We start from the raw sequence: 57,671 nt of genomic DNA on the forward strand, positions 1-57,671 counted from the left end.
CCTAAAGCGGGCGCAGCCCTAAAGAACCATTTTCTCAATTGGGCAAACCAGAATTCCTTCTGCTCCAACTTCTTTTAGTTGATCAATTACATCCCAGAAAGTATCTTTGTCAATTACCGAGTGAACACTGCTCCAGCCTTCCTGTGCCAATGGCAAAACGGTTAAACTTCTTAAAACTGGAAGAATTTTTCCAACTGCATCAATTTTATCATTTGGAACGTTCATTAAGATATATTTTGAATTTCTAGCTCTTAAAACGGCTTGAATCCTGAATTTTAAAGTGTCAATGTGTTTTTGAATTTCTGGAGAAACTTTTGGAGAAACAGCTAGAACTGCCTCACTTTTCAAAATAACTTCAACTTCTTTTAAATTGTTTTTGAATAAAGTGCTTCCGCTTGAAACAATGTCTACAATAGCGTCAGCAAGACCAATATTTGGTGCGATTTCTACAGAACCAGAAATCTGGTGAATATCAACACTTAAACCAAATTTACTGAAATATTCGTTAACTGTATTTGGATAAGAAGTAGCAATACGAAGTCCAGCTAAATCCTGAACCGAATTGTATTCGAAAGTTTTAGGAACTGCTACTGAAACTTTACATTTTGAGAAACCAAGTTTTGAACTACTTCTATTCCTTTTCCTTTTTCTACCAAAAGATTGTCGCCAACGATTGCTAAATCTACCACTCCATCAATTAAGTATTGAGGAATATCTGAATTTCTTAGATATAAAACTTCAAGAGGAAAATTTGAAGCTTCTGCTTTTAATTGGTCGATTCCGTTATTGATTGAAATACCGCAATCTTTAAGAATTTGGATACTGTCTTCGTTTAAACGACCTGATTTTTGAATTGCAATTTTTAAAGTACTCATTTTTTTAGTTGTTGTTTGATTAATAGTTTGAGTACAAAGAATTGGTATAAAAAAACCCGTTTGATGTACTCAAACGGGTTTTAAAATATGATGATTTACACACATACCATTAACACATCGCTTGAGAGCAATAATGAAAATGATGATGATGTAATTGATTTGAAATCATTGTTTGGTTTGTTTTATAATTCTTTGATTCGGTTGCAAATATACTAGATAAAATAATTAAAAAACAATTTTTAATTTAACTTAACGATAGTTTATTGTTAAAAATCGTTTTAGACCACATTTTTTGCAATGATTTTAAAATTACTTTAACGAATTATCATATTCTTCAAAAACCAATAAAACGCTAGTTCCTTTTCCTATTTCACTTTCAATTTTAAACTTAACCTGAAGTAAATCTGTCATTCTTTTTACAATAAATAATCCAAGTCCTGTTCCTTTAATTTCTGAGTGATTGAGAGAATCTGATCTAAAAAACGGATTTAAGATAGATTCCAAATCCTTCTTAGCAATGCCGATTCCTTGATCTACAATAGTACAAATAACTTTATCATTTTGTCTAGACAATGAAATTCGAACTTCGCTATTACGTTTTGAATATTTAACAGCATTAGAAATGATATTTCGAAGAATCGTGACGGTTAAATAATTATCAGAATAAATATAAAACTCTTCTGAAGCATCTAGAACCACATTTATTTGTTGTGATTTAATCTTATCTGCATTCAACGTCAAAACATCTAAAACTACTGCATTTAGATAAATATTTTCTTTGTTAATATTTTGTTTTTGATTCTCAAAACGAGCCATCAAAAGAAGCTGATCTACAAGAGAATTTAAGTGATCTACTTCATTAATGCAATAGTTTATTTTTTCTTCGTATTCCTTACTATCTCTAGGTTTACGTATAAGCACTTCAAGTGTTCCTTTAATTACAGTAAGAGGTGTTCTTAACTCGTGTGAAGCGTCAGATGTGAACTGTTTTTCACGTTCTATGGCGTCTTCAATTCGATTCAATAAATTATTAATTGTTTTTGAAAGCGTAAACAATTCGTCTCTTGTTTTTGGCAACGGAATCCTTGCTTTTAGGTTGTCTTTCGTAATAATTTTAGAAGTCTGAATAATATTATTTATTGGCCTAATACTTCGTCCTGCAAAGAATCTTGCCAGAAAAAACAAAATCAAAAGAATAATTGGAAATGCAATCATTAATGTATCTAACAGGTTTTGCAAGACTTTTGACGAATCTGAAAGCGACATTGCAATAATCAAATATCCAATTTTTTTAGTTCCAATATGCAGTGGAACTTGAATTTGACGAATTTTATTACCTAGCAGTTTAGTATCATAAAGCTCAAAATGATCTTTATTTTTATGAAAAATAAGCTTCTCATTTTTAAGATTGGGAGACTTTTCAATTATGTTTTTATTCAAATCTAAAAATTGGACAAAAACAGGATTTACATCAACAGAATTGTGTTCTCTTTCTTCCCATTCTTCACTATCCATAAAAACAACAACACCATTTTCAATTCTTAATTCTTTTAAATGATCTTGAACTTCTATGTTTAAGTTTTCATCAATATGATTGTAAACCGTCAGTTTTACAATGAAATAAATTGCAGAAAAAACCACTAAAACAAGAAGCCCTGTTCCTACAATATAGTTTAATGCAATTCTATTTTTAAAGGAGAGTGATGTCATTTTGCTAATCATTGGCAATATACCCAATACCACGAATGGTTTTTATATAATCTTCTTCAATTTTAAGATTTAGTTTTTTTCGAATTGCATTCATAAAAACATCAATAACACCAGTGTCGTACTCAAAATTAATTTCCCACACATCTCTCAAAATTTGATTTCTAGTGCAGACTTTTCCTTTGTTTTGAATTAAATATGCCAACAATTCAAACTCTCGTTGTGTAAGCGAAATTTCTTCTTCTCCTTTCAAAACAATATGTCTGGATAAGTCCATTGTAATATTTCCTAAAGTCAAAGTTTCAATTTGCTTTTTATTTCTAAAGTGAACTTTAATTCGTTCAACCAATTCCTCAAAACTGAAAGGTTTTTTGATATAATCGTTTGCGCCCGCTTTCAATCCTTCAATCGTCTCTTGCACAGTATCTTTTGCTGTTAAAAAAATAATTGGCGTAGTTTGATCCTTAATTCTAATGGCTTTACACAGATCAAGTCCGTTGATTTTTGGCAACATCCAATCCAGAAGAATCAAATCAAATTTTTGTTCTTGAACTAGTTCAAAACCTTTTGAACCATCGGCAGCAGTAGTAATTTGATAACCTTCCTCGAGCAAGCCTTGTTTTAGAAATTGAACAATTCCTACTTCGTCTTCAACTATTAAAATATGCATTTATCGTATCTGATTAAAATTTGAATTTCTTTTTGTAATCCAAAGATAAATAATTTAGCTCTCAGAAATGACCTACACTATCAATTAATAAAGAAAACCAGAATCTTAAGTAAATATTAAGCTAATGTTAAGTAAGGTAAAAGTCGAACTTAATCTGACGTTAATGATTCGTAAGTAATTTTGTAAAAAAATAACTGATGAATTTTTTCAAAAAACTTTCGCCGTTTTACAATCTGGCACTGCTTTATTTTGTTGTAAGTTTCACACTTAGAATTGTTTTACTTTTTCACCCAATTACTCAAAGCTCTTTTTCATTTATCGAGAGCTTAAAGATTTTTTCGCTGGGTTTAGTTTCAGATTTTTTTGTTTTCTCGATAGCATTAGCCTTCTTATGGCTTTATCTTATTTTTATTTCAAATTCAAAATACAATAAACCTTACGGATATATTATACTGGCAGGTTTTTTGGCGCTTTTAATTTATATAGCGTCAGGAAAAAGCATTTTTGACGAGTATGGAGGTGCTTTGCCAAAAATCGTTTTGATTTTTGTTTCGCTCAAAACACTTTTGTTTGCGCTTTTTCTTTTCTTACCAAAGCACAGAAATAAAATTAGATACTGGCTTTTTGCATTTGTGATCTTTCTTTATGTTTTACTAATTCTTCAGAATGCAATTAGCGAATTTTTCTTCTGGAATGAATTTGGCGTAAAATACAATTTTATAGCTGTCAATTATCTAATTTACACAAATGAAGTTATTGGAAACATCATGCAGTCTTATCCTGTAATTCCAATATTCTCAACTTTGTTTGCCATTACAGGAATTATAACCTATTTTATTATCAAGAATTCTAGAAATTATATTGATGAAATTCCAAGTTTTAGCGAAAAAATAAAAATCACAGCACTTTATGCAGTGTTATTTATTACTGCTTTAGTAGCTGTTCCTGGATTAGCCAAAACAGAAAATTCTAAAAATGTTTTTGTAAACGAATTACAATCTAACGGAATCTACAAGTTTTATTTAGCCTTCCAAAATAACAAATTGGACTATTACAAATTCTACAAAACGATTCCTAATGAGAAAGCATTTGCCATTTTAAAACAAGAATTGCCTGCTATTTCTGGAAAAAATACACTTAGAGAAATAAAAGAAGATTCGTTAGAACAACGAAAAAATGTGGTTTTAATTACGGTTGAAAGCTTAAGTGCCGATTTCATGAAAATGTACGGAAACGAGCAAAATATTACTCCATTTTTAGATAGTCTTGCTCAAAAAAGTTTACTTTTTACAAATGTTTATGCTTGCAGGAAACAGAACTGTACGTGGTCTTGAAGCTGTAACCTTGTGCCTTCCTCCTACAGCTGGCGAAAGTGTTGTAAAAGAGAAGACAATAAAAATAAGTTCTCAACTGGATCTATTTTTCTTCAAAAAGGCTACAATGTAAAGTTTATGTATGGTGGAGATGCTTTTTTTGACAACATGCAGGACTTTTACTCAGGAAACGGATATCAAATTGTTGACAAATCAAGCTTCGCTAAAAATGAAGTCACTTTTTCTAACGTATGGGGAGTTTGCGATGAAGATATGTACAATAAAGCTATTAAAATCATGAATGCTGAAGCAAAGGAAAACAAACCTTTCTTTAACCATATCATGACAGTTAGCAATCACAGGCCGTTTACTTATCCAGACAATAAAATTGATATTCCTGGAAATATTAAATCTCGTGATGGTGGCGTAAAATATACTGATTATGCACTTCGTCAATTTTTTAAGCAAGCTGAGAAACAACCTTGGTATAAAAATACTGTTTTTGTAATTGTAGCCGACCATTGTGCTTCAAGTGCAGGAAAAACAGAACTTCCATTAGACAAATATAGAATTCCAGCATTAATTTACACACCAGGTGCAAAACCTGAAAAGTTCAATAAATTAATGTCACAAATCGATGTTATGCCAACATTATTTGGACTTCTAAATTTTGATTATCATAGTAAATTTTTTGGTTGTGATGTTCTTAAAACAGACTATCAACCTCGAGCTTTTATAGCTACTTATCAGGATTTAGGTTTAATAAAAGATAATGTTTTAACTATACTTTCTCCTAAACAACAGATACAACAGTTTCAGTTAAAACTTAACGAGAAAACTGGAATTTCTCCTGAATTTCAAATTTATTACGATGAAATTCCATTAAAATCAAAGAATCAAAGTTTAATCGAGCAAACTATTTCTTATTACCAAGTCTGCTTCCTATGTCTTGAAAGAAAAAGAATATCAGTTTAAAGAAATTGCAAATAAGAATAAAAAATTATACGCAAACGTTCGTGACTAATACAAAAAGAAACCCGGCATCTGCCGGGTTTTCTTTTTATAAATCTTTTTATTTGCGACTGTTTTTTAATCGCAGAGAATGCTAAGATTTTTTAGAAGCTATCTTTTCCTTGTGTGATTAGTGAAACCCAAGCTGTTTTTTTCGATATTTATATTATAAAAACAAACCCGACAGGTTTTTTAAACTTGTCGGGTTTGTTTTATTTTAAGGATTTCATAGAAACTAGAAAACTTAAACTATGAAATTTGAAATCAATATTTAATCATTTTGATTTTTCATTCCAAACAAATCACCTTTTTGAAACAATTTCAAATCATCTTGTAAAGCTTGATAATTTCTTTGTGTAACCGCTGGAGCATCTAAATCGCTCAAATCTGGTTTTCCAGCATTTATCCATGCAGTATACCAAAAACTTGCAGTTGCGACAATAGCTTTTTTCATTTGGCTTTCAACCATTCCGTTTAATTGTTCGTGAAGCTTTTTAGCATAATCCTCAGAAAAAACAGCAGTATTGTATCTCGTTTTCATTACATTTCCTTCTGCATCTAATTTAAATACTTTGTCTTGAGGAGTTGCAGTTCTCAATTTTTTATCGATATCCAATAAAGGTTGCGCCAAGCTATGAGTATCGTTAATCAAGTCCCAAATTGCTTTGTGAACGTCTGGATAATACTGTGCTTCAGGAACATTTAATTTATAATTTTTAACAAACAACTCTGGTAATCTACTTTCCCAAAGTGAGTGAATTCCTTTTTGATCTGTTAATTGTCCGTCGTGATTTGCAGAAGTATGTAATGGCATGTGCGCATCACCAACATAATGTCCTAAATCTGCGACAAGGAATAAGATTTCAGCTTTATTTTTATCTTTAAAAGCTTTTGTCAATTTTGCCATCATATCTTCCATATACCATGGTAAGATTCCGTTATCCGACAAGAATTTAGCATCGTATTTTTGTTTTGCCTCTTCTAATGTTTTCGGATAAGTGTCTGCAGGACCAAAGTTCTCCATGTCAAAATAATGTCTTGGTCCTTCTTCTTTATAGTTTAAAGCATACTTACGGATATCTGGAACCGAAGCTTCTTGGGTAATAAAATCAATGTGATTATAGAAAAATATCTGCAATTGTTTTGGTAAAGCCATTACAGCAGCTTTGTTAATACGTTCATGGCCAACAGTTCCCCATGATAACATAATAAAGCCAATAACTAATACACCGAAAGCGATTAATTTTGGTCTCATTTGGATTTTTTTCATTTGTTTTTTTATTAGAGGGAGCAAATTTAGTTTTAATTAAAGAATACGCAAAAAATACTATCAATAAGATTCTGTAATTTTAACTTTTTGAGATTTTACCTCGTAAAAACAGCATAATTTCATATTAACAATAATTTTCTTTATACATTTGCTTTACCATCAAAATTCAATTTTATGCGCCAAATTACTTTAAATTTATTTCTATTAATTTCTACCTTTTGCTTTGCACAAGAAACTGATTTGAAATTAAAAAACGTCAGTGACACCATATTAAATCAAAAAAGAGTCCTTAAGGTATCTGATCCTTTGAATGGTGAAAAAACAATGCAAAAATTGTTTCCAGGTAATTTATATCACCTTTCCGATAAAAATACTTTCATAAGCTGGAAATGTAAATCCTGCAAACCTTCGTCTTTTGTTGATGTAAATGGCGTAGAAGGAGATCAAATGTTTCCTTATAGCGAAGGTGTAGCCACAAGACTTTTGGCTAATATTGATTATAGCGATTCTAAAGGAAATCAGTTTAAAATTTTAGTTTTCAATCATTCTGTTCATGATGAAGACGGCTTGCAAACAGGACGTTTTTCTGGCGGATTATTAGGCGTGGCTAAATTCGAAAAGAACAGTAATGTTTGGGAAATGAAATCTTTTCAACCTGCAGTTGTCGCTTTTGGATCTTTTGCACAATGTCCAACTCCTAAACTAGTTGAAATTGGAGAAGATCAATTTGCTTTATCACTTGTTCATGCCAATGGTGGCGCAGGTGCTCCATATAACGGTTATTTATACCTAATCGCCGGATTTGATGGAAAATATCAGCCTCTAATGGAAATTGATTATTACTCTCTTTTCAATAGCATTAGCTCAGAATGGTCAAGCACTTATACTGTCGTTACAGATAATAATAAAAAATTCTTTAGAGATTTTAAAATCGTAACAAAAGGTTCATACAAAAAAGCAAAAGGTACAGAAGATGATTTCGAAGTTGATTTACCGGCTGAACTTGCAGAAATGGCAAAAACCAAAAAGCAATTTAATTTTGTAATTGAAAGGCATTACTCATTCAAAGGAAAATTTTACAAAATGATTGACAAACCAATTGTAAAATTCTCCAATGTAAAATAATGACATTATCCTAAATAAAGTATTGATAATAAAGCTAAAACAGCTATAAAAATCCATAAAAAAACACCTTGAAGCAAAGGCTTTACTCCTACTGCTTTTAAAGTGGCAAAGTTTAGCGTTGCACCAATTAGAAATAAAGTTATAGTTAAACCAATTTTAGCAATACCAACAAGATGTGCTGTAAAAATGGTTGTTGACGGAATATAGGTATTCACTAACATTGCAACAACAAACAAACCGATGAAATAAGGAATTTTAATTTTTGAGTTCTTGCTTTTAAATAAAAAAGCAGTCAAAATTGAAATTGGAATAATCCATAAAGCTCTGGCTAATTTTACTGTTGTTGCAACCTGAAGAGCTTCTGCACCATATTTATTTGCCGCGCCCACAACAGAACTAGTGTCGTGAATGGCAATTGCACACCAAAGCCCAAAGTCTTTTTGAGACAAATCTAATTGATGTCCGATAAAAGGAAAGACAAACAGAGCGATTGAGTTTAGTATAAAAATAACTCCTAAAGCTATTGAAGTCTGATTTTCGTTCGATTTGATTACAGGGGAAATAGCGGCAATCGCGCTTCCTCCACAAATTGCTGTTCCGCAAGAAATTAAATGAGAAGTCTTTTTCTCTGTCCTAAGCCATTTCCCTAATAGAAATCCGAAAATCAAAGTGCTGAATATTGAAAAGACAGTTAAAACAAATCCTTCTTTTCCCGCTGAAACTGCGTTATTTGCGTTCATTCCGAATCCTAAACCTACTACAGAGAATTGCAATAAAAATGTAATTGCTTTGTGATTGAATTCTACAAACGGATTTCCAAAAAGGTTCACAATTAAAACACCCAATAAAAGTGCTACTGGAGGAGAAATAATCGAAAATAAACATAAAAGAATTACAACAAGAAAAAGTACTTGTTGAAGTGATTGATTAATTTCAAATAATTGTGCTGATGTTTGTTGTTTTGTTTTCAAAATAAAAGTAATTGATATTTACTCTGCAAAGTTCTATCGTTTATCTTAAAAACGCTAATCGTAAATTGCAATTGGCTATAACTTCAAGTTATAATGAGATGCTAAATTCTGAATAAACAATTCTGATAATGAGTCTGACTTTCCTTGTAAAGTTATGATGTAAAAATATCTTTCAATTGCTAATTGCTCTACATCCAAAACGATTAATTCTTTATTTTTCAACTCTTTACTTACAGCATGAATAGACATAAAAGCAAAACATTCTGAATTTAACAAATATGATTTTATACTTTCTGTACTTCCTAATTGCATCTCGATTTGCAAATCTGCTAGTTTTAAGTTGGCTTTTTTTAATGCAAATTCTATAACTTCAAGTGTTCCAGAACCGCGTTCTCGAGTTATAAATTTCATTGATTTTAAATCAGTTATTGAAATTTCATTTTGTTGCACCAACGGATTTTTACTGCTGCAGACTAAAACCAATTCATCTTTTAAAAACGGAATGTATTTTATGGATTGATTTTTAGATTGTCCTTCAACAATTCCGATTTCGATTTCTTTATTGATTAAAGCATTTTCGATTTGTTCTGTATTTCCATTCAGTAAATTGACTTTTATGTCTTTTTGCTTTTGATGAAAACTAGCCAAAACTGGAGAAATAATATATTGCGAAATAGTTGTACTTGCTCCTAGTCTAAGCAAACCTTGACGTTCTGCATTAAACGAACTCATTTCAAAGTCTATTTCGCGATAGATATCGAAAATACTTTTAGTATATTTTAGAAGAATTTTTCCAGCTGGAGTTAAAGCGATTTTGGAACCGTTTCGCTCGAAGAGTTTGGTTTTATATGCTTCCTCTAATTCTTGGATATGTTTAGAAACTGCTGGCTGCGTAATATACAACTCTGTTGCCGCTTTAGTAAAATTAAGGCGGAGCGCAACGGTGTAGAAAACTTTTAGCCTGAAGTCCATTTTTTATATCTTAAAAATCAATTAATCTTCTTGTATTCTTCCTCTCAAATACTCCATTATTTTAATGATTCCATTTGTCAAACCTTGATAATAATTTCCCATTTTAAATTCTGGAATAAAATCATTTTCAATAATTTTCGAGGTGTCTTCATTTGAAAATATTTTTTCAATTCCATTTCCATTTTGAATTCTGATATTTTTATATCCTTTAGAAAATGCAATAAGAATTCCGTTATCTTTTCCTTTTTTACCAACTCCCCATGTTTTAGCGATATGCAATGATAAAGCTTCAAAATTGTTTTCCGCCACTTTGATTGTATCAATTGTTACAATTGCGATTTCTATTGAAGTTTCCCTTTCGTATTTAGAAATTAAACTATCTAATTTTTTTTCTTCATTATCAGATAGAATCTTTTCATAATCATTAACCCAACCTTTTTGTTTAGGCAGAGCACTCCAATAAACCTCACGATATATTTTTACAATTTCCTGTTTTAAAGAATCACTTTGTTTTTTACTAATAGTTTGGCTAAAGGAAATATTGATTAGAAAAAATAAAAAAAGTAAAATTAAATTTCTATTCATTCAAAAAATATTAATTTTTAAAATTTACTTAAAGCAACCCGTTATACTTTCTAACAAACCATTCTGCTGTCAGCAAAGCAAAGAATCAAAATCAATAACCAAACCCAGTCAATAATCGGGGTTTTGCTTGAGATATTTTTTTCGATTGATTTATATTCTTTGTTTTCTAAAAGTGTATTAATCAATTGATCGGCTTGATCTTCGAAGAACGCTTTTCCTCCTGTTTGTTGTGCTAATTGCTGTAATTTAATTACGTCAGGATTTACGAATTGCTTTTCGATATCAAAATCTAAGATTTCAAAATGACTTGCGTATGAAGTATTTGAATTTAATTCTTTTACTGTAAAATTATACTTTCCTGCTGGAAGTCCTTCTAAATTAGCAGAAAAAGAATTACTTCCTTTCAGCAAATCGTAATTTTTAGTTTGTTTGGTCGCAGCATTTACAACAGTAATTGTAAGTCTGGCTTTTTCGTCAAACTCATAATTTTTATTGAAATATTGTGCATTGATGATAATTTCTTCTCCAGAGTTATAAAAACTTTCGTGTGTAACTACCAAAGATTTTTTTGAAGCCGATGACGCTAGATATTGAACTATTTTATCAATAAAAACATCATACTTTTCAAATGATTGATTATCAACATGACTTTGCAAACGCCACTTCCAGCTGTTTTCTCCAAGAAGAAAAGCGGTTCTTTTTCCTTGATTTTCGGCAAAAGCCAACAATGGAGCATTTGTAGAAACGTTTCGAATTTTTGACGAAAGTAAAACAGATACATTTCCGTTTGTACTTATATTTCCGAATGGATTTTGTAAAGGCGGGAAATTTTCAAAACCGATATCATCGATTGCAAACAGATTAAAGTCTGGATGGAATTCGCAAAGAAAATCTTCTCGCTGATTGCTCATTTTAAAAATCAGATTGTTCTGTTGCTGATTTAAAAAATTGAAATCGGTGTTGTTTCCTGTTATAATAAAACTATTTGTTCCTTTTAATTTATTGTTATCAAATATTGCCTTGAAAGCTGTTGTTGGCTGGTATAAAACTAAAACAGAAATATCATCTAAATTATTAATTTCGTTTGGCTTAACTAATACCACTTTACGCTGTGCATTAACTTCAATTGAACGTTTTAATGCAAGCAATATCTGGGTGGTTTATAGCTGAAACAATTGCAATAGTAGACTTTTGATCGATAATTTCAACAGCAAAATTTTTGATGTTATTGTAACTGTTTTTCTCTTTTGCTGAGGATTGTATGCTGGCCTTATAAATTTGTAATCCAATTTTATCTGCTGGCAATAATAGATTTAAAGAAGCTGTTTTTTTTGATGGCGAGAAAGAAAGTTTCTCTTTTGCTACAACAGTATTTCCTTGCGAAATAGTAAATTCTGCATTGGCAGTTTTGTCCCCAGCATATTGTAAAAAAACTTCGACGGGAAATTTATTTTTATGAAAAGCGTATTTATTTACGTTGAGCTGATTGATTTTTAAATCGAAAAAAGTGGTTGTATCTCCCACAACCAAAGGATAAACTTTATTGACAGGATCGAATCTATAAACATAGTCGTTTCCTGTAGTCTGATTTCCGTCTGTAATAATTACAGTTGGAAAAATCAGGTTTTTGTTGATGCTTTTTAAATTCTTTGCAACTTCGTCTAAATTGGTTTGATTTCCTTTAAAATCAAATTTGTCTGAAGTTTTAAAATCATTGTCAAATTGATAAGTTTGAATATCAAATTTTTCTTTTAAAGCAGGATTTGAAACCAGTTTTTGGTATAATTCAACTGCTTTTTTATCTGATTTTAGTGCCACAATAGAACTCGAATTATCTACCACAACGGCTAAAGGCGTTTTGGTAATTTCGAGAGAATTTTTAGAAATAATCGGATTTATCAATAAGACCAACAACCCGAAGATGGCCAAAAAACGTAAAAAAGCCAAAAGTATTATCACATTGGATTTACTTTTGGCTTTAAAAAATATTGAAAATACGATAAACCACCAGCAATTACTAAAGAAAGCAATAATAAAAGAATCGTGTTTGTCGTCATATTTATTTAGTATTCAGTAATCAGTTTGCTGTAAGCTGACTAAAATATTGTGTTTTGTTCCTGAGTCAGCTTAAAAACTTAGTTGCTCAGAATCTTAGCAACTTAGAATCTTATGTAAGCATTCCTCCGCAAACATTAAGAACTTGTCCTGTAATGTAACCGCTCATGTCTGATGCAAGGAATAAACAAGCATTTGCTACATCTTCTGGAGTTCCTCCACGTTTCAACGGAATACCTTCTCTCCATCCTTTTACTACATCTTCTGATAATTTTGCAGTCATTTCAGTTTCGATAAAACCTGGAGCGATTGCGTTGCAACGAATGTTACGAGAACCTAACTCAAGAGCTACAGATTTTGTAAATCCGATTGCACCAGCTTTAGAAGTCGCATAGTTTGTCTGACCTGCGTTTCCAGAAACTCCAACAACAGAACTAATGTTAATGATAGATCCTGCTCTTTGTTTTAAGAAAGTTTTCTGAATCGCTTTTGTCATATTAAAAACCGATTTCAAATTCACATCAATTACTTGGTCAAAATCTGCCTCAGACATACGCATTAGCAAATTGTCTTTTGTAATTCCAGCATTATTGATTAAGATGTCAACAGTTCCAAAATCTGCTAAAACAGCATCAACAAAAGTCTGAGCTTCGTTAAAATCTGCTGCATTAGATTGGTATCCTTTAGCTTTTACTCCTAAACTATTTAATTCTGCTTCTAAAGCTTCTGCAGATGCAGCAGATGAGCTGTATGTAAAAGCAACGTTTGCTCCATGTTTAGCAAAAACTTCAGCAATTCCTTTTCCAATTCCACGGCTTGCACCAGTAATAATTGCAACTTTTCCTTCTAGTAATTTCATATTAAGGTATTCGTTTTTATTTTTTGAATTACAAATATAGATTATTTGAGCATTTAATAAAATTTGTAATCCAAAAATTGGCTTAAGAATTTTAGATGTTGCTAAAACAAAAAAAACAGCTCATAAAATGAGCTGTTTCCCCCAAAATAAAAAAACAAAACTAAAATCTTAAATATGATTTTGTTTCGATTTAAGAAACATACTAAGTTTTAATGGTAATAGCTTAAAAATTGTTTCTTAATATATCTATTCTTCTTTATTCTTTTCAATCTTATCATAGACTATACAACCAAGCGCGATTATTATTGACAGATATAGATAAGGTCTTAAATATTCATAGTAGTATTGATTTATAATAAGTAAACCTATACCCCAAAACAATATCGCAATAGTTGCGGGTGTAAATATTTTTTTAATCATAATATCTAGAAATAAAAAGTTTATTATTTTGATTCAGAAATTATGTTTGGTAAAAGCAACTCACAAAAGTGAGTTGCTTTTTATATCTTATTGAAGCTTCCAAGTTGTCATTCTAAACGGACTTGAGGCGCTTGTAAATGTATATACAGGATCTGAGTAGTATAATCTGAAGCTTTCAGCTTTCACATAAAGTCCTTCAGGATCCATGAAATATTTATCTATACTCGCCAAGAAAGCCGGTGTTGCTACTGTAGTATTTCCGTTCCATGATTTATGTTTCAGAATTACTTTTTTACCATCTGCATCTTCTTCAGCAGTTACGTGATGCTGTAAAGGATTTCTTCCCACGAAAGTGTAATAAATAAAAGTTCCGATAGAGTGATTCGCATATATCTGAATAGATGCTATACTTTGTCCAGCTGGTAACATTGCATTAACTTTTTCTAATTCAGCATATAACAATGGTGAGTTCGCAGGAGAATCTATTGTGTAATCATCTACAAAGAATCCAAACCATGAAAGTGGCTGTCCAGCAAGTAAATATTTATAATCGTCTGTAAGGACTAAAGGCTTCGTTGTATATTTTATCACAGCAGATACGCCACCTGTTCCTGTTGCTGTAAAACTTCCGTCAGCGTCATTATATGTGAAATTTGATAATTTTTGTCCGCCTACTTCAACCGCAGGACTTACTATTATTCCTGTTGGAGTATATCCAATTCCTAAATCGTAACTTACAGAATAACCGCTTTCAATAGAATTTGATGTTGCAAAACGAGTTGCAGCCGCAAATGAAAAATCAAATTTATGAGTGGTTGTTCCATCGTTAGTTTCAAGAAGTCTAAAAAGCGGTCTTTCTTCTCCTCCAATAACATTTTGCTCCATTACAAGGTTTTTAGGCAAATCTGCCCAATCTTCTGCAGTAGCTTTTACAAAACGCAATTCTTGATTGTTTCTATTGGTTCTAAAGATAATCTCGCCATTTTCTTGTCCGTAGTACAAAAATTGAAAATCTCCTAAATAACCTTTAGCTCTCAAAGCTGGAATAGGATAATTGTTTGAATCTGATAAAAGGTGAATTCTATTTTTTGTAGTAAAAGTTAAACTTACTGTACTTCCTACTTGAATAGCATATTCACTTTTATGTGGATCTGTATCCGAATCAAAATCTGATGCCATAACTACAGTACCGTCTGCAGCAAATCTAAACAAGTGTGTATATCCTCCTAAAACAGTGTTATCAGTAAAATAAACCGCTTTCCATCCTTGTGGAGACGAAAGCAAAGCCTCACTTAATTCTGTTTTTTGATTATTTAGACGAGTTGTAGGCGTTTCATTAAAAAGTTGTTCTGCATCTGTATTATCATTACAGGCGATCAATTGCAGTATTAAAACAGTCGCAAATAAGTACTTATATAGTTGTTTCATTTTCATAATGCTTGTTTTAATTAATTACAGATGTTGTATTTTTTTCTGCTTCATCTCTTAAAGCATAAAAATCCATATTGAATGCCTCTTTAAAATATTTCACCACAATGGCTTCTTTTGCTTTTAAGGCTTGAAGCGCAAATGGACTTTGAATTCCTGCTAAAAAGTCAGCATATTCGTCTTTTGAATAAATTAAAATCATAGAAGCCGTTTCTGCAAAATCTTCATTGATATTTGATCTTGCGTAACTTGTAATAAATCCTAGTTCATTTGATTCTGGAATTTCATAATTATACCAATCTGCAGTATAACCGCCTGGTGTCAATGTTTTCCAAGTTTTTTCATCAAAAGGTTTGTTCTGATTTAGAATGTGAATGTACTCATGCTGAATTGTATGAATAAACTCTGATACGTTTGCACGATTTGTTTGATCGATATAATCTGTTTCAAACAAAGTAACTCTTTGTCCTCCTTCAGCCAAACCTAAAGTTCTCGTTCCTACACTATTTAAGTTAACTCCTCCAACCAAAACAATTTCTCTTGGCGCTATTTTCTTTACGAAATCTGGACCTCCAATTGCGAGCATAACTTTTTAGCCATATTGTTTGAACTATTTCTAGTGCTGGTTTCACTTTATCAATTTCTGGCGGGAACAAATAACGGCTATTGTCTACTGTATTTTGGTTCCATTTATATTGCACATTAATATTGTATTGATCTAAGTAAATTCCATCAATCCAATTATCTAAAGCTGTTTTTTCAGGTTGTGTAAAATCTAATTGGCTTTCTCCTGGCAGGTCATCGCTTCCACATGAAAATAGAGTTATCGAAACTAGAGCTAAAACCGCAATTTTATTATATTTTAATAATTTCATAATTTTCATTTTTTAAGATTATCTAGGATTTAGTTCTAAACCAGTGTTTGAAGCGTGCAACGGAATCTGTAAAGCTCTTCTGTTGTCGTCTTTTACTAGTATATTAGCTGGTTTGTTTGATGTTTCATGTTTTACCACAATGTTAAAACGTTTAATATCAAACCATCTAAGTCCTTCGTGTATAAAATCTCTTCTTCTTGTTTCTGCAATAGCTTTAATATAAGAAGTTTGTACTGGCGTCATGCTGTAGAATGGAGTGTATTCGTCTGGAACAACAGGAAACATTGCTACTACTCTTGCTTCAGTTAATTTATCTGTTGCTGGATTATAAGTTGGAGTTCTCGTTGCTAAGAAGTATTCTAATTCGTCATTAGCCAAATCAATTTGTCCTTTCATAACGTGAGCTTCCATTCTGTTTAAGAAAAACTCGTCGTTGCTTAATAAAACTTCTGCTACATAAGGATCTCCAATACCAGCTGTTACGTTAGAATATTTAAAGTATTCATAGAACTTTGGAAGAAATAAAGTTATACTTCCATTAGAAGAATAAAAGTTATAATAATACGCTTTCCCAAAAAGATTTGTACTAGTTCCAAAAATCTCTGGACGACGTAAGCCTGATAAATTGAAACGATTTGTAGAATATAATCTTCCGACAATAGTATTTGCTGAAACAATTAATAAATTGGTTTCTACATCGCTCGCGCCATATCTCAACATTTGATCTTCTACACCAAGAGGTTCATAAGTAGAGAAATCTCTCAATCCTGCTGGCTTATTGCCTAAATCATCAGATAATGAAATTACTTTATCCCAGTTTCCTTTTACTAAATAAAATCTACTGGCAAAAGCTTTTGAAGTCTGCTACAGTAAAGTGAAATCTTGGCTCTTTGTAATCGTTTGTCACTAATTTTAAACCTTCTTCAATGTCTTTTTCAAGAAAATCAAAAACTTCAGCAACTGTATTTCTTTTGTATTGAGTAATTAATTCTGTTTCTGGTTTTGTTACATACGGAATACCTAAATCGGACTCAGCTGTTGCTGGATTGTAACGTTTTGCCCATAATGAAACCAACATAAAGTGTGAATACGCTCTCGCCATTAAAGCTTCACCTCTTTGAGGATTTAAGCTTGCTGGGCTTCCTAATTGCTCAATTGCTTCTAATGCTTTGTTTGCATGCGCAATTGCTTTATAACAAGCATCCCAGTAATACGCTTGAGTATCAATATCAGTTGCTTCTGTATTGATTTCCCAATTATAATTTTGCTCGTTTCTGATTAATGTTGTAGGTAATCCGGTGTCAAAAACATTATCAGACATCGTTTCTGCAATCTCAAAATAACTCATTTGAGGATAAGCTTCTACCAATAATTCTTTTATTTTTTCTGGTGTATCTATTTCTGTTCTATTATCTGGTTTCTCCGATAAGAAATCATCACAGCTAGTAATACAAATAAGTATTAATAGGGATAATGCTATTTTTAAGTTTTTCATGATCTTGACTATTATAATGAAAGGTTTAAAGTAAATGTATATTGAGTTGTCACTGGGAAAGCAACCCCTCCAGTATTACGGAACTCAGGATCTTGTCCATTTAATCGTTTATCAGAATAAACTAACCAAGGATTTACTGCTGAACCTTTTAATGTAAAAGTGCTCACCCCGATTTTCTTCTTGAAATCTGCAGGAAATTCCCAGCTTAATGAGATATTCTTTAATCTAACAAAATCTCCATCGGCAATACGAACATCAGAATAGTTATAAGTATTATAAGCTCTTGCCAATGTACGATCTCCTCCATAATTAGCATTTAAACGTCTGTCTGCAATAACAGGAACATTTGTATAATTTTCATCTCCAGGATTAATCCAACGGTTTGTAAAGTCTTTTGTAAATACCGTTAAGTCATCATAAGTACTATCGTATACAGGATTTAAACGAACTTTATTTCCTCCTGAACCTACAAAGAATATATAAAGAGACAGATTTTTGTATGTAAATGTATTTGCAAAACCAAATGATTTATTAGGCTCAATTGACCCTTCGTATTTCAAATATTTCGTCACATTTAAGTTATCCTGAAAATTAGCCTCTGTAATATTGTTTTCTGCACCATCTTGTAAAATAAAGGTTGGAAGACCTTGATTATTCAAACCTGTAAATTGATATGAATACAATGAATTTCTTGGGTGTCCAACTGTATTTCCACCATTTGAATCAACTAAATCAAAAGCTGTTGGTGTGTTTTGCAGTTTTGTAATTTCTTGATGATAAACAGAAAAATTAAGATTTGTTGACCATTTAAAATCTTTAGTATCAATATTTTTAGTAGTAAAAGCAACCTCTAAACCTTTTGTTTCCATATCGGCATTGTTACCTTGTCTAATTCTTTGACCACCAATACCTGATGTAATTACATAATCAACAAGATCAAAAGCTTTACGACGGTAAACATCTGTTGTAAACTGAACTCTGTTATTAAACATTCCAAGATCAAGTCCAATATTAGTTTCAAACTGCTTTTCCCAAGTTAAATTTCCGTTTTGTAATTCTTCAATTCTAATGGCTGATTCTCTATCATCAAGTCCGAAACGGTCTGTAATAGCACTTTTGTAAATAGCCAAAGAGTTTGTTGCAGGTCCTGCAGTAGCTGTTAAACCGTACGATGCTCTTAATGCTAAAGTATTAACTGATTGAACATTTTTCATGAAGCTCTCTTCAGCAACATTCCATTTTCCACTAAAAGTATAAGTTGGCAACCATCTAGAAGAATCGCTATTTCCTTGTCTGTTAGACCCATCATAACGTCCTGTAACAGAACCCGTATAACGTCTATCATAAGTGTAACCTACTTTACCAAAGAAACCTACTGTTCTTTCTTTTTCTTCATTAAAACCATAGTAAGAATCACCAGCGTTAATTATTTTTTCAATAATTCTTGGATCTGTAAAAGCAGTCAAACCTCTATCGTATTGTAAACCTGCAGCTGTAAATTGATCGCTAGTTCTATCTACAACTCTCATTTCAGTACCAAAAAATCCTTCTAATTCATGCTTCTCAGCAAATACATTTCTATAAGTAACACTATTTCTTAAGTTATAAGATGTCATGTCATTTGTAAACTTTCTCAAGAATCCACCATTTGGCAATACAGATTCTTTTGGCGCCGTTAAGTCATTTGGATCTTGATATAAAAAGATATTTTGATCTCTTACTAACGTATTTACTCCATCTTCACCAATTGCTGTTCCTGCTCTATATGCTCCAACAACGTTTGAACCTTCTAAAATTTTGTGCTCACGGCTTGTGTTTGCATAACGAGCTGAACCAGTTAAATTATAAGTTAAGTGAGGATTAATTTTATAATCTAAATCTAATTGAAAACGAATATCTTTTACTTCAATTTCCATGAAATTGTTAGCCAATTCGTTTATAATATTCATTTTAGCCCAGTTATTTCTATAGTATTCTAAGTTTCCATTATCGTCATAAGGACGTAAAGTTCTACTTGTATTTAATACATAATTAAAAGGGTTGATATCAAAATCACGTGTCACTTTACCAAAAACAACATCTTTCTCGCTTTCGTAAGTTCCAGGCGCACCTTGATCTCTAATAGATGCCAGTGTAGATAAAGTAACATTTAATTTATCATTGACATAAAAAGTCCCTTTAATATTACTAGAAATCTGTTTTACATCGTCTGCAATAGTCCATCCTGGATCTGCATAATACCCCAATGAAGCATAAAATGTATTATTTTTACCCCTCCAGAAAAACTTAAAGAGTGATTTTGCGTAATAGATGGTCTAAACAAAACATTGAACCAGTCTGTATTTGCCTGCTCATATTTTTTCAAAAAATTATTACGGCTTACAGGGTCATTATTAACCAAGTACGTTCCAGTTTCTGGATTATAAGTATTTATTGCTCTTCCTAAAATATTATAAGCTCCACCGTATCTTCCATTTACAGTACTTGGTAAATCTAAATAACCTTTAGCTTCCATTTCTTTAAAAATACTCATAGATTCCTGAGAATTTAGAATATCAAATTGGCTATAACTTGGAACTGTTCTTACAGTTTGCTCCAATCCGTATGTAATTTTTAGCGGAGAATCTCTACGTCCTTGTTTTGTTGTTACAACCACAACTCCGTTTAATGATCTAGATCCATAAATTGACGTAGCCGATGCATCTTTAAGAATTTCAATACTTTGAATATCGTTTGCACTTAAACCAGCTACAGATGAACTTAATAATGTCTCTGAATTTCCAGATGCTAAATCAGCAAACGACATATTAATAATATCTTCTTGAACAACACCATCAATAACCCATAACGGTTTCGTATCTCCAAAAATTGAAGAAGATCCACGAACGGTTATCTTAGGAGCAGTACCAAAAGTACCTGTAACGTTTTGCACTGTAACCCCCGCCGCTTTTCCTTCGATCATTCGGCTTACGTCAACTACACCATCAATTTTTAATTCTGCGCCAGAAATTTTACTAATAGCTCCAGTAAATGTTCTTTTTGAAGTTTTTTCATATCCAGTCGTAACTACCACCTCTTTAAGGTTTTGACCAGCTTCAGTTAATACAATTGTTGGAGAAGTATTATCGATTCCAATTTCTTTAGACTCCATACCCACATAAGAAATAACCAAACGATCTACATTAGCCGGTACTTCAATAGTAAAGTTTCCATCAAAATCTGTTAAAACAGCAGTTTTTGTGCCTTTTGCCATAATTGTAGCGCCAGGTAACGGACTACCGGTTTGGTCAGTAACTTTTCCTTTAATGATTGGCCCAAAAGTTAGAACCTCAAATAAAGAATCGTGATTACTGGCATACGAAAAAGAATCAATAGTATTCTTTTGCAACGACAATCTGATTGCTTACTTCTGAAAAAGTAATATTAAAAGGAACCAATACTCTGCTAAGTACACTCGACAGAGTTTCTTGGTTTGCTTCTATACTAACCTTCTCTCCTAGTTGAGGAAGTCTTGAGTTATAAGAAAATTTTACATGAGCAGACTTTTCAATTTTTGATAAAGCATTGTCTAAAGTTAGGTTCTCAACTGTAATAGTTACTTTAGTATCTAATTTTTTCTGCCCATTTACATTATTTGCGAGAGTAACACTTGAAAACACAAGCGCTAACACAAACTGAAACAGCGTTATTTTCATGATTTGGTGAAGTAATCGTTGCTTGACAACAGGTTTTTTCATAATTTTGGTTTGTTTTGATTAATACTATTCGAGTGTATTTTAAGAAACATCATAAATTACCCTTTACAGAGAGTGATTTATTCAGATTTAAGTGTCGTTAATGTTACAGCATTCTCGGCACTTTTTTTATGCATTCGGTTTTTACATAGGCATTTACAAATTGTTTTTTTAGTTTTTTAATGGCTTCATTTTGGATTTTTAATTTTTTATTTTTTAATCGAATTTCGAAGTCTAGTTACAGCCAGAAGTCGTAATTACAATCTGATTTCCATTCATTTCATAATTTGTATCGTTGCCAATGCTTTTACAAATTATTTTCAGTTTTTCTGCCAATGGCTGATCACTTAAAGAAGTCGTCAATCGGCAGTCTTTTAATTTTTCGTGAGGAAAATCAATATCTACTAAATAAGCCTGTTCTATAGTTTCAAGAATTTGTGCAACAGGAATATCGGTAAACTCAAAACTTAACTGCTCAATATTTCTAACACTATTTACTAAAATCGGATCTTCAGTAATATTGGTTATTTTATTAAACACTAATTCTTTACGAGCAAAACGCAATGCTTGATTAGGAAGCAAAACAATTTCTTTGTTTTCAGTAGTGCGAACCAAATCATTAGATTTTACCTTTACTTTACCGGTGCGAACAAGAACTTCAACATTTTGCTGATCTGGATAAGCCTTTATTCTAAAGCTTGTTCCAACAACTCTAGTGACAATCTCATTAGCATAAACAAAAAAAGGCTTTTTAGGATTTTTACTAATTTCAAAGAAACCTTCGCCGGATAAATACACCTTTCTTTCGTTCCGGTAAAGATTTTAGGGTAACTTAATTTACTATTGGGCTGTAATAAAACAGAACTTCCATCAGATAAAGTAATTATCTGTGATTTTTCAGAATTATTGGTTTGTTCAACCAAACCTTCATTATTATCCTGAACTAGTTCGTTGTAAGTAACTACATTATCATTTGCAGTAATTTCACTTCTAAAAAACCATGTAGAAAAAATACCAATCAAAATAGCGGCGGCTACACCACTAATCCAATATCTACGTATTTTAAGTTTTTTAATTTTTGAAGATTGTTGAGAAAGCTCTTCTCTATGTTCAATTTTTCGCCAAGTTTCCTGTAAAGCTTCATGAACTTCGTTTGAAGACAATTTAGACTCTGGAACCCGCATGGCCAAAAGTACAAGCCTTGCATCTTCAACAAGTTTGGCTCTTTGAAGATTCTCGAGAGTCCATTCTTCCCAGCCTTGCTCATCAACTTTAGATAAAATCCATAATTGAAAAGATTCATCAGCTAAGAAGTCTTCAATTTCTATATAATTGTTACGTTTTTGCATCTTATTATTAAGGTTACAAAAACATAGAGGACAGTTTTTTTATTATATACTCACCGATTTAAGATTTTTTTTTGATTTTTCCTTAAATTTTTAAAAAACCCCTGAAGATATAAGCACTAGAAGCGGAATACTGCCTGTCCATTCTTTTCTAAGACTTAGCAAACCGCGATGTAGAAGATTACTAGCCGACTGATAATTCACATCTAATAAATCTGCTATTTGATCTACGCTTAATCCTTGGTGATAGCGCAAATACAAAGCTTCCTTCTGACGACCTGGAAGGTCATTCAATAATTTATTCAAAAGAAGAACACGTTCAGCAGTAACTTCGTCTTCTACCAAACGATTTTCTATCGAAAAATCAAAAAGAAATTCTAAAACATCTGTAGTAGTAGTTTTTCTAAATACATGATCTCTTTCGTGCAAACGAGCAATTCTCTTTCTAACACTAGAAAGCAAATACGCCTTAACAATAACATTATCTTGAAGAGAGTCGCGATAAAGCCAAATATCAGCAAAAACATCTTGAATACAATCTTGTACTTTTTCTTCATACGAACAAAGCGAATTGCCGTAACTGATCAAGTCTCTATAGTATTTTTCAAAAAGTAACGAAAATGATTTCTCATTACCATTCTTCAAATTATTCCACAGAATAAAATCGTCTAAAACCTTGTTTTTTAAAATTTGGCTCATATAAAAAAGCTTTGGGGCGCAAAATCCGATTATCTAAGTTATTACTAAAACAATAGGATTACTACATAGATTAATATGAAATAAATTTGATTTCTTTTTAAGTTAAAACTGATAAACAAAACATCTAATTTAACAAAAATTAAACAAGTGTTTTACATTTCAATTAATTTTATAAGATACAAAAAGAATCGAATTTTAACATTATTTTTTGTTTTTGTGTGATAAATATAGAAAAGCAAATAATCAAAACCCAATTAATTACAAAAAAAATAAACTTTTTTCTAAATTCATCAGTATTGCGCCTTGTTTTTTGATTAAACTTAAATTTACCATAATTTAAATTTTAATTAACTAAATCGAACCTTACAGTTTTTTGTTCATCATTGATTTACGACACCAGAAAAAAAGACATAAAAAAAAGCCTTATTTAAAATAAAGCTTTCTAAGTATAAAAAAAATAAACCTTAAATCTTATTAGATTTTACAAATGAATTTTCAACTTAGTTTTAAATTAAAGAATGGAATTTCCAGATTAAAAATTAGAAAAATCAAAATCTTTTACCCTTAAACATTAAGTGACTATTTATTATAGGCTTTTTTCTTGCTATTTATATTTTTAAAAATTAAAACCTACATCTCACAAAAAAACCTTACCAATTAAATCAGTAAGGTTTTTTGATAATATTCAGATTGAAAGGAACTTAAAAAGCTACATTCCATCTTGGTAATATACCATTTTCATCTAAGAAGTTTTGCAAAACTTGCCCTTCAACAGCAGTAGGAATTGCTTTTACATCGCCTGCAAACGTTTCGTACCAAACTACTTCTAATGCTTCGATGTTTTCTAATTTCATTTGTGCTGGCCAAGAATATTTTCTTCCTGTTTTAGCAAACTGATGTCCATTTACGATTTTGTCGTAAAGTCCACCATTTTTACTCTTTAAAGTTCCATCATTCTGAACGGTTCCTGTAGAACCAACCATAATTAACTCTTTTGCCTCACCTTCAACAGCGTACACCACAAATATTCCAGCACTTCCTTCTGGAGCATTGCAAGCTTCTTCTAAACTATCATTTACAGTAAAAGTAAAACTGTTTGATGCTTTAAATTTTTCTAATTCTTTATACATATTTCTTCTTTAAGCTTCTAAGATACTGAGGTTCTAAGATGCTAAGTTTTTTTTCATTTACGCCTCAGCCTTTAAAATGTAAAAAAGTCTCAACAGAATATTGAGACTTTTTTTGGAATTTATAATTTTGAAACTTGAAAATTATCCAAGTACTTCTTTTACTTTTTTACCAATTTCTGCTGGTGAATCAACAACGTGAATTCCGTTGTCTCTCATAATTTGTTTCTTAGCGAGCAGCTGTATCATCAGAACCACCAACAATAGCACCTGCGTGCCCCATTGTTCTACCAGCAGGAGCAGTTTCTCCAGCGATAAATCCAATAACTGGTTTACGGTTACCGTCAGCTTTTACCCATCTTGCGAGCATCAGCTTCTAATTGACCACCAATTTCACCGATCATGATGATAGCTTCAGTTTCTGGATCGTTCATTAATAATTCAACAGCTTCTTTAGTTGTAGTTCCAATAATTGGATCTCCACCAATTCCGATAGCTGTAGTAATTCCTAAACCTTGTTTTACAACTTGGTCAGCAGACTTCGTAAGTTAAAGTTCCTGATTTAGAAACGATACCAACTGTACCTTTTTTGAAAACGAAACCTGGCATAATACCAACTTTAGCTTCACCTGGAGTAATAACACCTGGACAGTTTGGACCAATTAATCTTGAATTTCTTTCTTTAACATAATTATTTGCTTTAATCATGTCTGCTACAGGAATTCCTTCTGTAATGGCAATAATTACTTTAATTCCAGCATCAGCAGCTTCCATAATTGCGTCAGCGGCAAAAGCTGGCGGAACAAAAATGATAGAAGTATCAGCACCAGCTTGATCTACAGCATCTTTTACTGTATTAAAAACTGGACGATCTAAATGGCTTGTACCACCTTTTCCTGGAGTAACACCTCCAACAACGTTAGTACCGTACTCAATCATTTGAGAAGCGTGGAAAGTTCCTTCACTTCCTGTAAATCCCTGAACAATTATTTTGGAATCTTTATTAACTAAAACACTCATGATATATATTTTATGTAGTTTTTAAATTTGTGTTGCAAAAATAAGGTTTTGTAATGTATTTTGCCTCTTTTATTGTCAAAAAAATATTAAGAAAATTGACTCATTTGATAACCTCTATAAAGTTTATCATCTTTTATCTGCCAAATGGTTGCAAAATGTGCTAAAAGCATTTCTTCTCTAGGATTCTCGATTGTTTTTACAAAATGAGAGTAACGTACTGATACTAAATCATCTTCGCTAATAATATGGCTAATTCTAACTTTAGAACGTACATAGGCACGACTAAGCTCATTGGCCATTTCAATTATCGAATCATAATCCATTTGAATAAAACCTTTGTTGCTGTTCCATTCAAGAATAACATCAGGATGCAGATATGTTTTTAAAATTTCGCTATCAATTAAGGCATCTGACTTATAAAATTTCTGAACAAATTCTTTAATAGACATATTACTTCAATTTACTTAAAATTTCAGGAATCTTCTTGATATTGGCTAATTGCTTCAATTTTTCTCTAGACTCTTCAATTGGAGTACCAAAATATGATTTTCCGCCTTCAACTGACTTAGTAACACCTGTCTGCCCCATCACAACAGCTTTTGCGCCAATTGTAATACCGCTAGTAGTTCCTACTTGTCCCCATAAGGTTACTTCATCTTCTATAATCACACAACCTGCAATACCAGTTTGAGAAGCAATCAGACATTTTTTTCCAATCACTGTATCATGGCCAACATGCACTTGATTATCTAGTTTTGATCCTGCACCAATTGTTGTATCTCCAGTAACACCTTTATCGATAGTACATAAAGCTCCAATGCCAACATTATCTTCAATAACAACTCGACCACCAGAAACCAACTGATCGAATCCTTCTGGACGTTTTTTATAATAAAAAGCATCCGCACCTAAAATAGTTCCGGCATGTATAATCACATTATCTCCTATTACTGTATGATCATAAATAGATACATTAGAATGTATTAGACAGTTTTTACCAATTTTCACATTGTTTCCAACAAAACTATTAGGCTGAATAACAGTCCCTTCTCCAATTTCTGCCGATGGAGCTATAGCAACATTAGCAAATTGAAACGGTTTAAAATGTCTGGTTAAAATATTAAAATCTCTAAATGGATCATCAGAAATTAAAAGAGCTTTACCTTCTGGGCACTCAACTTCTTTGTTTATTAAGACAATAGTAGCCGCCGATTGCAAAGCTTTATCATAGTATTTTGGATGGTCAACAAAAACAATATCACCAGGCTCTACAACATGTATTTCATTCATGCCTAAAACTTGAAAATCTTTGTCCCCAATAAATTTGCAGTTAAGCAAATTAGCAATTTCTTGTAAAGAATGACTCTTTGGAAATTTCATATAGTATAATTAGAAAACTTGTAAATTAGAAAATGAGTCAATTAGAATGTGAATATACAAAATTATGTCGACTCACAAATTATCTAATTGACTCATTGTCAAATTATCTTAATTAAAATAACTACTCTTTTACACGCTCCATGTAAGAACCTGAAGCTGTATCGATTTTAATTTTATCGCCTTCGTTAATAAACAAAGGAACATTTATGTTCGCTCCTGTTTCTACTGTAGCATTTTTAGTAGCATTTGTTGCTGTGTTTCCTTTTACACCTGGCTCAGCGTAAGTAACTTCAAGAATCACAGATGCAGGCATATCTACTGATAACGGCAAATCAGTTTCTGTATTGATTTGCACCATAACGTTTGTTCCTTCTTTTAACAAATCTGGAGCATCCAAAATGTTTTTGTTTAAAGAAATTTGCTCAAACGTTTCAGCATTCATGAAGTGAAATTCATCACCTTCTGGATATAAATATTGAAATGTATGTGTTTCAACACGGATAACGTCAATCTTGTGACCAGCAGAAAATGTATTATCTAATACTTTTCCAGAAGTCAAACTTTTCAATTTAGTTCTAACGAAAGCTGGACCTTTTCCAGGTTTTACGTGAAGAAATTCAATAATTTTATAGATATCGTGATTAAATTTAATACACAATCCGTTTCTAATATCTGATGTAGATGCCATTTGTATTTGTTTTATTTTTTTGTTTAATCGTTTAACCGTTTAACTGTTTTTTCGATTAAACGATTAAACAAATAAACAATTAAACTCAATTTTTAATAATTTCCTGAGTAACCTTTCATAATTCCTCGAGAAGAATTTCTAATAAAATCTAGAATTTCATCTCTTTCTGGAGTCGCTTCCATTTCAGCTTCAATAATGCTTAAAGCTTGCGTTGTATTGTAATTCTTTTGATACAATATTCTATAGATTTCCTGAATTTCTCTAATTTTTTCAGTACTAAAACCTCTTCTTCGTAAACCAACAGAATTAATTCCTACATAAGACAAAGGCTCTTTTGTCGCCTTTGTAAATGGCGGAACGTCTTTTCTAACCAAAGATCCTCCAGAAATCATAGCGTGATCTCCAATATGAATAAACTGGTGAATCGCCGCTAAACCTCCAATAACTGCATGATTTCCAACAACTACGTGTCCAGCTAATGCAACACCATTTACAATAATTGCATTGTTTCCGATCTCACAGTCGTGCGCGATGTGAGCATAAGCCATTACTAAACAATTGTTTCCAATTACAGTTTGGCCAGAAGCAATAGTCCCTCTATTAATAGTTACACATTCTCTAATTGTACAATTATCGCCAATAATAGCAAGAGAATCTTCACCTCCAAATTTTAAATCTTGTGGCACCGCAGAAATTACTGCTCCTGGGAAAATATTACAATTTTTTCCAATTCGAGCACCTTCCATAATGGTCACGTTTGAACCAATCCAAGTACCATCACCAATAACAACATTATTGTGAATTGTTGTAAATGGCTCTATTACAACGTTTTTAGCGATTTTCGCGCCTGGATGAACATATGCTAATGGTTGATTCATCTGTATGTTTTATATTTTTAATTAAAATATTCTAATTTGAAGCAACAAACCTAAACAATAAATTTGATAATTTATTATTGTTTCCTTGCTATTTGTGCCATTAATTCTGCCTCGGTTACTAATTTACCATTTGCATAAGCATTTGCTTGCATATGGCAAATTCCTCTTCTGATAGGAGAAATTAACTCACATTTAAAGATTAAAGTATCACCTGGCAATACTTTGTGTTTAAATTTAACATTATCAATTTTCATGAAATATGTCAAATAATTTTCAGGATCTGGAACAGTACTTAACACTAAAATTCCACCTGTTTGAGCCATTGCTTCAACAATTAATACACCTGGCATAACTGGAGCTTCTGGAAAGTGACCAACGAAGAAATTCTCGTTCATGGTAACATTTTTCAATCCTACTACGTGACGATCAGACATTTCGATAATTCTGTCAATTAACAAGAATGGAGGTCTGTGAGGCAGCATAGACATGATTTTATGAATATCCATCAATGGTTCTTGATGCAAATCATAAGTAGGAACATGATTTCTCTGCTCTATCTTGATAATTTTTGCTAATTTTTTAGCAAACTGAGTGTTTACAAAGTGTCCTGGTTTGTTAGCAATAATTTTTCCTTGGATACGAACTCCAATTAAAGATAAATCTCCAATTACATCTAGCAATTTATGTCTTGTTGCTTCGTTTGGATAGTGCAAAGTCAAGTTATCTAAAACTCCGTTTGGTTTAACTGAAATCTCTTCTTTACCAAACGCTTTCTTTAAATTCTCCATTGTAGACTCAGAGATTTCTTTATCTACATACACAATTGCATTGTTTAAATCTCCACCTTTAATAAGTCCGTGCTCTAACAAAGACTCTAATTCGTGAAGGAAACTAAAAGTTCTAGAACTCGCAATTTCAGATTTAAAATCTGCTAAACTTTTTAAAGTAGCATTTTGAGTACCTAAAACTTTAGTACCAAAATCTACCATAGTTGTTACTTGATATTCGTCGCTAGGCATAACAAGAATTTCGCTTCCAGTAGCTTCATCTGTAAAAGAAATTACTTCTTTAACTACGTAAACATTTCTGCTTGCATCTTGTTCTTCAATTCCAGCTTTCTCTATCGCTTCAACAAAATATTTTGATGAACCATCCATAATTGGTAGTTCAGAGGCATTCAATTCAATAATAACATTATCCAAATCACAACCAACCACTGCAGCCAAAACGTGTTCTGGTGTTTGAATTTTTACACCAAGTTTCTCAAGATTTGTTCCTCTTTGAGTATTAACAACATAATTAGCATCAGCTTCAATTACTGGTTGACCTTGCAAATCTACTCTTACAAAAGTGAAACCATTATTAACGGGTGCAGGTTTAAAAGTCATTGTAACTTCTTTTCCAGTGTGTAAACCAACTCCTGTTAGCGAAATTTCATTTTTGATGGTCTTCTGTTTAACCATTATTTCCATTTTTTGGGTTTATTATTTGTTTTTTTAATTCTTCAACTTCAGCCACAATTTTAGGCAGATTCTTAAAATGAACATACGATTTATTAAAATCACTATATCCAAGTGATGGCGAACCTTGTAAAACTTCACCATCTTTAATGTTTCTTGAAACGCCAGACTGTGCCTGAACTCTAACATTATTGCCAATTGTTAAATGGCCTACTATACCAACTTGTCCTCCAATCATACAGTTCTCGCCAATTTTTGTAGAACCTGCTACCCCACTTTGAGCGACTATCACAGTATTTTTTCCAATTTCTACATTGTGAGCAATCTGAATTTGATTGTCTAATTTAACCCCTTTTCTAATTATTGTAGAACCAAGGGTTGCTCTGTCGATTGTAGTATTTGCACCAATATCTACGTTATCCTCAATAATAACATTACCAATTTGTGGTACTTTACTATATTCTCCATCTTCATTTGGAGCAAATCCAAAACCATCAGCACCGATAATAACACCAGAATGAACAGTACAATTGTTTCCTATTACAGTTTCTGAATAGATTTTTGCACCAGCAAAGATGAATACATTATCACCAATAGTAACATTGTCACCAATAAAACTATTTGGATATATTTTCACATTATTGCCCAAAACTACATTTTGTCCAATATAACTAAAACTTCCCAAATATAAATTTTCTCCATATTTGGTTCCTTCAGACATAAATGACTGAGGCTCGATACCTGTTTTATTTAATTTTACTTGATTATAAAAATGTAAAAGTTTAGAAAACGCTTGCATAAGCATCTTCCACTTTAATAAGTGTAGTAGTAATTTCCTGTTCTGGAATAAAGCTATCATTAACAATTGTTACTGTCGCTTTTGTAGTATATATATAATTGATATACTTTGGATTAGCCAAAAAAGTAAGCGACCCTTCGTCCCCTTCTTCGATTTTAGAAAGCTTAGAAACTTCTGCATTGGGATTCCCAACAACTTCTCCTTCTAAAATTCCTGCTATTTGTTCTGCTGTAAATTTCATCGCGACAAAAATATAAAAAATAGGTTTTAAATGTTAATTTTATATAAGTTGTTTTGGGAAACAGATATAATATTTTGTCACCAATTTAGATAACGATTTCAAATTCAGTTGGTCAGAAGCTTCAACAACATCTTCAATTGTTTTATCTTTTTTCAAAATACGAATAGGTTCTGCTTCCTTACTATAGGCTTGGTTTTTAATTTTACCTCTAAAAATAAAATATCCTGCATCTAATTGCGAAATATGATGCTTATTAGCAAACTGCTCTTTTAAAGATTGAGATTCTTCCATAGAAACTTTCTCAGCGCTCATTTTAATTTTAAGCAAATCTCTATTAATTATCATTTTGCTTAAAGTGCTTAAAACGAAATCGTCCTGTCGCTGCCAAGCTTTTAAAGCACTAATAATATCAAAATCATCCAATTGAGAAAACAAGTCGAGCTTTTCGGCATCAAAATTTTCTAGAGTTATTTTATTATGCATAAAATAAGAAAGAGGCTCACTGCAAGGAAGATCTACTCCTTTCAAAACCAATTCTTTTGCTCTTTTTAAGACTTTCATTAAAATCAATTCGGCAACCAAACTTGTTTTATGCAAATAAGCTTGCCAGTACATTAATCTCCTAGAAAGCAGAAATTTCTCTACAGAATAAATTCCTTTTTCTTCAATTACTAAAACATCATTTTCAACATTCATCATCTGAATCAATCGTTCAGAGTTTACATTTCCTTCAGCAACACCTGTATAAAAACTATCTCGTTTCAAGTAATCCATTCGATCCATATCCAACTGACTTGAAATCAATTGCAACATGAATTTTCTATGGTATTCACCTTTAAAAACCTGAATCGCCAAACTTAATCTTCCGCCAAATTCTTCATTTAACTGATTCATAAATAATAGTGAAATGGCTTCGTGGTGCACATCTTCAACAATACTTTTTTCCATCGCATGAGAAAACGGCCCATGCCCTATATCATGAAGCAAAATTGCTATTAAAAGCGCATTTTCTTCTTCTTCAGAAATCACAACCTCTTTAAAACGAAGCGTGTCAATAGCTTTTTTCATCAAATGCATACATCCTAATGCATGATGAAAACGAGTATGATTCGCTCCTGGATACACCAAATACGATAATCCCATCTGTGAAATACGGCGTAGACGCTGAAAATAAGGATGCTGAATTAGATCGTAAACCAGCTCATTCGGAATCGTAATGAAGCCATATATAGGATCGTTGAATATTTTTAATTTATTGATCTGAGTCACAGTCTCGTTATTTTTTTGGTCAACAAATATAAGTAAATAAGTATAAAGAGCTCGGTGTTTTTTATTTAAAAATCACACTCTAAAATATGATGATTATCAATAAAATACATTAAAAAATGTTAAATTTCAAAATAAAATCATGGTTTAACTTTGGTAATTTTATACTATTTTTAATACTTTTTAAGTTCTATAACTTTAAATTGCAGTAAAATTAAATTGATTTATGGATAAGATAAAGATACTTTGGGTCGACGATGAAATCGATCTTTTAAAGCCCCACATATTATTTCTAGAAAAAAGAATTACGAAGTTACTACTTGCAATAACGGCCTTGATGCGATTGCGTTGTTTGAAGAAGATAATTTTGATATTGTTTTTCTAGATGAAAACATGCCTGGAATGAGCGGATTAGAAACGCTTTCTGAAATGAAAGAAAAAAATCAGCGATTCCGATGATTATGATCACCAAAAGCGAGGAAGAATACATTATGGAAGAAGCCATTGGTTCTAAAATCGCCGATTATTTGATTAAACCCGTAAATCCGAACCAAATTCTATTGAGTTTGAAGAAAAATCTAGATGATTCGAGATTAATCACCGAAAAAACCACTTTAGATTATCAGAAAGAATTTAGAAAGATTTCGATGGAATTGGCAATGGTTAATTCATACGAAGATTGGATTGAATTGTACAAAAAATTGCTTTTTTGGGAATTAAAACTAGAAGACATCAATGATACAGCGATGATCGAAATTCTAGAATCTCAAAAAGTTGAAGCGAATTCGCAATTCGGAAAATATATCGAAAGAAATTACGAAGATTGGTTTGCACCAAAAGCAGATAAACCGATTCAATCTAATACTTTGTTTAAAGAATTAGTGGTTCCAGAAATTAAAAAGAAAGACAAACCAATCCTTTTTGTTGTAATTGATAACCTTCGTTACGATCAATGGAAAGCTTTTGAAGGTGTAATTTCAAACTATTACAAACTAGAAAAAGAAGTTCCGTACTACTCCATTCTTCCAACAGCAACTCAATATGCTAGAAATTCTATTTTTTCTGGTTTAATGCCTCTAGAAATGGAAAAACAATTTCCTGAATATTGGAAAAACGATGTAGAAGACGGAGGAAAAAACCTTTATGAAGCAGAGTTTTTATCGGCTCAGTTAAAACGTTTAGGTTTAAACATTAAAGAAGATTATTTCAAAATCACCAATTATGCTGGCGGAAAAAAGTTAGCCGAAAACTTTAAAGCTTTAAAAGGAAATGACTTAGTAACTGTTGTTTACAATTTCGTTGATATGCTTTCGCATGCTAAAACCGAAATGGAAGTAGTAAAAGAATTAGCTTCTGATGATAAAGCGTATCGTTCTTTAACCTTAAGCTGGTTTAAAAATTCTCCTTTATTAGAAATTATCCAACAGGCACAACTTTTAGGCTTTAAACTTATCTTAACAACAGACCACGGAACAATTAATGTAAAAAATCCGTCGAAAGTTGTGGGTGATAAAAATACAAGTCTAAATTTGCGTTATAAAACTGGACGTAGTTTAACATACGAGCAAAAAGATGTTTATGTAGTAAAAGAGCCTAAAACCATTGGCTTACCTGCAATAAACATGAGCAGTTCGTTTATTTTTGCCAAAAATGATTTTTTCTTGGCTTACGTAAACAACTACAATCATTATGTGAGCTATTACAAAAACACCTACCAACACGGAGGAATTTCGTTAGAAGAAATGATTATTCCGTTTTTGGTATTTAACCCTAAATAAAAGCTTTAAGTCGCAGTTTTCAATTTTGAATTTAAATAAAATAATTCTTGCCACAGATTTTACAGATCAATATTGATTTGAAAATCCTTTTTAATCTTTTAATCTGTGGCATTTAAAAAATAATTCGCCAAAATTTGCGAAATTCGTGGCAAAAAAATAAACAACAATGAACATCGTTTTTTCATTAGATCAAATTCAAGAAGTTGCCGAGCAGATTATAGCTTCAAACCCTAAAAAAATCATTCTTTTTAATGGTGAAATGGGAGTTGGGAAAACTACTTTAATCAAACAACTATGCAAAAGTTTAGGAGTTCAAGATGCAACAAGCAGTCCGACTTTTTCTCTTGTAAACGAATACCAAACTTCTAGTAATCAAACCGTTTATCACTTTGATTTTTATAGATTAAACAAAGAAACCGAAGCGCTAGATATGGGCGTTGACGATTATTTGTATTCTGGAAATTGGTGTTTTATCGAATGGTCTGAAAAAATTGCGAGTCTGATCCCAGAAGAACATTCTACAATAAATATAGAATTGCTTGCTGATGGAAAAAGAGAACTAAATTTAGTTTAAAACCTATAATAAATAATCGTAAAAAGAAAAATTCACCTCTTTATTGACAGGTATAATATTTCTTAACTTTTATCTTTGAGTATTAGCAGAATTTTTACATTAATTTTAAAACTTTTTACGTAATTTGTACTCCTTAATTTTTTGCATTATCCATGTCAATCACGTTAACTCCATTTACAAAACAACAATTAATACCGCAGGAAGAAAAACTTGAGGTTGGTCGTTTTAAAAGAGAACTTTTTATAGGAATTCCTAAAGAAACAAGTTACCAGGAACGTCGTATCTGTCTTACGCCCGATGCTGTAAATTCCTTAACTTACGCAGGTCACCGCGTTATGATTGAATCTGGAGCAGGAGAATGTTCGAGTTATACAGACAAAGAATATGCAGATGCGGGAGCAGAAATTACAAAAGACACCAAAAGGGTTTTTGGTTGCCCATTTCTATTAAAAGTAGAACCGCCAACTTTGGCTGAAATTGAAATGATAAATCCCGAAACGGTTATTATTTCTGCGATTCAGCTAAAAACTAAAAAGAAATCTTACTTCGAAGCTTTAGCCCAAAAGAAAATTACTGCCTTAGCTTTTGAATATATTAAAGACGAAGACGGATCTTATCCTGCTGTAAAATCTTTAAGCGAAATCGCCGGAACTGCCTCAATACTTATTGCTTGCAGAATTAATGATCACAGATGAATTTGGAAAAGGCCTTTTATTTGGAAACATTACAGGCGTTCCTCCTACCGAAGTTGTGATTTTAGGAGCTGGAACCGTTGGGGAATTTGCGGCAAAAACCGCTATTGGATTAGGCGCAAATGTTAAGGTTTTTGATAACTCTATTACAAAACTACGTCGTCTTCAAAACAATTTAAATCAAAGAATTTTTACTTCTACCATACAGCAAAAAGGTTTATTAAAGGCTTTAAGACGTTGTGATGTGGCAATTGGAGCAATGCGCGGAAAAGAACGTTGTCCGATTGTTGTGAACGAAACAATGGTAGAACATATGAAAAAAGGCGCTGTAATTGTTGACGTTAGTATTGATACTGGTGGCTGTTTCGAAACTTCAGAAGTAACTACTCACGAAAAACCAACATTTATTAAAAGCAATGTTTTACATTATTGTGTACCAAATATACCATCTCGTTATTCCAAAACTGCTTCATTATCAATAAGTAATATCTTAACACCTTACCTGCATCAGATAGCCGAAGATGGTGGTATTGAAAGCGCAATTCGATGCAATAAAGGCCTTAAAAACGGCATTTATCTTTATCACGGAATTCTAACAAATAAAGCAATTGGCGACTGGTTCGATTTGCCAGACAACGATATTAATTTACTTGTATTTTAAGAGAACTTTAATGTACCTTTGCAAAAATTTTATTTCATGAAGTTCGTACACCGTTTTGCATATTACCTGATTGGTCTCGTTATGGGATGTTTTATTGTATCAGGATTTTTTATCGGAAAAGATACCCGATGCAATTATTTTCCAAATGCTCGAGTTTTAAATAACCTTAGAACAAAACCATTTCAATATTCTCCAAAAGCCGTTCAGACTTTAAGTGAAAAATGGGTTGACACGGCAGATGTCAAAAACACATTAACTTATGGAGATGTCGATTTTGACCAAAGCAATGTTCCATTCAAAAAAGGAAAGCTTTATATTATTGAAGGAAAAACAGTAAAAAATCAGGAAATTATTCTAAAAGTGGTGAATTACGAAAATAAAGCCGTTTTGGAAGAAATCATAAAAAAATAAAAAGAAAACCCAATAACACGTTTAATGTTATTGGGTTTTCTTTTATAAGGAATATTTATCTAAAAGCACAAAGTCTTTTCCTTTGCAACTTTGTAACTAAAAAAATCACCATTCAATTTCTTTTAATCCTTTAGATTTCAAGAATTCATTTGTTTGGCTAAAATGTTTGTTCCCAAACCAGAAACCTCTATTGGCACTTAATGGAGAAGGATGTCCCGATTTTAAAATATGGTGTTTTGAAGCATCAATTAAAGTAGCTTTCTTTTGAGCAAAACCTCCCCAAAGTAAAAAGACAACATTTTCTTTTTCAGCAGAAATTTGTTTGATCACGGCATCAGTAAATTTCTCCCAACCTTTTCCTTGATGGCTCCCTGCTTCAGATTGTCTAACAGTTAAAGTAGCATTTAAAAGAAAAACGCCTTGATCTGCCCAACGTTCTAAATTACCCGTATTAGGCATTGGTATATTGAAATCATCCTGAATTTCCTTAAATATATTTTGAAGCGATGGCGGAAACGGAATTCCATCATTTACAGAAAAACACAATCCATTTGCTTGATTTGGCCCATGATAAGGATCTTGCCCGATAATAACCACTTTAACTTCATCAAAATGACAATGGTCAAAAGCTGAAAAAATCTGATTCCCTTTTGGATAACAAACTTTTGTTGCGTATTCCGTTTTTACAAATTCAATTAAATCGTTGAAATATGGTTTTTCGAATTCTTCATTCAAAACTGGTTTCCAAGAAGAATGCATTTTTACGTCCATAATTTTTTTTATGCGAATTTCAGAAATTATTACTTAAAATCATATTTACTAAAAAGAAAAATATCAAAAGTCAAAAAACAAAAATTAAAACGATAGCAAAGAAAAAAACTCATAATTCATAATTCATAATTCACAATTGATGAATGTTTTCGTACTTTTGCTTTTGCTTTCATAAAGAAATTAAATGATCAGTATTACAGAAAAAACATTACAAGACTTACAATTTCCAACTGTATTAGAAACCATTTCAGATGGTTGCAACACCGACATTGGAAAAGAAAAGGCTTTACAAATAAAACCATTTAGAGATAAAGAAGAATTAATGCAAGCTTTGATGCAAACATCAGAGTATGTGTCTTCTTTTCAAAATAATAACGCAATTCCGAATCACGGATTTGATGCCATTACGCATGAAATTAAGTTTTTAGCAATCGAAGACAGTTTTCTTGAAGTAGGAAGTTTTAGAAAAATCGCTAACCTTTCAGCGACAACAAATGTCTTATTGAACTTCTTAAAAAAATTCGATGACTACTATCCGAATCTAAATGCAAGGGCTTCTAGAGTAGAACTAACAAAAGACATTATCTCTGCAATTGATGCAATAGTTGATAAATATGGAGAAATAAAAGACAATGCTTCTCCTGCTTTAGCCGGAATTCGTCAGAATATGAATTTGGTTCGCGGAAAAGTGAATCAAAGTTTTGGCGTGGCTTTAACTCAATACAATAGCTTGGGTTATTTGGACGATATTAAAGAAAGTTTCGTGCAAAACCGTAGAGTTTTAGCTGTTTTAGCTATGTATCGTCGTAAAGTAAAAGGCTCAATTTTAGGAAGTTCAAAAACTGGAAGTATCGCATACATTGAACCAGAAGCTACTTTAAAATATTCTAGAGAATTAGCTAATTTAGAATACGAAGAAAAAGAAGAAATAACGCGAATCTTAAAAAATTTATCGAATGTCATTCGTCCTTTTCTTCCTTTACTAGTTGAATATCAAGATTTTTTAAGTGATATTGATGTAGTTGCTGGAAAAGCTAAATATGCAAATCGCATTAATGGAATCCTGCCAACAATTACCGAAGAAAGAAGATTGTTCTTTAGAGAAGCGTATCATCCAATTTTGTATTTGAACAACAAACAAAAACAAGAAGTTACGCATCCGCAAACCATTGAGCTAAAACAAGAAAACAGAATTATTGTAATTTCTGGACCAAACGCTGGAGGAAAAACTATTTCCTTAAAAACGGTAGGTTTATTGCAATTAATGTTGCAATCTGGAATTTTGATTCCAGTTCATGAAAGAAGCGAAACTTTCTTATTTGATAGAATTTTAACAGATATCGGAGATAATCAATCTATTGAAAATCATCTAAGTACATATAGCTATAGATTAAAAAACATGAATTACTTTTTAAAGAAATGTAATAAGAAAACCATGTTTTTAATTGACGAATTTGGTACAGGTTCTGATCCTGAATTGGGTGGAGCTTTGGCTGAAATTTTCCTAGAAGAATTTTATCACCGTGAAGCTTTCGGAATTATCACAACGCATTATTCTAATTTGAAAATTTTAGCAAACGAATTGCCATATGCAACGAATGCGAATATGATGTTTGATGAAAAATCTTTAGAACCGATGTACAAACTGGCTTTGGGTCAGGCAGGAAGCTCATTTACGTTTGAAGTCGCTCAGAAAAATGGAATTCCGTTTGGATTGATTAATCGTGCGAAAAAGAAAATCGAAGTTGGAAAAGTTCGTTTTGATAAAACCATCGCAACACTTCAAAAAGAAAGATCGAAACTGGAAAAAACTTCTTTAAATTTAAAAGAAGAAGAAACCAGAGCGCGTGAAGAGAGTAAGAAGATGGAAAACATCAATACGAGAATTCAGCAAAAATTAGAAAGCTATCAAGAATTGTACGACAGTAATCAAAAGATAATTTACATTGGACAAAAAATTGATGATATTGCTGAAAAGTATTTTAACAACAAAAACAAAAAAGAACTTATTGGTGAATTTTTGAAAATAGTTGAGATTGAAAATTCAAAACGTAAAAAAGCAACTCCAAAAGAAACTAAAGAAAAAGTTGAAAAGCAAAAAGAAATTATTGCTGAAGTAAAGGTAAAAGTTGAAGAAATACGAAAAGAGAAAAAAGAGAAAAAACTTAAACCAGTTGTTGAAAAACCAAAACCGATTTTAAAAATTGGTGATCGAGTAAGAATGCTTGACGGGAGATCTGTTGGAAGTATAGATGCTATCGAAAAAAATAAAGCGACAGTAAATTATGGTATTTTTACTTCTAAAGTAAGTTTGGATGAATTGGAATTGGTAGAAGCAGTTAAGAAATAAGTTTTCAGTCCTTAAAAATTGGTAAAAAAAATAAAAATAAAAATAAAGCGATTTAAGGGACGATTTTTATTTTTACATAAAAGAACATTCCTATTTTTTAAAAATAGATTTAAACTAATTTACTGATGTCGTTTTTGATTTCTAAAATTTATTAAAAAACAAAAATCAATAGACATTATAAATACAAGCAAAAACATATTAATTCCTGTTTTATTTATTTCAATTAAGAATTGAAATATAAAACTTGAAATACAAATTATAAAATGGAAAGTCTTCCAAAAAATAAAAAAATAGTTCTTTTTGACGGAGTTTGTAATCTCTGCAGTTCCGCTGTACAGTTTATCATCAATAACGACAAAAAAGATATTTTTAGATTTGTTGCACTGCAGTCTGATTTAGGAATTTCTATCTGTAAACATTTAGGAATTAGCTTTTCTAAAATGGATAGTATTATTTTATACGATCCTGGAACAGCATATTTTTACAAATCTTCTGCAATTCTTGAAATCGCTAAAAACTTTGGAGGCATTTGGAAATTAACTCCTATTTTTAGAATTGTGCCAATTTTTGTAAGCGATAAAATTTATGATTATGTTGCAAAAAACAGATACAATTGGTACGGCAAAAAAGAAAGTTGCATGATTCCAACTCCAGAATTGAAATCTAAGTTTTTGTAGAAAATTCCAATGTAAAAATTCCAAATTCCAAAAAGTAAAACTTCAGTGAACGTAATATTGTCATTTCGACGAAGGAGAAATCTTCGTGAGAAACTCGACAAAGATTGGATTCTCGTTGCGGAGTTACTTGTGAAGATTTCTCCTTCGTCGAAATGACAAACTTAACGTAAAAACCTATAAAATATAAAAATCCCAAGCTCCGATAAATTTGGAATTTGGGATTTTTTATTTGAAATTTATTAAAAAAATTATCTAATTAATTTTCTATATTTCAAACGTTTAGGAGTTAAATCACCGCCAAGACGTTTCTTTTTGTTTTCTTCATAATCAGAGAAACTACCTTCGAAGAAATAAACTTCAGAATCTCCTTCGAAAGCTAAGATGTGTGTACAAATTCTATCTAAGAACCATCTGTCGTGAGAAATAATTACAGCACAACCTGCAAAATTTTCTAAACCTTCTTCAAGTGCACGAAGAGTATTTACATCAAGGTCATTCGTTGGCTCATCCAGTAAAAGTACGTTTCCTTCTTCTTTCAAAGTCATTGCCAAGTGCAAACGGTTACGCTCTCCACCAGAAAGCATTGAAACTTTTTTGTTTTGCTCGCCGCCCCCAAAATTAAAACGAGATAAATAAGCTCTAGAATTTACTTGCTTTCCTCCCATCATAATCAATTCTTGACCATCTGCAAAGTTTTCCCAGATTGATTTATTTGGATCAATGTTCGAGTGTGACTGATCTACATAAGCAATTTTTACTGTGTCTCCAACAGAAAATTCTCCACTATCAGTAGCTTGTTCGCCCATGATCATTTTGAAAATAGTCGATTTACCAGCACCGTTTGGTCCTATAATTCCAACAATACCAGCTTGAGGCAAAGTAAAATTCAAATTATCATATAATAATTTATCACCAAAAGCTTTTGCAACATTTTTAGCTTCAATAACATTTGTTCCTAAACGTGGTCCATTTGGAATGTAGATCTCTAATTTTTCGTCTAGTTGTTTTTGATCTTCGTTTAATAATTTGTCGTAGTTCTGTAAACGTGCTTTTTGTTTTGTCTGACGACCTTTTGCTCCTTGACGAACCCACTCCAACTCACGCTCTAAAGTTTTTCTACGTTTAGAAGCCACTTTTTCTTCTTGAGCCAAACGGTTTGATTTTTGATCCAACCAAGAAGAATAATTTCCTTTCCAAGGAATACCTTCTCCTCTATCTAGTTCTAAAATCCATCCAGCAACATTATCTAAGAAATAACGGTCGTGTGTTACTGCAATTACAGTTCCAGAATATTGTGCTAAGTGTTGCTCTAACCAAAGAACTGACTCAGCATCAAGGTGGTTGGTTGGCTCATCCAATAGCAATACATCTGGTTGTTGCAATAACAAACGGCATAAAGCTACACGACGACGCTCACCTCCTGAAAGGTTTTTAATTGGCGTATCTCCTTCTGGAGTACGCAATGCATCCATTGCGATTTCTAATTTTGTATCGATTTCCCAAGCGCCAAGAGCATCAATTTTGTCTTGCAATGCTGCTTGACGGTCCATCAATTTATCCATTTTGTCTTGATCTTCGTAATATTCTGGAAGACCGAACAAATCATTGATTTGATTGTATTCTTCTAAAACTGCCATAGTTTCGGCTGCTCCTTCACGAACAATTTCGATAACTGTTTTAGAATCGTCAAGAATTGGTTCTTGCTCTAAATATCCTACTGTATAACCAGGCTGGAATACTACATCTCCTTGGTAGTTTTTATCAACTCCAGCAATAATTTTTAAAAGTGAAGATTTACCAGAACCATTAAGTCCCAAAATACCAATCTTAGCTCCGTAGAAGAAACTAAGGTAAATATTCTTAAGAACTGGTTTGTCTGCTCCTTGATAGGTTTTACTCAATTTCTGCATTGAGAAAATTACTTTCTTATCGTCTGACATTTTTTATTTTTTATTATATTATTTATTTTTTTTGAATTCTGACATCTTAAACTCTACCTTTCAGAGCATTGAAAACCCAAGCATTAGCAAGGAAACCTACTCCAACAGCACCAAATCCCCAACCTGAAACATCGCTGTATCTAAAGATTCCAAGACCTATAAGCAAAAATCCCATAAGTACCATTATTAAAGTGGCCCATCCTAAAATGGTGTTTTTATTCATTCCCATAATTATGTAAATATTAATAGTGTCAAATTTTTAGAAAGGCAAATATCGTGAATTTTAATGGCTTAATTAAATATTTTATAAAGCATTTCTTTTAACAAATCTGATTGAGGTAAAGCATTAGCACCCACACCTTTACTTTTAATATCAATATCGCGTAAAGCGCCAACAATCTGACTTACTTTTCTCATTGGATAATTTTTGACCGCCAAATCATATTCTTTTAAAAAATACGGATTTACTCCAAGTACCGATGCAACGTTTTTAGGATTTTTATCTTTTAATCCATGATACTTTAGAAGCTGAACAAAAAAGCCAAATACCAAACCTGTAGTCATAACTAAAGGATATTCTTTAGGATTATGAGCAAAGTTTTCTGCTATCTTATAAGCTTTCAATTGATTTCGTTCTCCAATTGCTTTTCGAAGTTCAAATACATTATAATCTTTGCTAAAACCAATATTTTCTTCAATGTGTTCTGCTGTGATCATAGTGCCTTTCGGTAAAATAATCTGCAGTTTTTCTAGCTCATTATTGATTTTACTCAAATCTGTACCTAAAAATTCAACTAACATGGCATTAGCTTTTGGATCAATGGTGTATTTTTTTCCAGCTAAAACACGCTTTATCCAATCTCCTACCTGATTTTCATATAATTTTTTACTTTCGTAAACAACGCCCTTCTGTCCTAATAGTTTGGTAACTTTTTTACGTTTATCTAGTGTCTTATATTTATAGCAAATAACCAAAACGGTAGTTTGCATTGGATTCTCTACATACGATTCGATTTTATCAATTGTTCTTGATAAATCCTGCGCTTCTTTCACTATAACAACTTGACGTTCAGCCATCATAGGATAGCGCTTGGCCGTTGAAACAATATCATCTACAGAAACATCTCTTCCATATAAAACTGTTTGATTAAAGCCTTTTTCTTCTTCAGCTAAAACATTCTGTTCAATATATTCCGATAACTTATCTATATAATAAGGTTCTTCACCCATTAAAAAATAAATCGGTTTAATATCTCCGGCTTTGATATCGTTAACAATTTTTACTACTTCGTCCATTTATACTTGTTTCAAGTTTAAAGTTTCAAGTTACTTTGAAACAAAAAACTATTTTATATTTTTGCTTTATGCTTAAACTTAATTTCCCTGCTTATAGTTTCCGATTCAAAAATAGCGAAAATAAAGTGTCTATTTTTGATGAAATCAGGAAAAAATTTATAATTCTTACGCCAGAAGAATGGGTTCGACAGCACGTTGTTCATTTTTTAATGCACGAAAAAAAATATCCAAAATCGCTTATCAACGTAGAGAAAGTTTTAACTGTCAACGGATTACGAAAACGATACGATGTTGTTGTATTTAACCCTAATGGCTCTATACATATATTAGTAGAGTGCAAAGCACCAGAAGTTAAAATCTCTCAGGCAACTTTTGATCAGATTGCCCGTTACAATATGACAATGCAGGCACGGTTTTTGAATGTGACAAACGGACTAAACCATTTTTATTGTCAAATGGATTTTGAAAACGAGAAATATGAGTTTTTAAGAAGCCTTCCTGACTATAAAGAAAATCATTAACAAAGAATAAATAATTGAGTACTTTTGGATAAAATAGCAGTTGTCATTTTAAATTGGAACGGAGTAAAATTGCTAGAGCAATTTTTACCATCTGTTATTCAGTATTCAGAAGGAGCAACAATTTATGTTGCAGACAATGATTCTACTGATAACTCTATTGCATTTATTGCAGAACAATTTCCAACCGTAAAAATTGTAAAAAACTCAGGCAATCATGGCTTTGCAAAAGGCTACAATGATGCTTTACAACATATTGATGCAGAAATATATGCATTAGTAAATTCAGATATTGAAGTCACAGAAAACTGGCTTCAACCCATTCTTGACACTTTTGAAAAAGAACATCAAACTGCTATTATTCAGCCAAAAATTCTGGATTTTAAAAATAAAGAATATTTTGAATATGCAGGTGCTGCGGGCGGTTTTATTGATAAATACGGGTTCCCTTTCTGTAGGGGAAGAATATTCGACACAATCGAAAAAGACAATGGACAATACGATACCAATATCGAATTATTTTGGGCATCAGGCGCTTGTTTTTTCATTAGGAAAAATATTTTTCATGAATTAGAAGGTTTTGACGAAAGTTTCTTTGCACATCAAGAAGAAATAGATTTATGTTGGCGTGCTTGCTAATGAAGGCCATGTTATAAAATATAATTATCAGTCTGTTGTTTACCATGTTGGTGGCGCAACATTACAACAAGGAAATCCTAAAAAAACTTATTTGAATTTTAGAAATTCATTGTTAATGCTAGTTAAAAATCTTCCTTCAAAGGGTTTATTTTTTGTGATTTTTTTCCGCATGGTTTTAGATGGAATTGCTGGCGTACGCTTTTTAATACAAGGCAAGTTTGGACATACTTTTGCCATTTTAAAGGCGCATTTTTCATTTTATTGCCTATCTTTAAAACACTTAAAAAAGCGAAAAGATTTTCAATTACAGCAATACTATACAGTAAAAAGCATCGTTTTCCTTTATTATATCAAGAAATTGACCTTATTTAAAGAAATCTTTAACAGTATTCAAAATATTAAAAACTAAATTTGTAATCAAGTCTAATTAAAATTAAATTTATGAGAAAAATAGTTATCGCACTATCAGTATTAATGGCCCTGACATCTTGTGTTTCTAAAAAGAAATATGCAGAGTTAGAAGCTAAAAACAAAGAGACTCAAGATTTGTTAAACTCATGTACTGTAAAATTAAATTCGTGCTTAGAAGAAAAAGCTGGATTAGCTTGCAACAGCTGAAAGCTACAAACAACATAATCAAGATCTAATTAATAGTTCTAAAGATTTAACTATCTTAACTACTAAAGGTGCTGAAAACCTTGAAAAATCTCTTGAAAGTTTAAAAGAAAAAGATTTGAAAATCTCTAGACTTCAAGATGCTTTAACTAAAAAAGACAGTGTTACTTTAGCATTAGTTACAAGTTTAAAAGGTGCAGTTGGAATCAACGATCCAGACATCGAAATCAATGTTGAAAAAGGAGTTGTATTTATCTCTATCGCTGACAAATTATTATTCAAAAGCGGAAGCTATGATGTAAGTGATAAAGCTAAAACTGTTTTAGCTAAAGTTGCAAAAGTTGTAAACGACAAACCTGACTTTGAGTGTATGGTTGAAGGACACACTGATGATGTACCTTACAAAAGCAACGGAATTATCTTAGACAACTGGGATTTAAGTGTTAAACGTTCTACTTCTATCGTTCGTGTATTGACAAACGATCTTGGAGTTAACCCAGCTAAATTAATTGCTGCAGGTAGAAGCTCTTATGTACCATTAGTAGCTAACGATTCTCCTGAGAACAAAGCTCGTAACAGAAGAACTCGTATCGTAGTTATGCCAAAAATCGATCAATTCTATGATATGATTGAAAAAGAAATGAAGAAACAACAAAAATAATTAGAGTTTCACATACTTATAATACAGAAAAAGCAGGTCAATAGACCTGCTTTTATGTATCCTTAATTTTTTTAATAACCAATTAAATATAAATCAAGAATAGCATTATTTTTAAGTAACTAACTAAATTTTAACATAATAAAGTTACTCATAATTTCTATACTTTTATACTTTTAGTGTATTTTTTTACAAAATACCAATATCTCCCTTACCTTCTCTGACGATAACTGGCTCATGCTCAGAAAGATCTATAATTGTAGATCCTATGTTATCTCCATAACCACCATCTATCACAAGATCTACAAGATTTTGCCATTTTTCAAAAATCAATTCTGGATCGGTAGTATATTCTATAACATCGTCTTCATCACGAATAGAAGTTGAAACAACGGGATTTCCTAACTGACGAACAATCTCTAGGATGATATTATTGTCAGGAACACGAATACCCACTGTAGTTTTCTTTTTAAATTCTTTAGGAAGATTATTATTTCCAGGCAAAATAAAAGTATATGGGCCTGGCAAAGCTCTCTTTAATATCTTAAAAGTCGATGTGTCTATCTGTCTCACATAGTCTGACAGATTACTTAAATCGCAACAAATAAATGAAAAGTTTGCCTTTTCTAATTTTACTCCTTTTATTCTAGCGATTTTTTCTAACGCTCTCGAATTGGTAATATCACAACCTAAACCATAAACAGTATCTGTCGGATAAATTACCAAACCACCATTCTGAAGCACTTTTACCACTTTTGCAATAGCAGCTTCACTAGGTTTATCTGGATATATTTTTATAAATTCTGCCATGCTTTTTTAGTTTATTTTGTTTTAAGTTTCAAGTTTCAGGTTGCTTCTTATAACGTGAAACCTGAAACTTGAAACAATGTTTTTTATCCTACAACATCTAATTTAGCAAATCTTAGCAACAATTTCTTGATTCCTCCAACTTCAAATCTAATTTCTGCTTTTCGATCTGCTCCAACACCTTCAAGATTTATTACCTCCCCTCTACCAAAACGTTCGTGCATTACAACATTTCCAACCGTCAATTTACTGTCAAATAAATTGGAGTTTCCACTGCTTGGTGCATTTCCAGAAACAGGTTTTAATTTTCGAATATTTAAATCTGGTTTCGGACTATTGTCTGTAATATGTTTAGGAGGAGTTCCTCCAACTGGTTTTGCTAATCGCAATTTTGATTTATCTACATCGCCAAAAATATCACCATCAATAGGAGATTTATAACGATAGTTTGTTTCTGCTGGCGTTAAATATTCTAAATATTGATCTTCAATTTCTTCAATAAAACGAGAAGGCTCACTATCAGTTAATTTCCCCCAACGATAACGAGAATTTGCATAAGTCAAGTACGCCTGATGTTCTGCACGAGTCAATGCCACATAAAATAATCGGCGTTCTTCTTCTAGTTCACTTCTCGTGCTCATACTCATAGCACTTGGGAACAAATCTTCTTCCATTCCGACTACAAACACGTGCGGAAACTCTAGTCCTTTTGCCAAGTGAATCGTCATTAAAGCTACACGATCTTCATCGTTGGTATCTTTATCTAAATCTGTCGCCAAAGCTACATCTTCCATAAACTCAGAAAGCGCACCTCTTGCTCCGTCTACTTCTCTCTGTCCTTCGGTAAAATCTTTAATACCGTTTAAAAGCTCTTCGATATTCTGAATTTTAGCCATTCCTTCTGGAGTAGCATCTTTTTTCAGTTCCTGAACCAAACCAGTTTTCTTTGCAACGTGATCTGTGATATAAAATGCATCCTGATTCTGATCGATAACCTGAAAACTCTGAATCATTGTTACAAAGTCTTTCAACTTATTTTTAGTACCTGCATTCAGTTTTAAATCGATTTTATCGATATTCACCATTACTTCCCAAATCGAACGCTTGTAATGATTGGTCGCAATAGTCAGCTTTTCAATTGTTGTATCCCCAATTCCACGAGCTGGATAATTGATAACGCGAATCAAAGCTTCCTCATCTTTCGGATTCAGAACTAAGCGCAAATAACATAAAACGTCTTTAATCTCCTTACGTTGATAAAAAGATAATCCGCCATAAATTCTATACGGAATATCACGTTTTCTTAAAGCATCTTCCATTGCACGAGATTGCGCATTGGTACGATACAAAATTGCAAAAGCACCATTATGCAATTGATTTTGCATTTTCTGTTCGAAAATTGTGCTCGCAACAAAACGCCCTTCTTCGGCATCAGTCAAACTTCTATGAACTTTAATTTTCGGTCCAAATTCATTTGCGGTCCAAACCACTTTATCCAGTTTGGTTTTATTGTGTTCCATTACAGTATTTGCGGCTTCAACAATATTTCGAGTTGAACGATAATTCTGCTCTAAACGAAACATAACTACACCTTCGTAATCCTTTTGGAAATTCAAAATATTATTAATATTCGCTCCACGGAAAGCATAAATACTCTGAGCATCATCTCCTACTACACAAATATTCTGAAATCTATCAGATAAAGCCCTAACAATCAAATACTGAGAGTGATTAGTATCTTGGTACTCATCAACCAATATATAACGGAAACGATCTTGATACTTAGCTAAAACTTCTGGGAACCTAGTAAGTAATTCATTGGTTTTCAATAACAAATCATCAAAATCCATTGCGCCTGCCTTAAAACAGCGATCTACATACTGCTGATAAATTTCACCCAATCTTGGTCTTTTCGCCATTGCATCAGCTTCAACCAACTCTGGATTATTAAAATATGCTTTTACCGTAATCAAGTTATTCTTATATCCAGATATACGTCCTAAAACCTGTTTTGGTTTGTAAACATCACGATCAAGTCTGCATTTCTTTGATAATCGAAGAAATTAATCTAGCGGAATCTTGAGAATCATAAATGGTAAAATTGGAAGGATATCCCAAATGATCCGATTCAGCACGAAGAATACGCGCAAAAATCGAGTGAAAAGTTCCCATCCAAAGATTTTTCGCTTCAGATGCGCCCACAATATCCGAAATCCTGTGTTTCATCTCGCGAGTCGCTTTATTAGTAAAAGTTAGCGACAAAATATTGAAAGAATCAATACCTTGAGCCATCAAATACGCAATCCTAATTGTCAAAACACGTGTTTTTCCCGAACCTGCACCAGCAATAATAATCATTGGCCCGTCTTTCTTTAAAACAGGCGCCCTTTGCGCTTCGTTGAGCTGGTCAATATATTTCTGCATGTAATTTTCTCCTTTTATGCAAAATTAAGAATTTAAAAAGAAAGTTCCTAAGATGCTTTTGAAAGGTTCTAAGTAGCTAAGATTCTGAGATACTAAGTTTTTTTTCGAAGCCAAACAAAGGGCATTTATTTCAGACATGGGTTCCCGCTTTCGGCTATATCTCTCCGCTACGCTACGAGGATACCGCCTCAATCGGGGCTAGATTCAAACAATTGTTTTAAATAAAAAAGAAAGAAAATTCTTTAATTATTTTATATTTGTAAAACTTAAACGGTAATAAATGACTGTAAAATTAACAGAAAACGCTGAAAAGACATTTTCCCAAATTATAAATAAATATAGTTATCTTAAGGCCAGTAAATTTTCAAATCAAACTATCTCAACAATAGAAATAATTGTACAAAATAATCACATTGGTACAAAATATAAAAAAACTTCTTTCCGAAAGTCTCTAATATCTAATCAGGTATATTTGTTTTATACAGTTGAAAAACAAACTATATATATTGTTCTATTTTGGGATAATAAAAGAAATCCTTTAGAATTAGACGTTATACTTAGCTCTTAACTTTTGTTTAAAATCTTCAAAATCAATTGTTCTTCCTGCCCTTATATCTTCTTCACTTTTTTGAAGTTCCTGCATTAAAATTTCTTCAGGAAAAAGCAAAGAAGTAATTAGCTTTACTTCTTGATGCGTAAAGCTTTTTGATTTTAATTTTCTATAATAGGTTGCATGTTTTAAACCTAATTTTTGAATAAAAAACTCAGCTTTATAATAAGATTTACCTATTAATTCTGGCGACGAATTAATATAGTTCTCATAATTTTCAACTATTTCTATCATTATAAAAAATTAAAATTCTCAAATAATGATACAAAAATAATCATTTTATAATTATAAAGATCAACTTTATAATATAATTATAAAAATAAAACTTAGTATATCAGAACCTTAGCAACTTAGAATCTCATTTAAAAAACACATCGTAAGCAAATCGGATCAACGTTCCGACAACTACAATTAAAAAGAAAATTCTAATAAAACCGTTTCCTTTATTGATGGCAAGTTTTGCGCCAAGCCATCCACCAAGTCCATTACTTATTGCCATCGGGATTGCAATTGCCCAAATGATTTTTCCTTTAATCATAAACAGGCAAATTGAACCGAAATTGGTCGCTAAATTTACCATTTTAGCATTCGCGGAAGCATGAAGAAAATCGAAACCTAGAAGCGCAATGAAAGCCACTACAAAAAAACTTCCTGTGCCAGGCCCAATAAATCCGTCATAAAATCCAACAATCATACTTATCACAACTGCGTAAAATATTTGTCTTGCAGGAGAATGGTCTTTTTCTTCATGCTTGCCCAAAATTTTTCTTAGCATAAGTATATACAAACAACAAGGACAAAACCACCAATAAAAGCGGTTTCATAAAATCATTGCTGACCATAGTTAAAACTGTCGAACCTAAAAATGCTGATGGAACTGCCAAACACATCATGATAATTAAAACTTTCCACTGAATAACAACTTTTTTTAAATATTGAAAAGCTGCAAAAGCAGTTCCGCTAAAAGCTGGAATTTTCAAAGTACCAATTACAGTCGAAACAGGAAGATTTGGCAATAAAATTAATCCCATCGGTGTCTGGATTAATCCGCCGCCGCCTACAATTGCATCAATAAATCCTGCGGCAAAAGCGGCCAAACAAAGAAAAAATAGTAGATATAAATCCATTAAAAATACATTTCAGTCACGTTAAAACAAGTTGTAAAAATACATCTTCCTTTTTGTTTATTACCATAAATTTAAAGTTGATTTCTCATCAAAAAGTATATTTTTGCTAAAAAATTAACCCAATGGATTTTACAAGAATTATAGAATTAGCCAGTTATACTTTACCTGCAATTGTTACTGGATTTGTTGCATACAGTTTTTTTGAACTGCATATTAAAAACAACGATAAAAAACGTGCTTTTTTATTAAACAAACAGGCACACAAAGAGTCGTTGCCAATACGTTTGCAAGCTTACGAACGTATGACTTTATTTTTAGAGCGTATTAACTTGACAAAATTGCTAATCAGAATTTCTCCTATTTCTCAAAACAAACACGATTACGAAAATTACCTAATCGACCAAATCGAACATGAATTTGAACATAATTTAACTCAACAGATTTATATGTCTGAAGAATGCTGGACAATCATTTCAACTGCAAAGAACGCAACAATCCAAATGATTCGTAAAGCGGCAATGAGCGATAAAGTTGAAGATGCTGATAAGCTTCGTGAAGTAATCTTGAATGATTTATTAGAAAAACAATCTCCAAGCAATGCTGCGTTAGGATTTATTAAAAATGAGGTAGCTGAACTTTGGTACTAAAACTTTAGATAGATTTTAAAATTGTCTGGGTCCAATTTTCATCTGTTTCAGAAATAATTATGGTTTTAAATCCATATTTTTCTCCTTCCAGATTCACACCTTGTGAATCATCTATATGGATATCAATATGAAACATAGGAGGAAATTTAGAACAATTGAAATCTAAATTCTTAATTTTTCTTTGGTGTTTCTGCTGATTTATGATGTAATCAACAGAAACACCATAAATATAAAATGTCCATTTAATTCTTAGAACACTTCTGTAAGAAGTGGTATAAATATAAATTTTATGCTTTTCATTTTTTAATTTTTTGAATAAATCAACAGTACCTAAACGAATACATTCAAGACCAAATAATCGCTGAAATAAAATTGGCTTTTCTAATTTGAATTTATTTTTGGAAATAAGCGTATCATCCAAGTCAAACGAAATTATCATAGAGCATTTTTTACATCTTCCTATTATCACTCATAACTTCAGATTTATTCTGCGCATATTCGTAACCTTGCTCCCACCATTCTTTCATCACTTCTTTATTAAAAATCAGCGCGTTATCTGTTAATTTTATTGGAGTGTAATATAAATTAAGTTTTACATCTTTAGTGTTTGCCATAAGTTTTCCTATAGCAATATCGTGTTTTTCGACTTGATCTAAAGCAATTCTGAACAAATCGATCATTAATGAAAACGGATTTTTTCCAATTACTGTTTTAGTGGTATTAACTTCTGTTTCCAATACAATCACATCTATTTCTGTCGCCCCACGGTTAATAGCTTCACGAATTGGAACCAAACTAGAAAATCCACCATCACCATATTCAAAGTTGTTTTTCTCAACCAAACTCATAAACGGAACATAATTACTCGAGATCCAAGACCATTCGCAAAACTCTTCATATGTGCAATCTTTTGCCAATTTGTATTCTGATTCGTTTGTGGTAAAATTGGTTACCGTTACGACAACATCTGTCTTAAGTTTTTTTAGTTTATTAAAATCGGAAAGAGAAAAATTATTCTGAATATATTTCTTTAAACCTTTACTTTCTCCAAAAGTTCGTTTTCCTTTAAAAAACTGACGTATTACATTAAAGTGATTAATTGTCACAATATCGACTCCGTCTTTGGTTTTTACCACAAACGGACAAATGTTGAAGATACTCGACATCGTAACATTGGTGTATACAGAATGTATTTTTTTGATATGACCGAGAGCTAAGTGCGGAATTAATAAACTTCCTGTAGAAGTTCCTATAAACAAATCGTATTCATGTTTTTTTTCTTCTATTAAATACTGGGCAACACCGCCAGCAAATGCGCCTTTACTGCCACCACCTGAAATAACCAATGCTCTCATAAATTGTAATGTAGGTTTTATTTTTTGGGATATTTTTTTTAGAGAATATAGAGAAAAGAAGCAAGAACCAAGATTATTTTTTAAATCTTTTACCTTAAATCTTGCTTCTTCCCTCTTTCCACTCTAATTTACTCTTTCAATAAACGATTTAATTGAAATTGCTCATCGGGTGTCAAATTAGGTAAAATTCTATTAAATGAAGCACGCATTTCAGGATTTTTTAACAGAAGTCTTATTGTATCTCTTCCAAATTTAGAAAACTGCCACATGTGATGTGTAGTAGCACTAACTAAATTACTCAAAACCTGATCGTTAATAATTTTAAAAGCAATCAATTTTTCTAAAGCATTTTGTCGTGTTGTAGCTTCATATTTTGTAGATGAAAATGCAATAAGTTCATTTGTCAAAGAATCTATATCACTATTGTAATTTGGCGTTGACAATACCAACGAAAGCCATAAAGTTCTTAAGTTATAATCGTTAAAACCGATCCATTTTTTAGATTTATCCAAATATTCTTTTCTATGATCGGGAAAGTTTCTCCACAGCCAATAAAGTGCTATTTCTTGGGTTTGATACGATTTATCATCCAAAAGCGTTTCGTAGTTTGTTCTAAAATCTTCTGGAATTTTAGTTAGAGATCCTGCTAAATTTTGACGAACATTAATATTATTAGTCTGCAGTGCTAAAAGCAAAAGAGGCTTTTTTCTTCGTATTTTTCATTTTCTAATTGATCAACAACAGCTTCTTTTACAGATTGATACACATCAGATTCTAAAGTACTTTTTAAGATATCTATTTTATCTTTTAAAGGTGTTTTTTTCAATTTATCGATTTCTAATCGCTTTTGAATTGTTTTGTTTTTACTCAATAATGCATTTGCAGTTGGAGTATCAAAAACAGTTGATTCTAGCCATGTTTTTTGGAATTTATCCAAATCAGAAACTTTTTTAATTTCATCGAAAAAATTCTGTGTATTTACCGTTTGATAAGCGTACTTATTCAGATAATTTTTAATTGCTTTTTTAAAGGCTTTATCTCCAATAGATTCATGTAACACAAACAATGCCCAAGCCCCTTTTTCGTAAAATGTAAGCGAACTTGCTTTTGCATTTAAAACTGGAATCGTGTCAGTACGAGACGCAAACTTTATTTGCTGTGCTGTATTGTATAGTTTAGAGTAAAAATAGTCATCTCCATAAATATCTTTTTCTGCAAGCAAAGCAAAATAAGTTGCAAATCCTTCCTGAAGCCAATGATGAGTGCTGCTTTCGGCTGTAATAAGATCTCCAAACCAATGATGTGCCAATTCGTGAGCATCTACATTTGTATAATTTCGATCACAAAAACCAATTGAATCTACTACATAACGTGTTGCAAAAAGTGTTGAAGTAGTATTTTCCATTCCGGCATATAAAAAGTCTCTAACTGGAATCTGTCTATTAATTTTCCAAGGATATTTTACACCAATTTCTTTTTCAAGGAAATCAAAAATTCGTTTCGAATAGCGATAAGTTGGTTCGAAACGATCAGCGTCTTTTGGTTCGTAATAATATTCTAAAGGTATTCTGCTTCTAGATTTAAATTCTCTTTTATCATATTTCCCAATCGCCAGCATCAACAAATACGAACTCATTGGTTTTTCCATTATAAACTGCCAATGATTTAGATTTCCGTTGTTTGTTTTTTCCTTTAAAACTCCATTAGAAACTACCTGATACTCTTTATCATAAGTAATTCCTAAATTAAAAACTAGCTTTTCATTGACATCATCAAAACTCGGAAACCAATTGCTAGTATATCTTCCTTGGCCTTGTGTCCAAATCTGCACTTCATCGTTTTCCATATCAACAAAATACAAGGCTTGTTTTGGTTTTACGCTATAATTAAAAGTTAGATGATTTTCTCCTTTTTTAAAAGGGAAAACCACTTTTAACTGTTTAGTGGTATTGATAAAAATGATTTCTTTTTCATTGATTTTCACATTCGAAAATTCCATGTTTTTAGCGTCAAGCGAAATAGTATCACAATCCTTTAAAACCTCAAATTGAAAATCGACAGCACCTGAAACTGTTTTTTCTTTTGAATTTAAAGACAATTGTCCTGAAACCGATTTAAAATCGACGAATTGTGTTTGTTGCGCAAAAAGAAAACTAGTGAATAATAAAAGAATGTATTTCATTGAAACGTATTTGAAGGCGAAATCCCAAAGTTACAAAGGTTTCCTTTACAAATAGAACGAATTTTGTAAGTTTACCATATAAAACTGCCAAATTGTGTCTACACCTCAAAAAGCCTTATTTAACTGGAGTAGCGGAAAAGATTCTGCTCTTGCTTTATATAAAATACTTCAAAATAAAGATTTTAAAATTGAATGTTTATTGACAAGCGTTAACAAGCAATATCAGCGTATTTCGATGCACGGAATTCGTCTTGAGTTATTGCAGAACCAAGCCGAAAGCATTGGAATTCCGTTAAAAATTCTTGAAGTTCCAGAAATGCCAACGATGGAAGTTTACGAACAAGTTATGACCAAAACTTTGACTGAGTTAAAACAAAACGGAATACGTTATTCTATTTTTGGAGATATTTTTTTGGAAGATTTGCGTGAGTATCGTGAAAATCAATTGGCCAAAATTGGACTTAACGGAGTTTTTCCAATTTGGAAAATTCCAACTCAAGACTTAATTCAGGAATTTATTTCGCTAGGCTTCAAAACCATTGTGGTTTGTGTCAACGAAAAATATCTAGACAAAAGTTTTGTCGGAAGAGTTATCGATCAAGATTTTATAAATGATTTGCCTGAAAATGTAGATGTTTGCGGAGAAAACGGTGAATTTCATACCTTTACTTTCGACGGTCCTATATTTTCAAAACCAATTGATTTTGAAATTGGTGAAATTGTGTATCGAAAATATGAAAAACCAGAAAAGGAAGATTCGTCTAACAAAGCCTGCGATACCAATGATGAAACCGCTTTTGATTTTGGATTTTGGTATTGTGATTTAATCAAAAAATAAATGAAGTTCTTGTATAATCTCATCTTTTTAATTCTAGTTTCTTTCTTTTTGCAAAGTCTGCTTAGTTAGCAGATGCAAAAGGCCCCAAATTAGTGGCTATGTTTACGATGCAGAAACAAAACAGCCTATCGAAAATTGTAAAGTTGGCGAGACTTCAAGTCAATCAAACGGTTATTTTTTATTAGCTGAAAAGCGTTATCGTCAATTTACACTTTTTGGTTTCGAAGCACCAACTTTGGCAGTGAATGAAGCGATTAAAAAAGAAGGTTACGAATCTCAAAATATTCAATTTATGCGACCTTTTGGCGGTGGCATGAAAAAAGGAGCTTTTTATAGCGCAGACACCATTTACATCAAGAAAAACATTTTAAAAACAAACTAACATGGCTTTTAAAGAAAATGATGAAGTAAAAAAAGTAGTATTCTTTTTGAAAGAAATTGGTATTGAAATTATTGAAAAAAAGCTTGGAGAAACCTTTTTACCTGGTTTAGATTTAGGACCTAATTGTATTTATATCGATTATGAAAAATTGCTATATCCAGGAGATATTTTACATGAAGCGGGTCATCTTGCGGTAACAATTCCTACGGAAAGAAAACTGGTTGGGTCAGATCAAATCTCTAAAGACTGGCCAACTCAAGGTGACGAGATTGCGGCTATTTTATGGTCGTACGCTGCATTGCATCATTTACAATTTCCTGCTGAATTTGTATTCCATCCACACGGGTATAAAGGGAGTTCTGAATGGTTTATCACAAATTTTACTTCGGGAAATTATATCGGATTGCCGCTTTTAGAATGGATGGAATTATGTCTTGGAAATGAAAAAGCTGAAAAAGAACAAAAAATGCCTTTTCCAGCTATGCAAAAATGGATTCGAGATTAACATTAAGTCGATTGATCGACAAAAGTTTTAAGGAACCATTTATTATCTTTCAATTCAAAAACATAGTCAATATAAATTCCGCTATCTAGCCCGCGCTCTTCAAGAGTAGCTTTGCTTTTCTTTACTGATAATGTACGTTTTAAATATTTCTCATCAGCCTTATTATTGAGACGAAGAACTTTATATTTCTCTTTTGTCATTGTGTAATCTAACAATTCAAAATCTTCATTGTTTGCCTTGTATTTTAAAGGAAAAATAACTCTGCTGATTTGAAACTTTTGATCTTCATTGAATTTTTTAAAGAAGACATTAAAATCTTCTGCAACCGTTTTTGTATCCTGAGCGTAAATTGTAGAACTTAAACTCATTGCAAAAACAAACATTATAAAAAAATACTTTTTCATTATTCTTCGTACATTTTAAGCAAATTTGTAACTGTATTCCAGTTTCGAATTGTTGCTGTTACATTTAATTTTTTCTCGATGTATTTTTGATCAAAACGTGTTTTTCCTGCACCAACGGCATATTTAATAAAAATCCTATTTTCATCAATACTTGCTTCGTCTGGTTTAAACTGACTGATTTTCAAATCGTTTATACTTTCCTTTTTTAATGCCATTGAGACAAAAGCAACATAAAGTTTTTTTGTATCAAGATCTTTCTCTTTTAAGAATGCATTATTAGCAAAACAAGATTGCAGATTTTCTTTAGTGATCATTACAACAGGAACTTCATGACCAAAAACCTTAAAGATTTCCTGTTTGATCATAAAACCAACTTTTGAAGCTTCTTCTTCGCTGTCTACAAAGACATTACCAGATTGCAGATACGTTCGAACATTTAAAAAACCAAGATTCTCCAGCATTGCTTTCAAAGCTTCCATTTTCATCATATTATGTCCAGAAACATTAATGCCTCGTAAAAGCGCTAAATGTGTTTTCATTT

Annotated in this window: 43 protein-coding genes and 13 pseudogenes; 15 read left to right on the top strand and 41 right to left on the bottom strand. The window is 31.9% G+C overall.

Annotation, left to right across the window (positions count from 1 at the left end; genetic code table 11):
* Positions 1–18: 18 nt before the first annotated feature.
* From hisG (P5P87_RS26065) to P5P87_RS04330, 4 genes and pseudogenes are all read right to left on the bottom strand, one after another.
* Positions 19–348 (bottom strand): ATP phosphoribosyltransferase, encoded by a 330-nt coding sequence (gene hisG, locus P5P87_RS26065; protein WP_422854092.1) that lies wholly within the window; start codon positions 346–348, stop codon positions 19–21.
* Positions 322–875, bottom strand: a pseudogene (gene hisG / locus P5P87_RS26070) (ATP phosphoribosyltransferase); the annotation flags it as partial. The gene hisG (P5P87_RS26065) and the pseudogene hisG (P5P87_RS26070), both read right to left, overlap by 27 nt.
* A 309-nt stretch (positions 876–1,184) precedes the next feature.
* Positions 1,185–2,585 (bottom strand): sensor histidine kinase, encoded by a 1,401-nt coding sequence (locus P5P87_RS04325; protein WP_198855694.1) that lies wholly within the window; start codon positions 2,583–2,585, stop codon positions 1,185–1,187.
* A gap of 4 nt (positions 2,586–2,589) precedes the next feature.
* Positions 2,590–3,252 (bottom strand): response regulator transcription factor, encoded by a 663-nt coding sequence (locus P5P87_RS04330; protein ID WP_198855695.1) that lies wholly within the window; start codon positions 3,250–3,252, stop codon positions 2,590–2,592.
* A 767-nt stretch (positions 3,253–4,019) separates the two neighbouring features.
* Between P5P87_RS04330 and P5P87_RS04335 the strand changes: the two are divergent.
* Positions 4,020–5,540 (top strand): annotated as a pseudogene (locus P5P87_RS04335) (LTA synthase family protein).
* A 307-nt stretch (positions 5,541–5,847) separates the two neighbouring features.
* Here the strand turns inward: P5P87_RS04335 and P5P87_RS04340 are convergent.
* Positions 5,848–6,846 carry a zinc dependent phospholipase C family protein gene (locus tag P5P87_RS04340; RefSeq protein WP_278021689.1) on the bottom strand — a complete coding sequence of 333 codons (999 nt, stop codon included), beginning with the start codon at positions 6,844–6,846 and terminating at the stop codon, positions 5,848–5,850.
* A gap of 324 nt (positions 6,847–7,170) precedes the next feature.
* Here P5P87_RS04340 and P5P87_RS04345 point away from each other — a divergent pair, with 324 nt between their 5' ends.
* Entirely contained in the window at positions 7,171–7,971 is an 801-nt protein-coding gene (locus P5P87_RS04345; RefSeq protein ID WP_278021690.1) for a hypothetical protein, read from the top strand.
* A 5-nt stretch (positions 7,972–7,976) separates the two neighbouring features.
* On the opposite strand, the gene P5P87_RS04350 is transcribed toward P5P87_RS04345, so the two are convergent.
* From P5P87_RS04350 to P5P87_RS04460, 23 genes and pseudogenes are all read right to left on the bottom strand, one after another.
* Complete coding sequence (locus P5P87_RS04350; protein WP_278021691.1) at positions 7,977–8,942, bottom strand: YeiH family protein; 966 nt, start codon at positions 8,940–8,942, stop codon at positions 7,977–7,979.
* Positions 8,943–9,017: 75 nt separating this feature from the next.
* Complete coding sequence (locus tag P5P87_RS04355; protein ID WP_278021692.1) at positions 9,018–9,914, bottom strand: LysR family transcriptional regulator; 897 nt, start codon at positions 9,912–9,914, stop codon at positions 9,018–9,020.
* 21 nt (positions 9,915–9,935) lie between these two features.
* Positions 9,936–10,499: a TPM domain-containing protein gene (locus tag P5P87_RS04360; protein ID WP_278021693.1), complete on the bottom strand. Its 564-nt coding sequence runs from the start codon at positions 10,497–10,499 to the stop codon at positions 9,936–9,938.
* A 28-nt stretch (positions 10,500–10,527) separates the two neighbouring features.
* A pseudogene (locus tag P5P87_RS04365) lies at positions 10,528–12,556 on the bottom strand (hypothetical protein).
* A gap of 110 nt (positions 12,557–12,666) precedes the next feature.
* Positions 12,667–13,413 carry a 3-oxoacyl-[acyl-carrier-protein] reductase gene (fabG, locus tag P5P87_RS04370; protein WP_278021694.1) on the bottom strand — a complete coding sequence of 249 codons (747 nt, stop codon included), beginning with the start codon at positions 13,411–13,413 and terminating at the stop codon, positions 12,667–12,669.
* A 507-nt stretch (positions 13,414–13,920) separates the two neighbouring features.
* Positions 13,921–15,261 carry a DUF4302 domain-containing protein gene (locus P5P87_RS04375; protein WP_340696640.1) on the bottom strand — a complete coding sequence of 447 codons (1,341 nt, stop codon included), beginning with the start codon at positions 15,259–15,261 and terminating at the stop codon, positions 13,921–13,923.
* Positions 15,262–15,277: 16 nt separating this feature from the next.
* Positions 15,278–15,847, bottom strand: coding sequence for a substrate import-associated zinc metallohydrolase lipoprotein (locus P5P87_RS04380; RefSeq protein ID WP_278021696.1), 570 nt, complete (start codon positions 15,845–15,847; stop codon positions 15,278–15,280).
* On the bottom strand, positions 15,774–16,136 hold the full coding sequence (locus P5P87_RS04385; RefSeq protein WP_278021697.1) for a putative zinc-binding metallopeptidase: 363 nt from the start codon (positions 16,134–16,136) through the stop codon (positions 15,774–15,776). The genes P5P87_RS04380 and P5P87_RS04385 overlap by 74 nt, the downstream gene beginning before the upstream one ends.
* 18 nt (positions 16,137–16,154) lie before the next feature.
* On the bottom strand, positions 16,155–16,901 hold the full coding sequence (locus P5P87_RS04390) for a RagB/SusD family nutrient uptake outer membrane protein (protein ID WP_278021698.1): 747 nt from the start codon (positions 16,899–16,901) through the stop codon (positions 16,155–16,157).
* Positions 16,902–16,974: 73 nt separating this feature from the next.
* Positions 16,975–17,631: a RagB/SusD family nutrient uptake outer membrane protein gene (locus P5P87_RS04395; RefSeq protein WP_278021699.1), complete on the bottom strand. Its 657-nt coding sequence runs from the start codon at positions 17,629–17,631 to the stop codon at positions 16,975–16,977.
* An 11-nt stretch (positions 17,632–17,642) separates the two neighbouring features.
* Positions 17,643–21,368 (bottom strand): annotated as a pseudogene (locus P5P87_RS26075) (SusC/RagA family TonB-linked outer membrane protein).
* Positions 21,369–21,599: 231 nt separating this feature from the next.
* Complete coding sequence (locus P5P87_RS04405; RefSeq protein WP_278021700.1) at positions 21,600–22,163, bottom strand: FecR family protein; 564 nt, start codon at positions 22,161–22,163, stop codon at positions 21,600–21,602.
* Positions 22,052–22,714, bottom strand: coding sequence for a FecR family protein (locus P5P87_RS04410; RefSeq protein WP_278021701.1), 663 nt, complete (start codon positions 22,712–22,714; stop codon positions 22,052–22,054). The genes P5P87_RS04405 and P5P87_RS04410 overlap by 112 nt, the downstream gene beginning before the upstream one ends.
* Before the next feature lie 90 nt (positions 22,715–22,804).
* Positions 22,805–23,410, bottom strand: a complete 606-nt coding sequence (locus tag P5P87_RS04415; protein WP_198855708.1) for an RNA polymerase sigma factor — start codon at positions 23,408–23,410, stop codon at positions 22,805–22,807.
* A gap of 701 nt (positions 23,411–24,111) precedes the next feature.
* On the bottom strand, positions 24,112–24,540 hold the full coding sequence (locus P5P87_RS04420) for a hypothetical protein (protein ID WP_278021702.1): 429 nt from the start codon (positions 24,538–24,540) through the stop codon (positions 24,112–24,114).
* A 141-nt stretch (positions 24,541–24,681) separates the two neighbouring features.
* Positions 24,682–25,557: pseudogene (sucD, locus tag P5P87_RS04425) on the bottom strand (succinate--CoA ligase subunit alpha).
* A gap of 86 nt (positions 25,558–25,643) precedes the next feature.
* Positions 25,644–26,006, bottom strand: a complete 363-nt coding sequence (locus P5P87_RS04430; RefSeq protein ID WP_278021703.1) for a nuclear transport factor 2 family protein — start codon at positions 26,004–26,006, stop codon at positions 25,644–25,646.
* 1 nt (position 26,007) lies between these two features.
* On the bottom strand, positions 26,008–26,937 hold the full coding sequence (locus P5P87_RS04435) for a UDP-3-O-(3-hydroxymyristoyl)glucosamine N-acyltransferase (protein ID WP_278021704.1): 930 nt from the start codon (positions 26,935–26,937) through the stop codon (positions 26,008–26,010).
* A gap of 121 nt (positions 26,938–27,058) precedes the next feature.
* Positions 27,059–27,625, bottom strand: a complete 567-nt coding sequence (gene efp / locus P5P87_RS04440) for an elongation factor P (protein WP_095929274.1) — start codon at positions 27,623–27,625, stop codon at positions 27,059–27,061.
* A gap of 92 nt (positions 27,626–27,717) precedes the next feature.
* Positions 27,718–28,503 carry an acyl-ACP--UDP-N-acetylglucosamine O-acyltransferase gene (gene lpxA / locus P5P87_RS04445; protein ID WP_278021705.1) on the bottom strand — a complete coding sequence of 262 codons (786 nt, stop codon included), beginning with the start codon at positions 28,501–28,503 and terminating at the stop codon, positions 27,718–27,720.
* A 74-nt stretch (positions 28,504–28,577) separates the two neighbouring features.
* The gene (locus P5P87_RS04450) at positions 28,578–29,966 is read right to left on the bottom strand and encodes a bifunctional UDP-3-O-[3-hydroxymyristoyl] N-acetylglucosamine deacetylase/3-hydroxyacyl-ACP dehydratase (protein ID WP_278021706.1); all 1,389 of its coding nucleotides are present in this window, start codon (positions 29,964–29,966) and stop codon (positions 28,578–28,580) included.
* Positions 29,959–31,003: pseudogene (gene lpxD / locus P5P87_RS04455) on the bottom strand (UDP-3-O-(3-hydroxymyristoyl)glucosamine N-acyltransferase). Before lpxD ends, P5P87_RS04450 begins: the two are co-directional and overlap by 8 nt.
* Before the next feature lie 39 nt (positions 31,004–31,042).
* A complete protein-coding gene (locus P5P87_RS04460; protein ID WP_278021707.1) occupies positions 31,043–32,272 on the bottom strand; it encodes an HD domain-containing protein in 1,230 nt (409 codons plus the stop codon).
* Positions 32,273–32,495: 223 nt separating this feature from the next.
* Here P5P87_RS04460 and porX point away from each other — a divergent pair.
* From porX to P5P87_RS04480, 4 genes and pseudogenes are all read left to right on the top strand, one after another.
* A pseudogene (gene porX, locus P5P87_RS04465) lies at positions 32,496–34,047 on the top strand (T9SS response regulator signal transducer PorX).
* 166 nt (positions 34,048–34,213) lie between these two features.
* On the top strand, positions 34,214–34,621 hold the full coding sequence (gene tsaE / locus P5P87_RS04470; protein WP_278021708.1) for a tRNA (adenosine(37)-N6)-threonylcarbamoyltransferase complex ATPase subunit type 1 TsaE: 408 nt from the start codon (positions 34,214–34,216) through the stop codon (positions 34,619–34,621).
* 152 nt (positions 34,622–34,773) lie between these two features.
* Positions 34,774–35,974: pseudogene (locus P5P87_RS04475) on the top strand (alanine dehydrogenase).
* A 36-nt stretch (positions 35,975–36,010) separates the two neighbouring features.
* Complete coding sequence (locus P5P87_RS04480; RefSeq protein WP_278021709.1) at positions 36,011–36,385, top strand: DUF4258 domain-containing protein; 375 nt, start codon at positions 36,011–36,013, stop codon at positions 36,383–36,385.
* A 105-nt stretch (positions 36,386–36,490) separates the two neighbouring features.
* On the opposite strand, the gene P5P87_RS04485 is transcribed toward P5P87_RS04480, so the two are convergent.
* Complete coding sequence (locus P5P87_RS04485) at positions 36,491–37,156, bottom strand: uracil-DNA glycosylase (RefSeq protein WP_278021710.1); 666 nt, start codon at positions 37,154–37,156, stop codon at positions 36,491–36,493.
* 184 nt (positions 37,157–37,340) lie between these two features.
* Between P5P87_RS04485 and P5P87_RS04490 the strand changes: the two genes are divergently transcribed.
* Positions 37,341–39,506, top strand: coding sequence for an endonuclease MutS2 (locus tag P5P87_RS04490; protein WP_198855719.1), 2,166 nt, complete (start codon positions 37,341–37,343; stop codon positions 39,504–39,506).
* A gap of 263 nt (positions 39,507–39,769) precedes the next feature.
* Positions 39,770–40,183 carry a thiol-disulfide oxidoreductase DCC family protein gene (locus P5P87_RS04495; protein ID WP_198855720.1) on the top strand — a complete coding sequence of 138 codons (414 nt, stop codon included), beginning with the start codon at positions 39,770–39,772 and terminating at the stop codon, positions 40,181–40,183.
* A gap of 248 nt (positions 40,184–40,431) precedes the next feature.
* Here the strand turns inward: P5P87_RS04495 and ettA are convergent, their stop codons facing one another.
* The 3 genes from ettA to holA form a co-directional block, all read right to left on the bottom strand.
* Positions 40,432–42,123 (bottom strand): energy-dependent translational throttle protein EttA, encoded by a 1,692-nt coding sequence (ettA, locus tag P5P87_RS04500; protein WP_198855721.1) that lies wholly within the window; start codon positions 42,121–42,123, stop codon positions 40,432–40,434.
* A 46-nt stretch (positions 42,124–42,169) separates the two neighbouring features.
* Complete coding sequence (locus P5P87_RS04505; RefSeq protein WP_198855722.1) at positions 42,170–42,352, bottom strand: CAL67264 family membrane protein; 183 nt, start codon at positions 42,350–42,352, stop codon at positions 42,170–42,172.
* A gap of 62 nt (positions 42,353–42,414) precedes the next feature.
* Entirely contained in the window at positions 42,415–43,419 is a 1,005-nt protein-coding gene (gene holA, locus P5P87_RS04510) for a DNA polymerase III subunit delta (RefSeq protein ID WP_198855723.1), read from the bottom strand.
* A 68-nt stretch (positions 43,420–43,487) separates the two neighbouring features.
* On the opposite strand from holA, the gene P5P87_RS04515 reads away from it, so the two are divergent.
* The 3 genes and pseudogenes from P5P87_RS04515 to P5P87_RS04525 all read left to right on the top strand — a co-directional run bounded on the left by P5P87_RS04515 (position 43,488) and on the right by P5P87_RS04525 (position 45,852).
* Complete coding sequence (locus P5P87_RS04515; protein ID WP_198855724.1) at positions 43,488–43,940, top strand: type I restriction enzyme HsdR N-terminal domain-containing protein; 453 nt, start codon at positions 43,488–43,490, stop codon at positions 43,938–43,940.
* Between the two features lie 24 nt (positions 43,941–43,964).
* Positions 43,965–44,985: pseudogene (locus P5P87_RS04520) on the top strand (glycosyltransferase).
* Positions 44,986–45,017: 32 nt separating this feature from the next.
* Positions 45,018–45,852, top strand: a pseudogene (locus P5P87_RS04525) (OmpA/MotB family protein).
* 186 nt (positions 45,853–46,038) lie between these two features.
* Here the strand turns inward: P5P87_RS04525 and P5P87_RS04530 are convergent.
* The 4 genes and pseudogenes from P5P87_RS04530 to P5P87_RS04545 form a co-directional block, all read right to left on the bottom strand.
* The gene (locus P5P87_RS04530) at positions 46,039–46,659 is read right to left on the bottom strand and encodes an L-threonylcarbamoyladenylate synthase (RefSeq protein ID WP_198855727.1); all 621 of its coding nucleotides are present in this window, start codon (positions 46,657–46,659) and stop codon (positions 46,039–46,041) included.
* An 83-nt stretch (positions 46,660–46,742) separates the two neighbouring features.
* Positions 46,743–49,080, bottom strand: a pseudogene (locus P5P87_RS04535) (ATP-dependent helicase).
* A 544-nt stretch (positions 49,081–49,624) separates the two neighbouring features.
* Entirely contained in the window at positions 49,625–49,924 is a 300-nt protein-coding gene (locus P5P87_RS04540) for a hypothetical protein (protein ID WP_278021711.1), read from the bottom strand.
* A gap of 124 nt (positions 49,925–50,048) precedes the next feature.
* Positions 50,049–50,817, bottom strand: a pseudogene (locus P5P87_RS04545) (sulfite exporter TauE/SafE family protein).
* A gap of 122 nt (positions 50,818–50,939) precedes the next feature.
* On the opposite strand from P5P87_RS04545, the gene P5P87_RS04550 reads away from it, so the two are divergent.
* Positions 50,940–51,464 carry a DUF7935 family protein gene (locus P5P87_RS04550; RefSeq protein WP_278021712.1) on the top strand — a complete coding sequence of 175 codons (525 nt, stop codon included), beginning with the start codon at positions 50,940–50,942 and terminating at the stop codon, positions 51,462–51,464.
* A gap of 4 nt (positions 51,465–51,468) precedes the next feature.
* Here P5P87_RS04550 and P5P87_RS04555 read toward each other — a convergent pair whose 3' ends face one another.
* The 3 genes and pseudogenes from P5P87_RS04555 to P5P87_RS04565 form a co-directional block, all read right to left on the bottom strand.
* Positions 51,469–51,903 (bottom strand): hypothetical protein, encoded by a 435-nt coding sequence (locus P5P87_RS04555; RefSeq protein ID WP_278021713.1) that lies wholly within the window; start codon positions 51,901–51,903, stop codon positions 51,469–51,471.
* A 10-nt stretch (positions 51,904–51,913) separates the two neighbouring features.
* Positions 51,914–52,819: a patatin-like phospholipase family protein gene (locus P5P87_RS04560; protein WP_198855732.1), complete on the bottom strand. Its 906-nt coding sequence runs from the start codon at positions 52,817–52,819 to the stop codon at positions 51,914–51,916.
* A gap of 128 nt (positions 52,820–52,947) precedes the next feature.
* Positions 52,948–55,001, bottom strand: a pseudogene (locus P5P87_RS04565) (M1 family metallopeptidase).
* A gap of 94 nt (positions 55,002–55,095) precedes the next feature.
* Here P5P87_RS04565 and P5P87_RS04570 point away from each other — a divergent pair.
* The 3 genes from P5P87_RS04570 to P5P87_RS04580 all read left to right on the top strand — a co-directional run bounded on the left by P5P87_RS04570 (position 55,096) and on the right by P5P87_RS04580 (position 56,726).
* Entirely contained in the window at positions 55,096–55,839 is a 744-nt protein-coding gene (locus P5P87_RS04570; protein ID WP_278021714.1) for a Dph6-related ATP pyrophosphatase, read from the top strand.
* Positions 55,840–56,074: 235 nt separating this feature from the next.
* Positions 56,075–56,221: a hypothetical protein gene (locus P5P87_RS04575; RefSeq protein WP_278021715.1), complete on the top strand. Its 147-nt coding sequence runs from the start codon at positions 56,075–56,077 to the stop codon at positions 56,219–56,221.
* A 1-nt stretch (position 56,222) separates the two neighbouring features.
* Positions 56,223–56,726, top strand: coding sequence for a hypothetical protein (locus P5P87_RS04580; protein ID WP_198855737.1), 504 nt, complete (start codon positions 56,223–56,225; stop codon positions 56,724–56,726).
* A gap of 2 nt (positions 56,727–56,728) precedes the next feature.
* Here P5P87_RS04580 and P5P87_RS04585 read toward each other — a convergent pair whose 3' ends face one another.
* Both P5P87_RS04585 and P5P87_RS04590 read right to left on the bottom strand, forming a co-directional pair.
* Complete coding sequence (locus P5P87_RS04585; RefSeq protein ID WP_278021716.1) at positions 56,729–57,130, bottom strand: DUF4348 domain-containing protein; 402 nt, start codon at positions 57,128–57,130, stop codon at positions 56,729–56,731.
* Complete coding sequence (locus P5P87_RS04590; RefSeq protein WP_198855739.1) at positions 57,130–57,669, bottom strand: DUF1697 domain-containing protein; 540 nt, start codon at positions 57,667–57,669, stop codon at positions 57,130–57,132. The genes P5P87_RS04585 and P5P87_RS04590 overlap by 1 nt, the downstream gene beginning before the upstream one ends.
* Positions 57,670–57,671: the final 2 nt, after the last annotated feature.

It is taken from the genome of Flavobacterium ginsengisoli, assembly GCF_029625315.1.
Lineage (GTDB): Bacteria > Bacteroidota > Bacteroidia > Flavobacteriales > Flavobacteriaceae > Flavobacterium > Flavobacterium ginsengisoli.

Excerpts from the sequence above, each read along its gene's own strand:
- fabG (WP_278021694.1), bottom strand. The coding sequence starts at position 13,413 with ATGAAATTACTAGAAGGAAAAGTTGCAATTATTACTGGTGCAAGCCGT.
- P5P87_RS04395 (WP_278021699.1), bottom strand. The coding sequence starts at position 17,631 with ATGAAAAACTTAAAAATAGCATTATCCCTATTAATACTTATTTGTATT.
- P5P87_RS04415 (WP_198855708.1), bottom strand. The coding sequence starts at position 23,410 with ATGAGCCAAATTTTAAAAAACAAGGTTTTAGACGATTTTATTCTGTGG.
- P5P87_RS04550 (WP_278021712.1), top strand. The coding sequence starts at position 50,940 with ATGGATTTTACAAGAATTATAGAATTAGCCAGTTATACTTTACCTGCA.
- ettA (WP_198855721.1), bottom strand. The coding sequence starts at position 42,123 with ATGTCAGACGATAAGAAAGTAATTTTCTCAATGCAGAAATTGAGTAAA.
- holA (WP_198855723.1), bottom strand. The coding sequence starts at position 43,419 with ATGGACGAAGTAGTAAAAATTGTTAACGATATCAAAGCCGGAGATATT.
- P5P87_RS04375 (WP_340696640.1), bottom strand. The coding sequence starts at position 15,261 with ATGAAACAACTATATAAGTACTTATTTGCGACTGTTTTAATACTGCAA.
- P5P87_RS04340 (WP_278021689.1), bottom strand. The coding sequence starts at position 6,846 with ATGAAAAAAATCCAAATGAGACCAAAATTAATCGCTTTCGGTGTATTA.
- P5P87_RS04410 (WP_278021701.1), bottom strand. The coding sequence starts at position 22,714 with ATGCAAAAACGTAACAATTATATAGAAATTGAAGACTTCTTAGCTGAT.
- P5P87_RS04420 (WP_278021702.1), bottom strand. The coding sequence starts at position 24,540 with ATGTATAAAGAATTAGAAAAATTTAAAGCATCAAACAGTTTTACTTTT.
- P5P87_RS04505 (WP_198855722.1), bottom strand. The coding sequence starts at position 42,352 with ATGGGAATGAATAAAAACACCATTTTAGGATGGGCCACTTTAATAATG.
- P5P87_RS04385 (WP_278021697.1), bottom strand. The coding sequence starts at position 16,136 with ATGAAATTATTAAAATATAATAAAATTGCGGTTTTAGCTCTAGTTTCG.
- P5P87_RS04580 (WP_198855737.1), top strand. The coding sequence starts at position 56,223 with ATGGCTTTTAAAGAAAATGATGAAGTAAAAAAAGTAGTATTCTTTTTG.
- P5P87_RS04560 (WP_198855732.1), bottom strand. The coding sequence starts at position 52,819 with ATGAGAGCATTGGTTATTTCAGGTGGTGGCAGTAAAGGCGCATTTGCT.
- P5P87_RS04540 (WP_278021711.1), bottom strand. The coding sequence starts at position 49,924 with ATGATAGAAATAGTTGAAAATTATGAGAACTATATTAATTCGTCGCCA.
- P5P87_RS04515 (WP_198855724.1), top strand. The coding sequence starts at position 43,488 with ATGCTTAAACTTAATTTCCCTGCTTATAGTTTCCGATTCAAAAATAGC.
- tsaE (WP_278021708.1), top strand. The coding sequence starts at position 34,214 with ATGAACATCGTTTTTTCATTAGATCAAATTCAAGAAGTTGCCGAGCAG.
- P5P87_RS04430 (WP_278021703.1), bottom strand. The coding sequence starts at position 26,006 with ATGTCTATTAAAGAATTTGTTCAGAAATTTTATAAGTCAGATGCCTTA.
- P5P87_RS04325 (WP_198855694.1), bottom strand. The coding sequence starts at position 2,585 with ATGACATCACTCTCCTTTAAAAATAGAATTGCATTAAACTATATTGTA.
- P5P87_RS04485 (WP_278021710.1), bottom strand. The coding sequence starts at position 37,156 with ATGGACGTAAAAATGCATTCTTCTTGGAAACCAGTTTTGAATGAAGAA.
- P5P87_RS04355 (WP_278021692.1), bottom strand. The coding sequence starts at position 9,914 with ATGGACTTCAGGCTAAAAGTTTTCTACACCGTTGCGCTCCGCCTTAAT.
- P5P87_RS04480 (WP_278021709.1), top strand. The coding sequence starts at position 36,011 with ATGAAGTTCGTACACCGTTTTGCATATTACCTGATTGGTCTCGTTATG.
- P5P87_RS04495 (WP_198855720.1), top strand. The coding sequence starts at position 39,770 with ATGGAAAGTCTTCCAAAAAATAAAAAAATAGTTCTTTTTGACGGAGTT.
- P5P87_RS04345 (WP_278021690.1), top strand. The coding sequence starts at position 7,171 with ATGCAAAAATTGTTTCCAGGTAATTTATATCACCTTTCCGATAAAAAT.
- P5P87_RS04585 (WP_278021716.1), bottom strand. The coding sequence starts at position 57,130 with ATGAAAAAGTATTTTTTTATAATGTTTGTTTTTGCAATGAGTTTAAGT.
- lpxA (WP_278021705.1), bottom strand. The coding sequence starts at position 28,503 with ATGAATCAACCATTAGCATATGTTCATCCAGGCGCGAAAATCGCTAAA.
- P5P87_RS04590 (WP_198855739.1), bottom strand. The coding sequence starts at position 57,669 with ATGAAAACACATTTAGCGCTTTTACGAGGCATTAATGTTTCTGGACAT.
- P5P87_RS04555 (WP_278021713.1), bottom strand. The coding sequence starts at position 51,903 with ATGATAATTTCGTTTGACTTGGATGATACGCTTATTTCCAAAAATAAA.
- P5P87_RS04360 (WP_278021693.1), bottom strand. The coding sequence starts at position 10,499 with ATGAATAGAAATTTAATTTTACTTTTTTTATTTTTTCTAATCAATATT.
- efp (WP_095929274.1), bottom strand. The coding sequence starts at position 27,625 with ATGGCATCTACATCAGATATTAGAAACGGATTGTGTATTAAATTTAAT.
- P5P87_RS04490 (WP_198855719.1), top strand. The coding sequence starts at position 37,341 with ATGATCAGTATTACAGAAAAAACATTACAAGACTTACAATTTCCAACT.
- P5P87_RS04450 (WP_278021706.1), bottom strand. The coding sequence starts at position 29,966 with ATGGTTAAACAGAAGACCATCAAAAATGAAATTTCGCTAACAGGAGTT.
- P5P87_RS04530 (WP_198855727.1), bottom strand. The coding sequence starts at position 46,659 with ATGGCAGAATTTATAAAAATATATCCAGATAAACCTAGTGAAGCTGCT.
- P5P87_RS04380 (WP_278021696.1), bottom strand. The coding sequence starts at position 15,847 with ATGCTCGCAATTGGAGGTCCAGATTTCGTAAAGAAAATAGCGCCAAGA.
- P5P87_RS04435 (WP_278021704.1), bottom strand. The coding sequence starts at position 26,937 with ATGAAATTTCCAAAGAGTCATTCTTTACAAGAAATTGCTAATTTGCTT.
- P5P87_RS04330 (WP_198855695.1), bottom strand. The coding sequence starts at position 3,252 with ATGCATATTTTAATAGTTGAAGACGAAGTAGGAATTGTTCAATTTCTA.